The sequence below is a fragment of the Azospirillum sp. TSO5 genome (assembly GCF_003116065.1).
Lineage (GTDB): Bacteria > Pseudomonadota > Alphaproteobacteria > Azospirillales > Azospirillaceae > Azospirillum.
On the sequence record NZ_LGQY01000122.1, the window covers coordinates 1 to 41,570 of the forward strand.

Below are 41,570 nucleotides of genomic sequence, written 5' to 3' on the forward strand. Positions count from 1 at the left end.
GTCGCCTCCCCGGCATTCTTCACCCGAAGCTCAAGCGATGGGCCACTCTGCGCCCAGGAGGCGAGCGGCACGGCGATGATTGAGAGCAGCAGGGCCGCGGTGACTCTTCTCATAGACCCTCTCCGGCACGGCGCGAACTCGCCAGCCCGAGCCGGTTACGCGCAGCCGGGAGAGTTCCACAATGCCGCGTCTCTTCGCGCCCTCGAAAGGCACACAAAATCATCTTCTTTCGGCAGAGTCGCCGTGCGTCGCGTGAGCGTACGACTGCAACGGTGGGGCTCTGACAGAGCATAGCAAAAGGGCGCTTCCACACCGGAAGCGCCCTTATTGTCCGTGCAGATCTTCGTGCCAGATGTTTCAGATGGGAAGCGCCGGAATGGTCGCGACCACTTCCGGGACTTGCACTGGCAAGGTACCGGTCATGATCGAATCGATCACGGTAGGGGTGTTGTAAAGACCCATACCCGAGCCAACTCCGAGGCCCAGCGGCATCAGGCTCTGGCGAGCGACGCCGCCGACCAAGCCGACGACGACCATGGAGCCCGCGATGATGCGGCCGAGCGTTCCTTGGGTCCAGTCGGTCAGCGTCAGCCAAATGTCGTCGAACGCCGTGCCGCCGGTGCCAGCGAACACATCGCCTGCGGTAAAGGCAACGATCAGCGCGAGCGCCAGCGCGACCTGTGTGTTGGGGTGAATGCGGTGCTTCATGATCTTGCTACTTCCCTTGCTTTACGGGGATTGTGGAAACGTGCTCCGACTTGTCCGCAGCTTTTACCGGCCGGGCCGGGGCGCTATCGTTGGCCAGCGGCTTCGCCTTGGGAGCAGTCGCTTCAAGGGGCCGGAAGGCTGACGGGGAACCAGATGCCGCGTCGGGCAGACCGACCTGCCACTTGCGCGGCTCAACCTCGCTGAAGACGAGGCCCGGCATATGCAGATCACCCTTGGTGTCCTGATACGGGGCAATCCAAACACGCATGACGACAGCGGGTGTGCGGATCGGAACACGGCCATCGTCTGTGTAAGCCACGGGCGTCGCGCCGTAGCCGACGGGGGATCCGCCGAGTGCCGCGGGGTCGGACGCTGCCGCTTTACGCATGGTTTGGACCAACCCAGTCTCCGCCTCACCTTCGGTGCTGCGCTGGGCCTCCTGGCTCAGCGTCAAACCGCTCACCGCGTCGCGGGTATTTGTCAGCTCATAGACCTCGCGGGCGCTTTTGCAGGAAACCCCTTGCGGCATTCCCGAGCAGCTGTACTCGCCAGCCCCGATCCCGAGGTTGGAGCACGCGCCGAGGAGGAGCGGCGCCAGACAGGCCATGATTTTCGAGGAACTTAGGCTCATTTCTCGCAACCTTGTGTCGGGGGCAGTTTGCCGCGTTCGGATTTTTTTCGCGCCGCCGAAAGACAGCGGCTTTCAACGTCTTTCTCAAACATCAGCGTTGCCCATTACCGGCCATGGGGCCGGCACCGTTGCCCCCAAAGCCGAACATCGACCCCAGGAGCCCGGAAGTCCCTCCCCCGGCGCTGGAGCCTTGTTGCCCTTGGCCCGGCAGACGCATGTCGTGGAGCGCCTGCTCCTTCCCTTTTTTCCTGAAGGTCAAGCTGATGCCGCGAGTAGCAATGAGATCGATCTTGCGACCTGCATCCACCTCGATGATGGGAAAGATGTTGGACGCCATGTCGAGGTAGAACTGCGCGATCTTGTCGAGCGCAGACGATGCGCCGCCGAAAGCAGCAGACCGCAGCGACTGCTCACCCGCGAACACGTCGGCATACTGGGTCTTGCCCGTGTTGCTGGTAGCCAGAACTGGGACCGGCTTCACATCGAACGCTTTGCTTATCCCATCAAGAAAGCCAGCCATCAGCGCGCGGCCGATCACCTGTCCCTGCTTGCTCACCAACCGCCCTCGGATGCCCGCCTTGCCGTCTTCGCCAACTGCATAGGCCGGGAAGTTCGCTTCAAGCACCTTCCCTTGCTTGGTGACGCAGCTGATGGTTTCTCCCCGCAGGTACGCGCGCTCCGATGACAGATCGCCGAAGCCTGCAGCGAGCAGGAAGCACTCCTTCACGTCCGCCTTCCAGCGGTTCGGCAGGATAGCGTCATGCTTGATGCGCAACAGGGCGGGAAACGGCTCCTTCCGCGCACTGTTGCCCGTAGGGGCATCCATGCCGGTGATGAGGGTGCCGGAGAAAATGGAGCCAGCGGGAAGGTAATTCTGCGCGGTTTCCTCCTGCATTTCGTCCACCGGCGTCTCTGGTACCTCCTCAACCACCACACGAATGTCTGCGGCGGCCTGTGATCCGGATGCAGCGGCGTTGGCACGCTCGACCTTGCCACCGTCCGCTTGCCCCTGCCCTGAGGGCTGGCCGCTCTTTTCATACATCTCCGCTGAGCTCGGCGGCGCGGTGGGCGGGCGAATGGCGGCCGGCGTCGGCCCTGGACGCTGCGCCATTTCGGTAGGCGCACGGCCAATGGGCGAACGGCCGCCCTGTGCCGGCGGCGGGCCTTTCTCCTGATCCGCAAGCTTTTGCTGAAGGTCGCCCACACGCTTCTGCAGTTCCTGAAGCTGCATTTCCGACGCGGACCGATCCGGATCGCTGGGAGGCGCTGGCTCGCGTTGCTTGCGTTTCAGGTCCTCCTCAAGGCGCTCGATCTTCTGTTCCTTCTTTTCGAGGCTAACTTCCAAGTTCTCAATTCGCGCTGCCATGCTGTCGAGCGTCACCTGCCGCGTGTTCTTGTCGAGCAGGACATTCTCTTGGATCGCGTTCGGATCCTTGCGCGACGCGCGGACCCGATCGCCTGGCTGGAAAATTGCGACAAGCGTGATTAAGCACGCCGCGATCGCACCGACGGTCACCGCTCGGCGCAGAGTCGGGTTCGCGTTCCGCCAATGCTCATTGATATTCAATAGGCTCACCGGACCGCTCCCGCTCGTGTCAGCAGCGACGGCCGACGCGCGTCGGTCTCCGACGGGAGCGCTGGGCGGCGGATTACAAAAACCTCAGTAGACTGTCCCGCGGCGAGAACGTTGTTCGGCCAATATGCGACCGCCGCAACATTCGGTCCGGCGCACCAGGGCTCGGCCAACTCAACGGAGGCTCCTGACTGGTTGGAGACGACGCCGATGACGACCTGCAGATGTGACCCTTCCATCACCTGACCGCCACCGAATTGGAACGTGACACCGGCCGGCCCGGTGCACTCGACGGCCCTGTCGCCACGCTCCATGTCGCGCATCTGATATCCGCTGGGTACGGTACCGAGTGCAATATCGCGCATGATCGACCGGATCGTTTCGATGTACGGCTGGCTTTCTTCCCAGGTCTGCGCCTTTTTGTTGCCGGCCACGGCTGCGCCAGCTCCGCCGGCGGTAAACGAGGCATTCCAGACTCCACCGCGAGGCAACTGAAGCTGGATTTCACGCGGGGGAACGCGCCTGGGCACAAGGGCGAGCGGAATCGCTACGGACTCATCGCCCTTCGGCGTGATGAAGATCGTCGCAGGCGAGGTGGTGGACACGTAGACAACGTTTCCAGAAATCTTGAACTTGGCATCACTTGTGGTCATGACCGCCGGTTCGGCAAACGGCGTTACGATGCGGTTGGCGTGCCCCTCTGCCACCGCCAACAGTTCCGTGGTGCCAGGGCGGATGGTGATGACGGCTGGCTGGGTCATCGCAGCCAAATCCTCGGACGCTGGAGCCGGGCCTGGAGCGACGACACTGGACGGCACGGCCGGAAGCTCCACCGTGCTTTCGATTTTTGGAGCCGCCGCGGTGCCGTTCCTAACCACTGCCTGCGTCGCGGCGGGAGCGGTCGGAGTTGCGGATCGCGGCGGGGTCGTCGCGACCGGCGTTGCCGGTACAGTACCCTTGGGCGATTGAGAGGGGAGCGCTACGTTGGGCTTCCCACCCCGCGCGTCAATCTCCTCCTGGATAGCCTTTTGCAGGGTGTCCAAATCGGAGGCCGGAGCGGCGGCCTTGGAGCTGTTGTAGGCTGCCTCAATCTCGCTCAGCGGCGCCACCGGAAGCTCCGGAGTTTGCGCCTGCGCGATCTGTTGTCCGACGAGAACGGCGAAGGCGCTCACGCTGGCCAGGATGATGGGCTGGACCCGCTTCACGGCTTGTTCTCCTGGTTCTTGCGAGCCTTTAGATCTTCGATCCGCTGGGCACGCTCCTGTATTTGCTGCCGGCGCTCCCTCTCTGCGGAGGTCTGCGCGGCTCCCTCGTAGTTCGTGACCGAGGTGATCTGCGGCCGGAAGTTCCGTACGGTCCAAGTGTACTCGTAGGTCGCCTCCTCGCGCTTCTCATCGGCAGAGGGCCCCGTCACGACACGATACCCGGTGACGAAATATTTGCTCGTCTCCCGCTCATAGATGATCTTGCGGGGATCGAATCTTGCGGTGATACGGTTGTGCTTGATTTCGGCGATGGTGTTCTCGACGGACTTCATAACTCCGTGGAAGATGTCCGGGGCCAGCAGCGGCTCCAGCCCCTTGCGCACGAAGTCCGCGTTCGCTGGTGTGATGTTGCCGAGCAACATGGACGTCGACCACGACCAAGCCTCCAGATAGTCCTGATTGGCGGACGATCGCGAGACCTCGACCGCCTTGGCCAGTTCCGGCGGCGCAATCACCACTGTCTTGTCTTTGGCAATGGCGTTGATGGCCAGCAGGAGGGCGACGCCGAGAAGGCCGAGGTTGGCTGCCCTCTGGAACCTGTTCTCAGCTCTGGCCCCCTGCCAGGAAGCCAGAAAATCCTTCAAGTGCATCTGTGCGTGTCCCGGCTCAAGGCTTATAGTGATCGGCGAACGGATTGCGGATTGTCCGTGCGCTCGTGGGCATCAGCCCGATCCAATAGAGCAGGTGCTGCAAGTAACCGTCCGGATGGCCGTCCCGGAATCTTTTGTAGAGAGACGAGGCGGCAAAGCCGAGGGCGGTCATGATCAACACGTTTCCAGTGAAAATACCGATGACGTGGAGGAGCACGATGGGCGCCAGCTCATCGGTGTTCCACAGGAGAACCGTTGGTGGTTCGTCGATTTGTCTCGGAAGCTGTACCGGATCCATGTGCCAATCCCCTTGCACGTCTGGCACATTTATGCCCGTTTTCAGCCCGGCTTCGCGCCGTTGAAAGACGCTGGAAAACGTCGCTTTTCTCGGTTGCGCGGGCCAATCAGACGTGCTGCGCACGGGCGCGTTCTTACCTCGCCCATCTCCGTCGACGGCCTGCTGTAAAGGCCGAATGAAGTTTCCCCAGAAGGGTCGGTCGAAAAGTCCCCAGATGGTTTGAAGGGCTATGGATTGGCTTCGGTGTCGGTGCTCCTCGCTTTTGGTGGCCGGCCTCGGCGCCGTGGAGCCGGCGGTGGGGCAGTGATCGGCCGGCTTCGGTTGTTGTCCGGCATCAGTTCGGCATGACGGCGTAGGCGGTAGCTGGCGCCTTCGATCTGCACCACCACGGCATGGTGCAGCAGGCGGTCCAGCAGGGCGGAAGCGACGACGGTGCCGCCGAAGACATCGCCCCATTCGGAAAAGCCGCGGTTGGAGGTCAGGATCATGGCGCCGCGTTCATAGCGGGCGTTGACCAACTGGAAGAACAGGTTGCCGCCGCCGGGGATGACCGGCAGGTAGCCGATCTCGTCGACGATCAGCAGCTGTGGCCGACACAGGAAGCGCAGGCGTTCCCGCAAGGTCCCTTCACGCTCGGCCTTGGCCAGCGAGCTCACGATGTCGGCCAGGGTGGCGAAGTAGACCGAGCGGCCGGCCTTGACGGCCTCCACCCCCAGAGCAAGCGCCAGGTGCGTTTTGCCGCAGCCAGGCGAGGCAGCGACATACTGCCCGATATCAGGGCCAGGACGTAACGATCCACTACCCTTTCCATCCCCGGTGCGGCGAACGCGTCGGCGTCGTCCGGCGTCACCGCTTGCGCGGCACCGTCATGCTGGTAGTCGAACAGCCGGACGGCACGCTGACCCACGTGCCGGAATGGATGACCGCGCCGGCGGCCGCGAGCACCAGCCTTTGTGACGCCCCCCGGTTCCCTTTGGGGGTTCTCCAGGAGCTGTATTTGGCCACCGACGCTGCCTTGTCGTTGCTCCGCGAGCGAGACAACGGAGGGCGGCATGAGACACCCCAAAGCGACCGTGCAACCGGACTTGTTTGCGCCGACGCGGCCGGAGGCCGCCCTTCCGCTGGAGGTGGCGCAACGGCTCCTGCCGCTTCTGGAACAGCTCCTGCTGGAGGTGCTGGCGAGCGAAACCCTGGTGACGGAGGCGGGCGATGAGCAAGATCACCCCTGACCACCTCGCGCGTCATGCCTACGTCTACGTCCGCCAGTCCAGCCCGGACCAGCTCCTGCACAACCACGAGAGCCGGCGCCGGCAGTACGGACTGGCCGACCGCGCCCGCCAGCTCGGCTGGGCGGAGGTGGTCGTCATCGACGACGACCTCGGCCGCTCCGGCGGCGGGATCGCCCGCCCCGGGTTCGAGCGACTGCTGGGGGCGATCTGCGAAGGGCGGGTCGGCATCGTGCTGGCCATCGAGGCGTCGCGGCTCGCCCGCAACGGCCGGGACTGGCACACGCTGCTGGAATTCTGCGGCTTGGTGGGGTGCTTGCTGGCCGATGAGGACGGGGTTTACGACGCGAAACTGCCCAACGACCGGCTTCTCCTGGGCATGAAGGGCACGATGAGCGAGATGGAACTGTCCATCCTGCGTCAACGCTCCCTGGAAGCCCTGCGCCAGAAGGCGCGCCGCGGCGAACTGTTCCTCACCGTGGCGGTCGGCTACATCAAGACCCACCACGACCGCATCGCCATGGACCCGGATTTGCGGGTGCGCGAGGCGCTCGGCCTGGTGTTCCGCAAGTTCGCCGAGTTCCAGAGCATCCGCCAGGTTCACCTCTGGCTGCGTCAGGAGCGGATCCGGCTGCCGGCCGTCGAGCGGACCGCCGAGGGGCCGCGCATCGTGTGGAAGCTGCCGGTCTACAACACGCTTCACCACCTGCTGACCAACCCGATCTACGGCGGGGCCTACGCGTTCGGCCGCACCGGCAGCCGCGTGAGCGTGCAGGACGGACGCAAACGGGTGGTTCGCGGCTTCCGCCGCACGCAGGCGGAGTGGGAGGTGTTGATCCCCGACCACCACGAGGGCTACATCTCGTGGGCGGAGTTCGGGAGGAACCAGGCCCTGATCGCCGACAACGCCAACAGCAAGGGCATGATGGCCCGCGGCTCGGTGCGCCGCGGCGACGCGCTGCTGGCCGGACTGCTGCGCTGCGGACACTGCGGCCGACGGCTGCACGTTGCCTACAGCGGCACGGATGGCTACTGCGTGCGCTACGACTGCCGTGGCGCGCATCTCAATCACGGAACCGAGCGCTGCATCTCGTTCGGCGGGCTGCGGGTCGATGCCGCCGTGGCGGAGGAAGCCCTGCGGTTCCTGGCGCCGCTGGGGATCGAAGCGGCGCTACGGGCGATCGACGCGCGCGAGGCCGACGGCTCCGAGACGCGGCGGCAGGCGGAACTCGCCCTCGCCCAGGCGTGCTACGAGGCCGAGCTGGCGCGCCGCCAGTACGATGCCGTTGATCCCGATTACCGCCTCGTGGCGGCTGAACTGGAGCGTCGTTGGAATGACCGGTTGGTGGAGGTCCATCGCCTGGAGGAGCGCGTGGCGGCCTTGCGGACCGGCCAGACCGCCGCGCTCACGGCCGAGGAGCGGGCTCGCCTGATGGCGCTAGGCGCCGATGTCGCGGCGCTCTGGCATCATCCCGGCGCGACGGCGGAGACGCGCAAACGCATTCTGCGCACCGTCATCGCCGAGATCGTGGCCAAGGTCGTCGATGACACGATCGAACTGGTGATTCACTGGCAGGGCGGCGACCACACCCACTTGAGCGTGCCGAAGAACCGGAGCGGCAAACACCGCTGGCGAACTGACGCCGACACCGGCGATCTCATTCGGGCTCTGGCCCGACAACAGCCCGATCGGGGAATCGCCGCGATCCTGAACCGGGCCGGCAAGCGCACCGGCAAGGGCAACACTTGGACCGAGGCACGGGTGCGCAGCTTCCGCAACGCCCATGGCATCGCAGTGTACCGGGAGGGTGAAATGACCGAGCGGGGCGAAGTGACCTTGGAGCAGGCGGCCGACCGGCTGAAGGTCAGCACGATGACGGTGCTGCGGCTGATCGCCGGCGGGACCATCCAGGCCAGCCAAGCGTGCAAAGGGGCGCCATGGGCGATCCTCGAGGCCCAACTATCTGGGCTCGAACCGCTCCGCCCGTCGGTACGCCGTCCGGTAACAGACGATCCGGATCAGCAGACCTTTGATTTTCAATGACGTAGCGAGGTGGGCATCATGACGCGGGAACGGGCTGGCCGAGGAAATGGACCACCTCGTGCCGGTCGACGAAGTCGAGCTGCGCCAAGGTCATGATCCTGTCGCGGTCGAGCGAAGGCTGGAAGGAGAAGTCGAAGCCGGTGAGCGTCTTGATGGAGAGAAGCCGGCCCATCTTCAGGGCTGCCTTGATGCGGCGCCCCTCGCGCAACGTCAGTTCCTCGCCCAGCAGGGCGTCGATGGCCTCCAGAGCGGAGAGTTCGCCACGTTCCAGCCGGCGCAGGATGTGCTCCAGCGCTTCCAGAGCACGCGGCATCTTCAGCCCAACCAGATATTGGCGAATGCGGTCGAGGGTGGCGGGGCCGGCTTCCAACGGCGTGGTGCTCATCACGGGCTCCCCGGCTGGTTGGCCAAGTGGCGGCCGATGGTGTCGTAGATGGCCAGCGAGCGGGGCGTGACGGTGCCGCCCTGCAGCGGAGGTGCCGGGGGCGTGGCGACCTCCCTGGGCGTCTGGCTGTTGGGCGGTGGAGGCTGGGTCCGGTGTCCGGTGGCAATGCGCCGCTGGCCTCGTCCTTCCAGCGCCGGGTGGGATGCGACGGCGATGCCGTCCTCCAGGATGGTGACGGTGCCGGCGGTGACCTGCACCTCCACCGTCCGCCGGGGGGTGCAATCCGGCACGGAGTAGAGGTTGCCGCCGACCGACACCATGCCGTCTCGGGTGACACGGCGCTCCAGGGCCAGCACGCTGTTGAAGGGGCCGGCCGGCAGCGGCTTGAGGTGGGAGCGCTCCTCGGCGAAATGCTCGGCGACGATGCGCTGGGTGGTGGCGTGCCGACGGCGGTTTGCGAGCTGATCCAGCCACTGGGTGAACTGGATGTTCAGGTCCTCGAGATTGCGGAAGCTGCGGGCCAGGAAGAAGTCCTCGCGCACGTAGCGGAAGGGCCGTTCGACTTTGCCCTTGGTCTTGGCGCGGTACGGCTTGCAGGCCTTCGGCAGGAAGCCGTAGTGGCTGGCCAGGGAGAGGAGCTTGGGATTGTAGGCGATGCCTTGGGCCGGTTGATCGGGGTCCTCGATCTCGCCCAGCACGGCGGTTTTCATGCGGTCGTAGAGGATTTGTTCCGGCACACCGCCGAAGCTGTCGAAGGCGGCGATGTGGCAGCGGAGCACGGTTTGCAGGTCCTGGCGGGCGACGAAGCGGGCCCACATCATGCGGCTGTGGCCGAGCACCATGGAGAACAGCCAGACGATCCGCTCCACCTCGGGCTCGTCGGTGAAGGTCGTCTTGAAGAAGGCGAAATCGACCTGGGCCTGCTTGCCGGGCGGCGTCTCGAAACGACGCTCGAAGGACGGTGATGGGGCGGGACGAATGGCGCGAACCACGGCTTTCAGGATGGTATAGCCGCCGGTGTAACCGCGCTCCTTGAGTTCCCGCAGCAGGCGGCGGGCGCTGAGATCAGGAAAGGCCTGCAGGCGCTCCCGCAGATAGGGCTCGAAGGGTGTGAGCAGCGTCGGCCGAGCTGGCCGAGGGGTGTAGGCGGGCGCCTCCAATCCGCGGGCGATGTATTTGCGGATGGTCTTGCGATCCAGGCCGGTGCGGCGTGCGATCGCCGACACCGACAGGCCCTCGCGGGCGAGATCGAGAATCATGACGAGTTCCCCAAGTCTGACCACCTGCGCCCTCCCTCCGCCTCGGAGGGTGATCATGGGCGACGGGCGGCCGCAGGGCTCCGGGGCGTACGCCCCGGAGCCCTGCCGTTGCGTTAGCCTGGGGAATTTTCAGCCGCCCTTTCCGGGGAGTATCCAACCGGCACTGACACCTGCGGCTCCGCCAATGACAATGGGCCGGAGACAAGCTCCGGCCCAGCCACTCAACCCATCGCGCCAGCTGCGAAGCTCGGACGCGGTCAGATGCGCTTCATCGTGTGTGACGCCACCAACATCAGCAATAGACTTACAGCGATGAAGAAGAACGGCGCCAGCAGGGGCGGGATCGGCACCGGTAGGAGGAGCGCCATAGGCAAGCCGACCAGCAGCCACTTTGCCGTCGCCGCCGCATAGCCGTGCACCAGCGGCGAGGGGTAATCGAACGTGAACTGCTTGCGCCGCCAGCTCATCATGCCGTCTAGGACCGCCGGAACCAGGAACAGCGGCACCACGGGGAGCCACAGCATCACGGCCGCAAGCCGGACGAACAGCCGCTGCAGCGATCCGAACACAGCATCCAACCCGGCCTTGATCATCGGGAAGTAGAGGTTCGCCCCAAGCGCTTCCAAGCCCCGGCTCTCCACAATCTTGTCCTGCGTCGGCAGGAAGAATTCGTAGACATTTCGCTCGACCCCGGTGTCACGGAAGATAGTCGCATAGGCATCGAAGCCGCTCTTCTCGATCCACAGCGTCGCATTGAGGCCAAGTTCAGCGAGGGACCACTGCCGCTCCACACGCGTTAGCCAGTCCAGAGCGTCCCGTCCCAGCATCGGTGTCAGCACGGCGATCATCACGAACTCGCCAAGGATAAGCCAGAGCAGCCAGCGTGCCCAGGTGGTGTTCTGTGATTCAGCCGCCATGGCTGGCCTCCTTGAGGATGTCGCGGTGCGTCGCCGTCAGGGCGAAGTCGGCAACGGCCGCGGTGATCTTTGCCGCCGTTTGGGTGCGTTCGCCGGAGCGTAGGGTATAACGCGCCACGTCCCGCTGGGCTGAGCCTAGCCAGAGCAGCAATGGAGCCCCCCGACTAGGAGCCCACGTCCGGTCGCCGCTGTCCGTCACAGTGATCCCAGCGAGCACCCGCCCAACTTCTGAAAATGCGGCGTCGGTGAATGCGAGAAGGCGCAGGTCATCACGCTGAAGCATGGCCGCGTCGTAGGCATCGTAGGCCCTGTCCAGAGCACGGTGCAGCAACGGAAGCGGCGCGCCGCCCCGCTTGAGCGGGGGCGCCGTAAAGGCGTCCGTGATGTACTCGGCCATCCGCCGCTGTATCTCCGCGCTGCAAGGCCAATCCATCTCAAGCCGCCGAATGACGGCCATGATCCGCTTGCGGTCAGCGCGAAAGGTACGAAGCATCTCGCATGGATCATCGGATGACGGGCATGTCAGCCCGATCGTCATGGCGCTTTCCATGGCAATCATCGCGCCAGCTACTCCTTGAGAATCGGTAGGCGGCCCTTGAGCAGGCGCCCGCCTGAGACCTTGGCGACGAACTCCAGGTTCGGGAGCTGCCCCAGCAGAGCCGGGGTGAACAACTCCGCTTCCTCCTCCATAAGGCGTTCGCCAGCGTTGCCGCCAAACTGCATGGTTTCGTGACCGCCGGTTCCGATCGATGACCCTTGTGTGGTCATGACGTATTTCACCCGGACAGTCGGCAGACCATCGGTGATGTAGGTCTGGGTTTCGTTATCGGTGACGCGCAGGGAGATCAGGTTGTTCACGTTGCCGAGCACCTGGCGGGCCTTGGGTTCGGAGCCCAGCCGTGTCACAAAGTCAGCAAAGGTCTGCGTGGCGATGAGTAGCCGGAGCTCGGCACCGCGGCCTTTGTTCAGGATCTGGATGAGCGGGTCGTTCACCACCTCGGCCGCTTCATCGACGAAGATGTTCACCGGAGTGTTGTTGACACCGTAGTTGTAGCGGTCGCCGGCGACACTGGCGAGGTCGGCGAGCAAGATCGACCCGATTGCCGAGCCCACCATCGCATCGGTCAAGCTATCCAAGCCGATGTAGCAGACTTGTCCCAGGTTGATGACGCTCGCCATATCTACGATCGGACGCTCATCAAAATCATTGTTCCGATTTGGCGACAGCAACCCGCCCATGTGACCGGATGTGAGTTGCCCGAGCAAAGGAAGGAGAGAGGCAATCATTTTGCCGAAGTGCGTTCTATCGTGCTCAAACATGCTGAGCAGGCCTTCGAGGTCTGTATTCGGCGCACGGTGGTGGACCTTCTCGCGATAATATCTGATTAGGGCGAGGGCCTTACCGTCCTTGCCCTTCGCGTTGTTCAGGAACGGCTTTGCCTCATCCTCCCACATTTCGACCTGCTTCTCGCACCAGATCGAAACGGATCTGATGACCAGATCATCCAGACCACCTTCCAGGTGAGACCGTATATTAACAAGGTTCGGCTGGCGCCCGGTAAGCACCAGCCCCTGGACGACATTGTTCAGCGCCATTTGCGCATAGGACTTGAAGGGATCGGCCGGCCCCTCGCCGGGGAGCAGGTTGGCGATGCGGCTCGCCAGCTCGGTGGCGCGCGAGAAGTTCTTCATCGGGTCGATGCGAGCGCTTTTTTCGGGAAAGCCCGGATGGAACCAGACAAATTTCTCCGGTTTCCCCAATGCCGCGCAGGCGCGCTGCGCGTTCTCGCGCAGTTCCCGATCACCCTTGGGATCGATGATAATGACCGATTCACCGCGCAAGATTGCTTGTGTGACGAGCAAGTCGAACAGCCGGGTTTTGCCCGAGCCTGTCGTTCCAACGACCAGAAGGTGTCCCTTCGTATCGTTGATCGGAAGCTGCAGGTCTTCCTCGGACATGGAGACGCCGTGGATCCACGGCGCCCCCATCTGCTCGACCTTCGGCAAGATCTTCGATTTGTCGCGCTTGAGGATCTCGTAGCACAGCTGCGTGTGCGGCTGATCCCATTCAAAACCGTTGCCCAGCCAGATGGCTCCGGGCTTCATGCGCGCCTGCAGTTCCTTGATCGACGCGAACTTGAGACGCTTTCCAGCAAGACGGGCCTTCCTTTGGTGATGGCGCCACGCTTGGTAAGCACGGTGCACGCCCATTCCTCCACCGAGTGCTGCCATCCAGGCAAAGGGGGAGAGCGGAAGACCGGAAGCAGCCCCAATGGTCATGCATAGGGCCGCGCTTGTTCCCCACCCAGCAGCCGCAGCCAATTCGAAGTTTGGGCGCCACGGCATTTCATAGGTCTCAACCACCGTTCGGCTCCTGAGTTGTAATCATGTAGTCATTGTCGGTGCGCTGTACCCCCGCTAGGCTTTCGAAAGCGGGCCGGAAGTTGCCAATACCAACCTTCCGCTTTTTAGCAGCAGCCTCAAGCACCGGAAACGGCACTATTCGCCAATCTCCATGATCAATTATCTGATCCGGCGATGGCGTTGATCGGCACCACGAAAGGAACTCGGCGGCAATCTTTGCAATTCTGTCCTCACCCCTTGCTGATGACTTCTTATGTTCTTCGACTTTATGGGAGAGCGATGGATTGGCTTGACTACGCGCGACGACGGGTTCGCTGCTAGCTTCAATGTCTGGCGATCCGCGCGTCGTCTGCATTGGACGCAGAGCGCTCCGTTCGGGCTTATTACCGTGCAGGGATGATTGAGCCGCCGTTTGAGGCTGTTGCTTGATGACAGGACGGCGCCCATCGCCGGCGACGGCCTCCGCCAGTGCAACGGTGCCCTGCTGGATGGCCACGCCCGCGGTTCCAGCAAGTTCACGGTTTGACGACCTGCCCGTCGTCTGCGTTGGACGCGGAGTGCTCTGTTCGGGCTTGGTGCTCTGCCGTGAGGGTCCAACCTCTAGTTCAGCCTGTTGCTGAGGGTCAGGACGGCTCCCATCGCCAGCAACGGCCTCCACCAGTGCAGCAATGTCCCTCCGGATCACCACGCCTCGGATGCCGGCGATCACCCGCATCGACGTAACGGCATCCCGATGTTCTTTGACGATCCATCCCGCGTCTCTTAGCAGGGTTGCCAATTCGATAGGCTGGGCATCAGGCTCGCCATCCGTTCGTGCAAATCGTCGATAGGGGACAAACCCTTCAGGCATCTTCGCCATCAGGTGCTCATCAAGCTGCACGAGGCATTCTCCCCAGTTTGATCGGCCGCCGGCGATATCCTCGGCCATCGCGACCAGAAGTCGACCAGCTTGGCCCATGCCGAGCAGCTCGCTACGCGCAGCAGACGCCACGGCCGCGGTTTTGGCGTTCGTCGCGGGGGGCGTAGCAGGTGGAGAGGGAGGCTCGGCATCGTTCACCGCCTCCGCTGTACCGGCTCTCGGTCTAAGCGAAGCCTCTTCGTGCTCGGTCGTGTGCCAGAACCCATCGTCCTGAGGCGACCTGCGAATGCCGGGCTGGAGTGGTGCCTTGCCGGTTGTCACCTTGGGCGCACTTTTTGGGAGCACACCTCCCTCAGGCTTTTTGACCGTCACGCTAGGGACGTTAACCTTCCCGCCTTGCGCCTGCACATTGGGTTTGCTCACCGTGATGTTCGAGGCGACAGGTCCTTGGGCTGGTTGGATTACAGAGGCGGCGGGCACAGCTGCTTGGGCAGTTGATGCGGGAGGCGCGTTGTGGACGCCCCCACAGTCTGCGCAGGTCCAGGCGGTACCCACAGGAACGGGGTGAGGTTGCACAACACCACATGTGGCGCAGTGGACGCCCGATGCGGACGGAGCCTTCGGTGCTGCCGGCGAAACCTGAGCTGGAGAGCGCGGGACTGGAGCCTGCGCGGCCGTGGCAGGCATACTTGGAGGCAATCCTGCCGTCCCCGCCGGTTGGGATGGTGCTGGCGCCGGGTCAATCTGAGCGCCGACGTAAGGTGGGGGTTCGGCGAATAGGAGCGAAGGAGCTTGAAGGCGCAGCATCAGCAACCTCACCGGGCTGCCGTTGTTGGTCAGCACGTCCGGACAAACCGGCCAGTACCGGTACACCTGGTTCCCAAGCTTCTTTGACACCGCCAGATCACGCTCGATCATTACGTCGGCAAGCGTATCAGGATTTCGCGGAATTCCCTGGATACGGTCGGTTTGCAGCAGCTCGATGATGTCTTCGACCGCCTTCTTCCAGACCACGAACACGCCGTCCGTCACGCCATCGGAAACCACCCAGACCCGCGCGCCCGGTTCGTTGATCTTCCATGTGCCGTCGGCTAGAAGGCGCCGCATGGCATCGAGCACAAATTGCTCGACGGGAACACCGAACCCCGGATCGCGGATCTTCCCATGGCCGGTGGCGACGAGGTCGCGCTCGACACTGGCGGAGTCCGCCTTGGTGACAAGATCTACGAGGAGGTGCTTGAGCTTTTCCGAACCCGACAGATAGAGGTTCAGAGTCTGGTTTATGTCAGAGCCCCCTTCGTTAAGCCAGTGAACCACATGCTTGGGAATCAGACTTTGGGCGATGGAGCCCCCCAGGATGCGGTGTTCATTGCCCCGGTTGCGCTTCCAACGCAGGAAGTAGCGTTCAATGCCATGCTTATTGGCCCACTCGCTGATCGTCTCCGAGTAAGGGCTCCACATGAGCGAGCCGTCGGCATTGACCACCTCGACATCCGTGACCGGCTTGCCGACGTCGTGGAGGAGGCCGGCAAAGAAGATCGCTGCCTGCCAGCGGATTTCCACGCGCTTGCGTTCGAGGGGGGTGCCCTCCGGCATGAAAATGTGTGCGCCGCTGGAGCGGCCTGCGGAGAACGCCACCTCGAGCCCATGCCGGAACGCACCACCAGCCCCTTTGTGATGATGGTGCTCCGAGGATGGCAGAAGGTGAATATACGAGGCGAAGCGCTCAATTACCGGCAGGATTATTCGGTTGTAGTCCTCGTCCGGAAATGAAAACGTCTGCCGGATCTTGATGAGCATCTCCGGTTGCCGGCGCATGAGGCGCTCGGTGCTGTAGACGGGGAGTCCCTTCTCGTAAGGAGGATAGCGTGGCACTTCCTCGTCGACGTCGATTTCCGGCTTCGACGCGAGCGGTGCATTGGCGTAGTAGCCGGGAAAGGCCCAGCGAAGCGCTCTGTCGGAGAGGTCTGAAATCAACTTCTTCATGGGGATCTCTCTACCAAAGTCGCCCCCGGTCTCTCGCCACCGAAAGACGCCGAAAAACAGCGCCTTTCGGCAGCGCGCGCAGCTGCCGATCCCCGCTACTCTTCGGGGCGCTCCCGAGGCGATTCAATACTGAGAGGTTCCCTTGCGCCTAACCATCTACGCATCCGTCCTGCTTGCGGGGACGGTACTCGCAGGTTGTGTGGAGACAACCGTGCAAACCCCCTTGGTAACGCCCACCGCGCATCAGGTGGCCGACACCACGCCCCCACGGTATGAGGCCCGCGTTGGCTGGGTCGGAGCCCGACGGGGAGGCGCGGCCGTTCGGGGCGAGGGTTACGAACACGTCATTGCGATGGACGCGGCCTACACGGTGGCGCCACTCGGGGTCAACCTGAGCGCTGCCCCAGGCGCCGCTGGGTCCGACCTGGATGTCAACAGTGTCCTAGCTCGGCTGAACGCGGTCGATCCCGTGGCGAGTAGCGCCAAAACCACAATACAGCGCGAACCGCTGCCCGCGCCTTCGTCCAAGCCGATCAAGCTCTCAGCGGGCCGATCATCCATGGTGCCGCCTGTAAGCCGGTCGACCGACGCGCATCGCTCCGCATGGACCAAGTTCTGCGCCGGCCATCGCTTGAGCGCAGATGAGTGGACCGTGATCCACAATACGGCCGGGCCGCCGATGAACACTCTGGAAGAGAAGCGCCGCAATGGATGCGCAGCTTTGCGCAACGACTTCCTGCCGGCGGCTGAACGTTCGACGTCGACGAAGACCAACGGCTAAGCAGTCGCGCTGCCTACTGGGGAGAGCCACTGGGCGGCCTCCCCGGTGGCCGATCGAGTAAGGTGAGGTCAGTCTGCAAAACGGGGTCAGGTCAGACCCGATTGGCTTTCATAAACTCGTCCTTGATGAGCGGAACCCAGATGTGGAAGTCAACACAGTCCAGCGACACCGCCGGCATCCCCTTGCGTGGGTTCTTGTCAGCATACTTGCTTCTGGCAAGGGCAAGCCAAAGCTGGCGTTGCCTGGCAACCATCCCGCCCAGCGCGAACATGACGCGATATACCGGCTGATCCAGGTCCCGGCTGAACGCTGTTGACCAGACCGAAGCATTGCCCTCGCGGGATTCCAACACGAGATCTCCAAACAGGCTGTTCAGCCAGCGTTCGAATACTCTGGGCGGCCGCTCCGCCTTCACACGATGTCTGACGCACCAGGTGGCCCACAGGTCGATCAATTCATCAATCGGCGCTCCAGGGAACTGTTCCCGATAACGGCTCCGGACCCGAATTCCCAGCTTCGCAGCAAACGCCGACGGGGGCGGCATGCTCGTTTCGGTGGCTCCTGGCAGGTCGAACACAAGCTGGCCAGTGGGCTCCTCCAAGAGCGGGCCGGTTTCGGCTGGTGGCAACGCGGAAGCTGGTCCTTCGAATATGAAGCGGATGTGCGTGCGCTTCTTGGTCCGCTCCTGCAATACCAACTCGTAGCGGATGTTGAATGCAGCGTGTTCGTTGATTTCATCCACAGCGACCTTCAGCACCCGGCGTTCAAAGGCTGCCCATTTGTCGTAGCTCTCGGCGGCAGCGTTCAACACCTGCCTTAGATCGCTAGCAGAGACGGTCCAAGCCAGGGTCTCGCGGTCAGTGTTGGCGCACAGAAGTTGATAGAGGCGGTGGCTGTAACCCGACGTCAGTTTCGCGAGAACTTTGAGCTGAACAAGGAATCGCTCACCCTTCATCGACAGAAGCTTTTCGACCTCTGGGCTGAAGCGCCAGTAGATGACACCATGACTCTCCGGGACCTCAGAGAGTGTGATCAAGCTGATGTTTCTGTGCCGGAGGGTGTTATCTCCCGGAGCGAAATACCCGATGGTGATGACCGAACTTTGCAGGTTCTTCGCAGCGGCCAGAATTCGGCTGTTGCTCTTGTGACTTTCCCATCCCATCGCCCGCTTAACGTCGGTCGCCAGCGCCGAGTAGACGCGGGTACCAGGAGCCGCTTCTCCGGTCACGGCGTCGCTCAGCACCGTATCAGAAGCATGGGCCAGCATAGCATCGAGTAGCTTACGGTCCACCACCGACAAATCGGGGTCTAAGACCTCGATCAGCTCGCGGACCTTCAGGAAGCTGGGATCGCCGTGCATCCAGTTGGAGACAGCGAGAGGACTCCGCCTCGGGCTATTGACCGCTGGCGCCGCCTGTTGGACGCGCACTTCAGCCGAAGTCTCCTCGGCATTCGCAGCCGGCGTCACACGCTTGGTTCCCCTCTCCATAGGCCTTCATGTCTTGATTGTGCCGGTTGCACCATAGTGACGCGGCGGGGGTTATGATGGCAACGGGCTTACGGTGGCTATCAAGGCTGGGGTGACGCAGCGGGGGGCATAATGGCGGCATAGGCGTAGCCTTCATAGCCCTCGGAACGTCACCGTGACGCAGCGGAGGCTATAATGGCCGGCAGCGAGGTGTCGTCGCAGTGCATGGCTTGATGCAGCTTGCGGCTCCAATGGAGCCCTTGCGGAACGCCATCATGGCCTCCGCTGCGTCACGGTGACGCGTTAGAGGCTATCCCCGCGGACTGACCCGCGCCAATACAGCCTCAGGCACGTCATGGTGACGCAGCAGAGGCCATAATGGCCCACAACCGCGACCGACAACTCAGCGGTCGCGATCTAGAGACTATGCCCGCCACGCTGCGCGGAGACAAACGCGCCACCATAGCCTCCAGCACGTCACCGTGACGCGGCGGAGGCTATAAATGCAGACTTGAGTCGCGCCAGCATAGCCTCCGCTGCGTCACGGTGACGTGCTGGGGGCTATAATGGCATATCGCGCAACGGGGGTCCGCCATTATGGCCCCGACCACGTCACGGTGACGTGTTAGAGGCCATGATGGTTCACCGAATGATCACCGTACCCTTGGGGCTGACGCTTCCTTCAGCCTGACTCCAGCAACCTCCTCAGCGTAGGCCACATTCCGTGGGAACGTCGCTTGGCCTTCTAAAACTCAATTTGGTCGCCGAGACGATACACACGAAGCAAGCTCAGCGATACGGGGTAAAGACGCCGAAAATCGACGTCTTTCTCATGTATCGCAGTGCTTGCGAAGCGCCACTTATTGTGCCGGAGGCTGAGTTTTCCAGCTGCTGTAGCGGGTGTCCTAGCACGACTTGGGTCGGCAGACTCGGCAGGCACGTCCTGGCTACCGACTGGCCCGAAGGCGCCAATGCCCCCCAGAAGTGGCGCGGAGCCCAGGACTGGTCCGCTACGTCATCATGGCCACCAATGCGTCGTCCCCATCACGATCTGGCGCAGGGTGTCCGAAAGTGCCGCCATTATGCCCCCCGCTCCGTCACCACGTCGAAACGTAAGACAGGATCGCCCACAACGTCGCCATCATAGCCTCTTAGGCGTCACCACACTGCGGTTTGGCGCATAACGTCCAGTCTCCATTCACCATTGCCGCTGTAAAAGCCGAGCAGATGGCTCCTGCCGTGGGTGACGTCGCATGGGGCATAATGGCGAGATGACTCACTCGCACCTTAGCAGAAGCCACGAATCCGCGTGAGTCGCTGGGGGTGACACCGTGTGGAGCATACTGGTGCGGCCAAAGTCCCGCCATCACGCTCCACGCTGCGTCACCGTGACGTGCCTTGGAGCATCATGGCAAGCAACACTCAGCCGTTATGCCCCCCTCCACGTCACGGTGACGGATCGGAGGCCATAATGGCGGATTCGATCCACGTCGTTCTGTGTGAATCGTTGGACAGCCGTTTAGTCCGGAAGGAAGAAGTGACCATGAACGTCGAAATGTAATGTCGGGCTCCCGCGTGGGGCCTTTCGCATCAAACAGAATTCGAAGTTCGGCAGTGCCGTTCACCCAAGTTTAGCGACTTTGGGCACGATGGTCTATTGCCGTACTTTTATAGAATTGGAGCAACTGCATGGAACACGCTTCCAAGCAGAGGGTGGGGCTTGTGCCCGCACGTTACCTCAACCATCCCGATGTCGGAGTCCTTGAGCTTGGCGTCCTAACGGTCCTGTCCATCCATGCAGACCGCACCGGGCTGTCCTGGCCGTCGCAGACCACAATTGCGACCACGCTGAAGATCAACCGCTCGACGGCGAACAGCGTGCTGGCGAGGCTCGTCAGCTTGGGGCTGGTTGTGAAGGGCCAACATCCGAATCCGAAGATCCGGGTCTGCACCTACCAGCTCCCCGGACACGAGACGCTGTTGGACGGCTTCTTGGGCAGCCTCCACCATGCTGTCGACGAGGTGCCAACCACTGTTGCCGACGGCGACACAGAACACCCCGAACATCTCCATCAAGAATCTCTCTCTCTTGGGCGCGCGAGCGCGCTGGAGGGAGACACCGATCTTGGTGATGACGGCACAGCGAACCGGACCGTCCCAACGCCGCCAGACCCGCTAGACGACGGCTGGACCCCTTCGCATGCCGACCTGTCCTTTGCCACCACAGCTCGCCCGGATTTGAGTTCGGAAGACGTGGCGAACGTCGCCCAGAAGTTCGTCGGCCACTACCGCGGCCAGCCCCTGCCCGACCCCTCGTCCATCTTCCGCTGCTGGATCAGGAAGGAGATCAAGCGCCATGACCGTTCCGCCAATCATGCTGCCCCGGGCCCCGCATCCGTCTACGACACCGATCGGCGAGCGGCGAGGCGAGGTGGTGCCGTTCCAGCGGCTGCCGGCCAAGCCCGCTTTGACGCCTGGGCTCGAGCGGCTCTTGCGCGCCGAGCAGGTTTCCCTCACCTCAGCTGAACCGGCAAGTCCGAAGGACGGAGCACATCACCGGTTTGAGTTTCTCGGGACCACCGAGAAGGCCTGGCGAGCCAGCCCAGTCCCGGCGGCCGAGCGCACAGCCGCTGAAGAGGCAATGGCGGCGTTCGACGAATACCTGCGTCCGCAGGATTGGGAAACCAACGCCCGCGCCATGCGCGCCGTTGCCGTGCTGCTCTCCTACTATCGGCAGCCGGACCGGGCTCTGGAGATGGAGGAAGATATCGCAGGCCAGTGGGGCGAGGACATCGAGGAGTATCCCCTGTGGGCCGTCGAGGAAGCGTGCCGGATATGGCGCCGCACCCCGGATAACCGACGGGCGCCCTACCCTGGCGAGATCCGTGCGATGTGCGAGCGGCTGGTCGGCCAAGCCCGTCAGCAGCGCGACCGCTTGCGTCGCTGTCTGGAGATGCCGTCGCAGATCGCAGCTCCAAGGCGCCTGACGACCGCCGAGCGCACCGCGCTGGATGAGCGCCGACGGGCCGAGCGCGTCGCAGAGATCGCTCGGTTTGACGAGATGAAGGCCCGGCTGGTGGCCGAAGGCAAGTGGCCGGGCAGTGTCGCGACCCCGGCTTCGGCACCGGCTCCATCGTCCAACTGCGACACGGAGATAGAGGCGGGCGGTGCGCAGCCGAACACCACGGGCAGCTTCCAGCGTCTGTCCGCGGCTATATCGGCTCCGGTGTGTTCGGCCATTCCCAGCGCGGCCGAACCCGCTCCTGCAGAGACCACTCCTGACCATCCGACAACGACCAGCAACGCTGATGCGCCGGGTCCAGCAGAGCCTGATTCAATCGGTGGAGGGATTGCGGCGCATCGCACGCCGGGCAGTAGCCCTGGAGCTCGGGCTTTGCATCCGCGTGCCTTGGTGGGCGGAGCACCGACAAGTCTGGAACGGACCGCAAAAGCATCGGCACGGCCTGCCGGTAGGCAGCATAGATTTCCGGTACCTTTGCCAGGTCCTTTGCCAGGAGCCATCCCTTGGGGGCAAAAATGCCAAGGGGGGCGTTCACAAAGCTCACCAGCAGCATTTGGTTCTGAAAGCACTTCCAGCAGTTTGATGGGGAGGCAACCGCCGACAGCGATAGGGTGTGCGCGGCAGGCTCGGGCAAACGCACCCGACGGCTCAGCAACAACGTCACGAAGTCGCTGATGGAGGTCTGCCGGCCATCGCCATGGTCAACCCATGGTGCCAGGATCCCGTCACGCAGCGGAACCAGGTGGAATAGCGGCAGATCACGATTGGGCTCGTAGTCCGGCAGGCTGAAGCCGATCAACCACGCGCCGCGCACGCCGTCGGCAGCGTAGGCTGCTTGCCGGCGCTCGATCTCGTCCAAGGCACAGCGAGACATCTGGATCTCAATAGCGACGCTCCACCCTCGCACCGGATGTTGCACGAGGACATCAGCCCGCCAGCGGCCATCAGGTCCGCGTGCTTCCGTCGTCACGGTCAGGCCGAGCGCTTCGGCTGCGCGTGCGGCAAGCGTCTTCGCGACTATATGCTCAGGTGACTCTCGGTGTTCGCAGCTGGTACCGGGAGCGTGACGAAAAAACCGCCAGCCGCGCGAACTGATCACTGGCACGACAGGGGTGGAGCAGCAGCTGGCCGCTAGGCCAAGCTCCCGGTAGGTGGCTTTAAGCGCGTCCCACTCCGCGTCGGTCATGGACCAGGCAGGGAACCGAGCGCCAGCGGTGGAGAAGGCGAGGAGGGGCATAGCTGGGAGTCTATCCTGAAGCAGAGTGCTGGGCAAAGGGATCACCAACACTTCGACCGGAGACTTCAAAGCTAGGGCGCGTGCCGGTTAGTCGACTGGCCGTGATGCGGCCGCCATGCCAACTGCCCATCGAAAAGCACTACGCTGATGACCTATGCGGGCCTGATCCTCACGGCCGACGAAGAGACACGTCCGCCGGTGCATGCTCGCTTCAAATCAATCGGAGAACTGTCCGGGAATGGGCTCACCGTGTTCGTCCACCCATGGGCCGGCGTCATCCAGCCCAGCCATTATTCCCTTCGGCCCGTGGCGTAATTCATCCGCAAACATCCGGGCTTCGTCGGCGTCGGCGTCCGGACCAAGGTTGTATGCGACTAGAAACAGGCGGCCGTCGTCGTCAAGTCGCACATCAACCCAATCAGGACCGCTCTTGATCCGAACAACTGGCGCCTCGTTATGAAAGTGGGGCGGCAGAATGGGATTGGTCATGCCGAATTCCTGTCCATGTGTCAGTTCAACCAATGCGCGGCCGATATGAAAAACATAGCGTCCGTCGGCGCCGTGATCCCCGCGTCGAGTATCACCTCGCCATAGCCGCCGATTGTCGGGTCAATCGCCATCCGAGCAGCAATAGCGGCCTCGCTATAGGTCGGGAAAACAGCGCAGTTGGTTCCAGATCGGCCGCTGTAGAACATCGCGCAGGTTCCGGGATAGCCTTCGGGAACCCGTGCTACGGCGAGATCTCCGCCGAGATGATTGCTTATCGTACCGACGATGTGTGCGGGCTGAGCGCCTTCATAGTGACCTCCGAAGAGACGAGCGATCCGGGCGCACGCCACCTCCGCTCGATGGTCAATTCGCATGTGGGTCAGGGCCAAGCGCTCGCTGGCGGCGAATGGGGTGTGTCCCATTGGTCGGGTATCCCTCTCTATCGTCCACCAACGTCGAGGCCGGACGCCGGCACCATCATTCGCAGCGGACTGTTCAAGCTACCAAAAGGCGGTGGTAACGCGCGCATGTGAAAGACATCGCTTTCTATCGTTTCTCGCGCGGCTCCGGATCGGTAATGCGTAAACGCCCGGTCTTGATCATTATCGGGCGGCAAGAGTGCCTCACTTCCAATGTCTTACCAGGACGCGAAGTAAAAGTTAAAATAATTAAGGGGAGGCACGGCACGGTACATTGGCGAAGACCAAAATAGCGTAAGTTGGTCTGATTTAATTCTTGAAAATCGTACAAAGCGCACATATTGTAGGCCTATTCGGCGCCGGAAACTGCGCTAACCCGCCGACCTCCCCATCGGACGGGTCCAATTGCGAGGTGCATCATGTCAGAATACATGGCTGCTGCGATCATGATCGGTGGTCCGCTTCCCCATTTTCTTCGTGAGTCTCTGGCTCGCGTCGTGGCCGAGCAGGGCGTCGGGCTTGAGTATGGAGAGGGACCGCTTCTGCAGGAGGAAGTCCTCACCCTGATTGACGAGACGATCCGTTTGGGCGAGACGCTCCGCCTTTGTGACGATGAAGCGGCGAACGGCGAGTTCCAAACGCTGGAGGCGTTCCTGCGCTCGCACGGCGTTGCCTACAAGCGCACGTCCGATGCCAAGTATGAGGCGGATGGGCAAGCGATCCTGTTCGACGGGGCCAAGATCATCGCCCACAAGGCGACCCAGCGCGGCAAGGTGACCGCCGCCTATCGGGACATTGAGCAGGCAATTGCCGAAGGGCGCTTCGAGGCGCTGCTGGCGGAACTTCGGTTGGTCGAGGAAGGTCTGCCACCGCTCACCGATGCACCGTCGCCCGCCGCGTCCGATGTCGGCGCCCAGGCGATCTTGCTGGCTGCTTGAGCGGGAGAGAGCGATGAAGACGCTGCACGCTCATCACATGACCACGATCGGCCTTATCGCAGGTGACCCGACTTCGGAAGCCACATGTCTTGCCGTCGGCGACGTGTCGGAGGCCATGTTCAAGGAGGGAGGCCATCCCGGCAACCTCTTCGCCTATGTGCCGCTGGGCGGGGATGCCACCGTGATGAAGGCCCTCGGCCTGTCACCTAAAGCGTTGGCTGCGACGTTCGCCCAAGCACCCGCCATGCGGGACCTGCTGTTGGAAATGGAAGGCCGGATCGCTGCCTTTTCGGATCTGTGTGGTGCGGTCCAGTACACGGACACGGCGGCGGTGTGGGAGCTACTGGACGGATTTCGCGAAATGATCGGTGCCACGCTTGGCAAGCGCGGGCCGGTGGAAGACGAAGCCCGCCGGCATTGCGTGCTGAACGAGCCCAATGCTGCTGTCCAAGTACAGGCTGACCGCCTGACCGTGACCGTTAAGCGTGCCGACGATGGGGTGTCGGTCTACGTGACCGGACCCGATGGTGGCGACATCACATCCACCTGGGCGCTGTTCTCCGATGCGGCGGATGGCTTCGAGCGGGAGGCAGCATAATGGCGAGGATCATTGATCTCAGCTGCCTCATCAACGCCGCGCGTGAACGTGATCTGCCGTGCGTGGACGCCTGCGTGCGGGCCATCGGGTAACGTTTCCCGGTTGAGCAGTTGGGACGGTGAGCATGTCTTGCCGTCCCTTCCCCTCCCCTATCCCGCGCAAGAAGGACGACGCCATGCGTGGCGAGCATCACCACCCGTCGTATCGGGATCACTTTCGGGTGGCCGACAAATACATCGAGATCCAGGCCAACCACACGCGTCGGAACCGGATGCCGCGAGGGCACGAACTGACCCAACAGATCATGCGTGCGCAGGCCTTCCGCATGGTCGAAGAGGAAGATCGCTCCTGGCACATCATCTTTGGCCGCGCGTGCGTTGGCGTGATCCGCGAGAACGCAAACGGGTCCTTTTCCTGCGGGATGTTCCACGAGCCTGCACATCGGTCCCCGAAGAGCGCTCTACGCCGCTTGGCCTGCCGGGTCCTGGGTATCGATCCGAACGCGATTCATGACGACGGCGGAAAGCCCGGACGGTGACGTCTGGCGGGTCCGACGATCAGACGTAACGCGACACCCTTCCCATCACCCAACAGGGCTGCCAAGGAGCGGCCCGCAACGAGGACACTGTGAGCGCCACTCTCCCCCCGTCCCTGCCGTCGAAGTCCGACTTAGAGGCCCTCACGCCGCACCTCCGGGCCGGGCTGGTCGTGATCGGCCTGACCAGAACCTCGGTGAACGTCGAGGACTTTGGCGGCGCCGAGCCCAGCCTCCAGATCAGCATTGACGGCCACATCTACGTGCGCCCCCACCTTGGCGAGCACGATGGCGCTCCCGCCGTGCTCTGGGCCGTCGACGCCGTGCGCTACACTCCCGCCACCCGACAGGCTCCAGCGGACGCCGAAGTGGCAGTTGTCGAAGACGGACTCCGGGGCCCCTTCCCCGCGCTGCGGCGAGCTCTCCAGGTCATCACCGATGACATTCTCGAACGGGCGGCCGATACGGTGGCAATCGGCCTCGATCTCACCGCTCACCAGCGCCAGACCAAGAGCATCGGGGCGCTCGCGGCGTGAGCAGGGTGACCGTCGCCCAGATGGCCGCCCATATCGCGCATCTCTGCGAAACGCATGAGATCGTGATCGAGGGGCATTCCCGCGGCGGCCGCGCCTTCCGCAAGGAACGGCGGGTGAAGATCCGTCCGGTGAAGTCGGCGGCCACTTATGCTGTGGCGCTACACGAAGTCGGCCACATCCTCGGCCCCTGGCAGTCTCAGACCCGCTTGTGCAGCGAGGCCGGCGCGTGGATGTGGGCCAAGGAGCATGCGTTGCTGTGGACGCCTGTCATGGAGCAGAAGCTGCGAGCGTGCCTTGCCAGCTATATGCACTGGGCGACGCGCCGTTCCAATCACGTTTCCATGCCTGAGCCCGAACACCCTTTCTGGGCGCTGTTGGGCCAACCTGCACCGGAGGCATCCTCATGACCATTCCCTCCTATCGTCCGGGCGAGACAACGGCGGCCGACGCCGAGCGCCTTACCACGATCCACGACTTGGCACGCGTGCTGGGTATCGACGCGACCCAAGATGCGCTGTCGAGGTTTGTCTACGACCAGACGGCCTGCGGCGCGTGGATTGCCATGGTGCGTGCTGAGACCGCTTACCGGGTAACAGGGGTCCGGCTGGGCAGTAACGTCGAGGGGATCGATGTGGCGCCGCCTGAGCGGCTTCTCGCCTTACCTTTTACGCTGGCCGAATTCCGTGCCGCACTAACAGAGATCGAGGACGAGGTGACAGTCATCTGGCGGCGCACGCACGGCTGCTTGGAATGTGGTCCCGGCGACCCTGAAACCGGCCTTCGCTCGGTTCGTGAGGGATGCCCGGCCTGCGGCGGTCATGGGCGTGTTCTCTGATCCTGGTCGAGAGCAGTCGTCGGCTAAGACAGACCGGCACCGGGCTCAATCTTTGCCGTTGCAGGGTCACAGGCTCGCAACGCACACTCCCCAGCTCCTCCCGGGGGTTTTACCATGCACGACACGCTCCTCGCCCTTGATATTGAGACGATCCCCGACGCCGAGATCATCCCGGCGGACTGGCCGGCCGAGAAGTTTCCGCCGCATCACTGTCACCGCATTGTCGCCGTGTCGTTTGTCGAGGCGGAGATCGATCGTAGCTCCGGCGTTGAGCGTTACCTGATCCGGAGCTGCCGATCGGGCGGAGATCTCGATTATGATGAAGAGCGCATCCTTCGGGGGTTCTGGCAGCGCTTCGGCAAGGTGCGTCCGCGTGTCATCTCCTGGAACGGGCGTGGGTTTGACCTCCCAGTGCTGCGGCTCCGGGCGATGCTGTACGGCATCCAGGCAGCCGCGTGGTTCCAGTCGGGAGACAAATGGACCAACTACGGGCAGCGTTACCAGCCAGACTGGCATTGCGATCTAATGGAGCAGGTGTCCGACTACGGCGCTGGACAGCGGATCGGCCTGCAGGACATTTCGAACATGCTTGGGTTGCCTGGGAAAGCTGGGTTCGGCCATGGATCGGAAGTCGCCGACATGATGGCGCGCGGAGAGGTCGAGAAGGTGCGGGCGTACTGCGAGACGGACACGTTGAACCTCTACATCGCCTACATTCGATGGGCGCTGCTCACTGGACGAACGGACCCGGCGGGCCACAACGCGAGCATCGACAGCTTGGTGGACTGCCTTTCGCGAGAGAGAAGCACGCGGCCACACCTTGGCGAATTTCTGGACCGCTGGCAGGCCTCGAAGCGACCCTATCCGATGCATGTCCCGGTGCCACGTCAGGCCTTCGTTGACCGGCCTCACCTCGAAAGCAGCGACGTTCTCACCACCACTTCTACTGAAGTGATCTGATTAGAGCTTGCTTGTGCTATCCGAACGCGGCGCGTTCGCCATCTGCCTCATATCTCGGGAGTACGGTGAAAGTGCCGGCTTGGTCGAGCTGTGGCAGCGGTTCCCGTTACTGTCAGAACCGAAGAGGCACGGCGGGCGGTTTGCCTGAACGCGTTGAGCATACCGGTCGCCGATGCAAAGCTGGTGTCAATGTACTATTCGGACTTTGGAATAGTGCCGGCCACTGTCAGAGTTGAACAATAATCTGCCCCGTAAATTTCAATGAACGGGTGGCTAACGAGCCACGTTTTTATTGTGAGCGCGCGCTCTGTACGATATTCTTAGTGCGTTCCCCCAATGCACTGAGTCACCAATCATGGTCGAGATGATCTTAGGCTTGCCTCATCTTCGCAAAGGGCCGCTCCTTTCCCGCGCTCGTGAACTTGGCGTTCCGGTGCTTGTCAGCGCTAACGCATTTGCGGTGTACCGAAAGGACGATCTGGGCATTCCATACTTCGACGGCTTCGACGGAAGCACCTTCGCCAATGCAAGCGGGATGAACCTTCAGCTTGACAGTGGCGGTTACTCGGCCATGAAGCAATACTCGGGCTGGCCTTGGGGGCCGCAGGAGTACATCACCTTCGCCAGCTCCCTGCCGGTAGTGCGCTTCTATAGCATGGACTATTGCGTCGAGCCGGAAGTGGCCGGCTCGACTACTGAGGTTCATGACCGGATCTCCCGCACAGTGCGCCTCAACGTGCTCTGCCGAAACCTAGCCATCGAGGCGGGCTCCATCGCCCGCTTTGCTCCTGTGGTGCAGGGCTGGCACGCCGCGGACTACGGGCGCTGCATCGAGCGCATGCCGTGGCTCTCGGAGCACTCGGTCGTCGGAATCGGCTCCTTTTGCCGACGGCAGCCGCACGGCCCGAATGGCGTTCTCCAAATCCTCTCGCATCTGGATCGTTGGTTACCGGCCAACTGTCGGGTTCACCTCTTCGGATTGCACGGAGAGGCCATGGAGCTGTGCCGTGAGCACCCGAGGGTCATCTCGGTCGATAGCCAAGCTTGGGGTAAGACGGCGCGTTGGGAGGCCTTCCATCGCCGGCGTGGCACTCATGGCGGGCGCAAGACCGATAAGGCTCAGATCGCTCTTCCGTTGCCCGGCCTGGAGCCGCAAGCACCTATAGCGGATCCCGATTTCAAGAAAACGGACGCATACTGCGCCGAGGTGATGACCGGTTGGATGAACCGCCAGACCCGACGGCTGAAGAAGGGCGGGTTCGTGTTCCAGGAGGCCCTTCCACTCCTTGCTTCCGTCGCCGCGGCGCCAAAGAACGATTTCGAGGCCTGCATCGAGCGGGCGAAGGAGGAAATCCGTCAGCTCATCGAGGACGGAGAAATGGAACACGACCAGATCACCGAAAACCTGATTCTGGGGTGGGCAACCGACCTCCTGGACGATACGGACGCTGCAGACCAGGGCCTGGATGCGGCCTGCGCCCTCCCCTTGGCTGCCTGACCGTGCCCGCAAAAAAGCCGCGGCCGCACCCCCGTTCGGGCATTTCGCCGGCTGTCCAAGTCCGACGACACAGCGGAAAGGCGACGATAATCAGCGTCTCTCTAAGGCGAGAGCGTCACCCTTGCCGGTTTAATCTCCCGGCAACGGAAACGGCCCATTCAACAGGTGCACCATGATCCATGTCGAACGCCGCAGCTTCCTTCGTGGAGCCCTCGCTCTCGCCGCTACCGGCGTCGTCGTACCAGTCGCCATACAGCCGCTCGCCGCCGCCAGCGTCCCTGAGCTGCGGGTCTATCGGGACGCGTCCTGCGGATGCTGCGGCGCCTGGGTGAAGCGGATGGAGGCCGAGGGGTTCCATCCGACTGTCGTCATGGTCGACGATCTCGCGCGCAAGAAGGCTGAACTTGGCCTGCCTGACTCCCTCTGGTCGTGCCATTCCGCCACGATTGACGGTTATGTGCTTGAGGGGCACGTCCCGCCCAGTTCCGTGAAGCGCTTGCTGACCGAGCGACCCGATGCCCGAGGCATCGCGGTGCCCAACATGCCCATGGGGGCGCCGGGTATGGAAATGGGCGGGAGGAAGGAAACCTATGCGGTCGTGATCTTTGCCGATGGCGCCGATCCTGCCGTGTGGGAATGGCATTGATCCGTACGGGAGGCGCTGTTCTCATGAGGCTGATCCAGCTCGTTGCCGTTCCCTTCGCCCTCCTGGGGGTGGCGGCGTGCGCTCGGTATCCGTTGGGCATGTCGGAGTCCGAGTTCAAGGCGTTGTCGGCCGAACAGCAGCTTGAGGCGCGCAGCAAACAGGCGGAACTGGATACGGCCGAGGAGCGCCGCCGTGCAGAGGAGCTTGCCGCCCGGCGCCAGGAGCGGGCGGCTTACATGGCGCGGCTCAATGCTGGCGGAGTGTTCGCGGGGCCGATGCTGGGGCCTTGGGGTGGTGCGGTCCCCTACCCCGTTCCGGTGCCGGTTCCCAGCAACCCGATCGCAAGCGCCTACTCGCGCATCCTAATCGTGGGCGGCGTGGTGAACGTGCCGGTCGGGGACGGTCTTGTCAGGACGAGGCGCGACTGGCGACCGGCGCTCCCAGTACCCGTTGTTCTGGCCGAGGGTGAAACCGCACTCATTGAGATTGAGCGCGCCGACCGGAAACCCGGTTCGAACACGCTGCGCGTCGCACGTCTGAGCGGGACAATAGTCGTCGGATACGATCAGGAGATCTATCCTCTGGCGGGAACCTATCCGTTCGAAATCAGCGGAGTGATCCGTGGCGCGGTGATCTCAATTGCACCGGGGTGATCCCATCCAGGGGGGCGCAGTGTTGAAGTCGCAAAACGGGAAGAGGACGGCGCGGGAGGCTTCGCCGTCCTCACTCCTTTTGCGGCGCGCTTACCCGGAGCAGACGAGGGCGTTCATTGCCCATTGTTTTGGCTGTGTGCTGGCCGCCAGAAACGGTATTTAATTTCAATACCCGGCACCGCATGAGCCGACACTCACTGAATATTTTTTGGGGAACGCCATTTTCTAAAAGAGACGGTGAGGATCTCTGTCGTCTGCTTCTGACGTCGGGGCGTTGACAAATATTCGACCTAGACGATAGAAAAAAGATTTGAGTATCGCATTTTTGCGCTTGCTCTTATGCGCTCTGTACGATGTATTTGTCCCTGTGCATCGCGTTTCCCCAACGCACTACAGCAGGAACACATACCATGATAAAGTCGATTGCCCTTTCAAATCTCCGCCGGTCGGACCGTAACGTTCGGAAGACCTATCCGTTTGCTGATGTCCAGTCTATGGCGGCTGATATCAAGGCGCGGGGTTTGCTCCAGAACCTGATCGTCATTCCGACCGAGGCCGACGACGACACCTTTGAAGTCGTTGGCGGCGGGCGGCGTCTGGCCGCTCTGGAACTCCTGCGGACCAAAGGCGAGATCGACGGGACTTACGCCGTCGATTGCGCGGTTCGGGAGGCTGACGAGGCCGAAGAGGTGTCGCTTGCGGAGAATGTCCAGCGAGTGAATATGACGCCTGTGGACGAGTACCGTGCGTTTGCCGCGCTTTTGGAGCAGGGCAAGACAGCTGAGAACATTGCCATCCGCTTCGGACTCCCGGTGCGTGCGGTCCAACAGCGTCTGAAACTGGGGCGGCTTAGCCCACGTTTGCTGGACCTGTTCCGTGACGGCAAGATCGACAAGGACGTGTGCGAGGCGTTCACGTTGTCGGACGATCATGCCATCCAGGAGCGTGTTTACGACGCGCTCAAGCAGTCTCATTCGCTGCACCCGTACCATATCCGGAAAGAGTTGGCGCAAGAGCGGGTGCCGGTGACATCCAAGCTCGGGACCTTTGTTCGCGCGGACTACGTGGCGAAGGGCCTGCCCGTCACCGAGGACCTGTTCAAGGAGGATGGGACTTATCTGGACGACCGCACCGCCGCCTTGGAGATTGCCACCGAAAAACTGCGGCGGGAGTGCGACCGGCTGGTCGCCGAAGGCTGGGCATGGGCGAAGCCGATGCTGGAATACGATCATGCGGTGTTCGCGTCGATGCGGAGCACTCGACCGGACCAGGAACGTCAACTCACGGCCGATCAGGAAGACGAGCGCTTGGCTCTGGTCGTTGCGCACAACGAGATCCTCTCCCGCTATCACCCGGAACTCACGGTCGGCAGGCCCGGCGGCGCTGCATCCGTGGAGGATGATGCAGAGTTGGAGGACGACGAAGATGAGGGGGACTACGAGGACGGTTTCGATGAGGGCGACGAGGACGCTCCCGAGATTCCGCAGGAAGACCTCGACCGCATGGCCGAACTCAAGCGCCTGATTGCCAGGATCGATGCGTCGAAGGGGCGGTTCTACAGCGCCGAACTGAGAGCCAAGGCTGGGGTCTTCGTGCTGATCGGCAGCGACGGCGACTTCGATCTGCGCGAGGGCTACATCGCTCCGGACGCGGCTGGTGAAGGCGAGGCCGCGAAAGCGGCGTCCGCTGGCACGCTCATGCAGACCTGTTCCGATAGATGCGCGAGCAAGCCTGCGCGAGGGCCGTATACGGCGGCTCTGGTCACAGACCTGGAGGCTCACCGAACTCAAGCCTTCCAGCTGGCTCTTGCGCAGGAACCGCAGTACGCGAAGAGCTATCTGATCTATACGCTATGGGTGAAGCTCTCCATGCGCTGCAACATGGCGGCGGCATCGAACCTGTCGGGGCATTTTGAGCGGCTCTCGGGGAGCGTGGTGAAGATGGGCGAGACGCCCGCTGGTGCTGCCCTCGCCAAAATGCTTAACGCCTTCAAGAGCATGATCGAACCGGAGGACGGCTACAGCGGGCGTGAAGCGTTGCCGCTGTTTCAGACGATCCACAGCCTGTCCGATGCGGACAAGGATGCGGTCCTGGCCGTGCTGTTCGCGCAGACGATCAGCGTCAGCTTGTCCGAGCATGGCGGAAAGCGGGATGACGTGGTTGAGCATATCGGCACCGAGATCGGATGCGATCCGGCTCGCACATGGAGGCCAACCGCGCCGGAGTTCTGGTCGCGCGTGTCGAAGGGGTTCGTGCTGGACGAAGTGGCCGTGGTCGGCAAGGGGGTGCAGACACTCGCCCCCGCCAAGAAGGCCCAGATGGTCAGCACGCTCGACCGTTGGTTTGGATCGCCCGACGCCATCATGCTCTCGGAACTTGGTCCTGTCGCCGCCGCCGCCGATGCTCCGATCCCGCAGGATATGGTGGCTGGCATCCAGCAGTGGCTGCCGCCCGGAATGGCGTTCGCTGCCGCGGAGGAAGAAGGCAGCTTGGTGACCGGCGCGAACGAGGAAGCCGCCTGATCTGAGTGGCGCGCGTGACCACGCGTCGCGCGCCCTCCCCCGCCAGCCCGAAAGCGAGAATGCCGACATGGACACCCAGATCACGATCTCCGACAAGGAAGCGGCCAGCCTTCTGGTCCTGCTGCAATTCCTCAAGACCAGCTCGGCAGTGCCCGACGAAAGCGAGTTCGACCATCCGGAGGGCTCCCTCGACGATACCGAGATCGAACGCCTATGCCAGCGTCTGGCAGGGTACCGGCAAGCCATCGCCGCAGATGTTCAGCACGTCGGTGTTCCATTGTCCGACACCGACTCCGGCATGGAGAAGATTGAAGCAGAAGGTAATCCGGTGCCCTATATCGTCCGGGTTCGCGCCAGCATCGGCGCGGATTATTGCGTGCACGCGTGCAGTGCTGCGGAGGCCGAGCGAAAGGCTGAACGGATTGCCCGCATGGACGACTGGTCTACTCGCATCTCCGACAACGACAGCAGCATGGACAGCTTTGCCGTGATTGACAGCCAGCGGGAGGGTGAGGGCTGACTTCGCGATGTGCGCGCGAAAGGCGACGGAAACCGACGTCTTTCGAGTGGGACGGGTCGGCGGATGAATCGCTACACTTCCAGCCCGTGACTTCACACGGGAGCCGACCATGGCCGCTGGCAGCAACACAACCATCGCCAAGATAAGCGGACGAGCAAAGCCTAGCGCGATGGCTTGCCCACGCTGCGGCAGCACGCTCAACGGTGTCACCGAGACCCGCACCCAGTCCGACAACAGCATCCGCCGCAAGCGTACCTGTGCCAGTTGCCGGGGAACCTGGATGACGGCCGAACGTGCGCTGAGCCCCGGTCCGGGGGACGAGCGCACTCAGCTTGGGTTGCGGACCTTCACAGGCCATGACCCTTGCCCAGCTCCCGATCCGCATACTGGTCCTGTGGCTCCATTGGCGCTGTTTCTGCCTTGGCTGGAAGACCATGAACGCGAGCTTCTGCTTCTCTCCCGCCAGCTCCGGCCTGAGGACCGCCGCGTCCTCAGGGAGCTGACCCGTTCGCTCGGGGCCGGGACAGCTGCCGAGGCACTGCCGGATGGGGGCGGCACCCAAATCGACCAATGTGTGGAAGACGTGGGTGTGTAAGAAGTGACTGCCGCCACTTCGTGATTGTTAGAGTCGGACGCCGCAGATAATTGTCGGGGTGCGACAATAAAGAAAGATTAGTATTTTGCCCTGGTGAGTCATCATCTCTTGAATAATGCGCTCTGTACGATTAACGTGGTCGTCAAGAGACCTAAGTCGCACAGGGTGGGCCATGATCCCTATCGTCATTCAGACCGACCGCTTCCCGGTGGGGAACATCGAGGTCTATGGGCGCAAAAGCAACGCCGATCTGATCTGCACAATGGGCGGTGATGCGACCATGAACGCGATCAACTGCATCACCCAGGCCCACGCTACCGGTAAGCGTGGCCGCCACCTTGCTGCGGCCTGATCGCCGCGATGCGCGTCTGAGGCAAACATGAGCCGTCGTCAACTTCGTCCCTACCAGGTCGAGGATCGCGAGAAGATCCTGCGTGTCCTCCGGCAGCGCCGCCACCCGCTTTACGTCTTGCCGACGGGCGGTGGCAAGACCACCACATTTGTGGAGGTCGCGGAGATCGTGTCGGGGGCTGGCTGGCCGACCTTGATCCTGACCCACCGGTGGGAACTTCTGAGCCAGGCGTCTCAGACGCTGCATCGCCTGCGGCTGCCGCACGGGCTGATCTATCCCGGCCGCATGCTGGCGCAGGAGGATGTCTATGTCGCTTCCATCGACACGCTGGCGTCGCGTCTGGACAACTATGCGCCGTTCCTGACGAAGATTAGGCTCGTTATCGTCGATGAAGCGCATCACGCCGTCTGCGGAAAGTACATGCGGGTCTTCGATGCCTTGGATCGAGCCCTGCGTCTCGGTGTGACAGCGACGCCGTTTCGGGCAGACGGCACCGGGCTTGGACTCGTGTTCGATACGGCGGTCGAGGGGCCGAGCATGTCCTGGCTTACCGAGCAGGCATACCTCGTCCCTGTCGACATCTATGCCCCGCCCCTTCACCTGGATCTCCGCAGCGTCCGGATCAGCTGTGGCGACTATTCGACGTCGGAATTGGAACGCATTCTGAACAACCCGGACGTCACCGAGCCTGCTGTGCAACAGTACGCTCGCCTCGCCTCCGGTCGCCCCACGATCTTCTTCTGCGTCAGCCGCGCCCATTGCGTCCACGTTGCGGAGCAACTCACGAAGGCTGGGTACGCGGCGGCGCCGGTGGACGGAAAGATGCCGGAGGAAGTGCGCATCGCCCGGCTTAAGGGGCTTGCCGACGGAACGTTGCAGGCGCTGACCAGCTGCGAGCTCGTTTCCGAGGGCACCGATGTACCAAATGTCGAAGTTGGGGTCATGCTCCGCCCAACCAAGAGCACTGGACTCTTCCAGCAGCAGGGCGGCCGGTTCACGCGGCCATCCGTTGGAAAGGTCAGGGGCATTCTAATCGACATGGTGGGCAACACCCTGGAGCACGGCATGCTCGACGAGGAGCGGGCATGGTCTCTTGACGGCGGCCACGAGCACCGTGACGTCACACCCGTTCACCGCTGTCGCAGCTGCTTTCGGGTTACGCGTGTCGACGATCGTCGACAGCACTGTCAGGAGTGCGGGGAGGCCTTGCCAGCGCGCAAACTGGCGGCCCTCTCCGTGCCCGGTGACGGCAAGGTGAATCGGCGCAGGGTGATCGCGTCGATGTCGGACGATCAGCTCAAGACCGGCGGCTATCGCACGTTGATGCGGCTCGCCAGCTCCGTCGATGACCTCGAACGGATCGCCCGAGCCAAGAACTACCACCGCGGCTGGGTGCGCCACCAAGCGAAGGAGAAGGGGCTCGCGGCCTAGAGCCGTCGGGAAAGACGGTCAAAACCGACGTCTTTCGCCGACGCGCCGCCGGCGCCCAGTCCGTCATAATGGATGCCATGACCATGAGAAATTCGAAAGTGCCCTTCCCCAGCCTCGCCGAGATCGAACAGAATGTGATCCATTGCCCCGCCGAATGGGTTCGCGATCACACCCCGGTGACCGTCGCCACCATCGATGGTCCCGCCCATCCGCGCGTCGTGTTTGGACACGGCCCGATGGGTGTGTGCCTGCATGAGATCGCAGGTGAAACGTGGTGGCTTGTGTTCTGGCGCGACAACGGACGTCTGCTGTCCTGCTGGGAGGATATCCACCAGGCGCAGACCTTTGCCGATACGCTGATGCGGGTTCCCTACATCGACGAGATGCTGGCCGGCATCGACAGCCCGTCCGGCAATCTGCACCCCTGGCTGATCGGCCTGAAGACTGCGGTGATCCAGTTGTCGCTCAACGGCGCGGCCGCCCTCGATCCAACCACCAATCGGCCGGCGCAGCACTTCGAGAACCGTCACTGCACATAACGCCCTCTGGAGACACCTCATGCCGCCCGCCAACGACAACAAGCCGAACACCCGGACCAAGATGCTCTTCGGCGTTCTGTTCGGGTTCTGGCTGGGGGTTATCGTCTCGTACGTTCCGCGCCTCATTTGACCGACCCGATGAAGGAAGCCATCACACCATGAGCACGCTGTCCAGAGACGCCCAAGTCGTCGCTTACCGCCTATTCGGAATGGGCGCCGTGACGACCATAACCTTCGAGCCCCCGCACTTCATCAGCTCACGTGCCCTAGCGGCTTTCGATGAACTGGCCAGAGCCGGGATGATTCAGCCGTTCGACCCTAAGAAGCTCCCGGATGGCAGCAAAGGTTGGCAGGCGACGCCTCGGATCGGACGGCCGTGGAGCGAAATCCCGGAGCCTACCGAAGCCGAGCTCTTCCCAATCCTCTCCGCGTGATTACCGCCCCGCCTCTCGTCCCATCGACACGGACACGCTCGATGCCCCGCTTCGCCATCCTCATCGCCGCCGCAATGGTGGCCTCCGCCGCTGCCCAGCCGGTAGCGGCCCAGCAACTGCCGCCGGCGGCCGCCGAAATGCGCAAGGGCTATGACCGCAAGGCTTGGGGCGATTGGGAGCCTGTAGAAGGGTGCCTGACAACGCGGCACGCGGTGCTGGCTGCCACCTCGCTCGTTCAGCCGAGGCTCCGAAACTGCAAGGTCGTAGCGGGGCTCTGGCGGGATGCCTGGACCGGGGCTGAAATTACCGATCCCAAGAACACGGACATCGATCACGTCGTGCCAGTTCAGGAAGCGCACGACTCCGGAGGGTATCGGTGGGAGACCGCGGTCCGACATCGGTTCTTCAACGACATGGAGAACCTGGTTGTGACCGGTCGCGAGATAAATCAGCGAAAGGGCGCCTATGGTCCCGAGGCTTGGCTGCCTGAAGGGGAGGCCGAACGGTGCTTCTTTGTCCGGCGCTGGATCTACATCAAGCACAAGTGGCAGCTCACCGCCGATGAGCGGGAACTCCAGGCACTGCAGACAGTCCTCCATACGTGCCCGGTCGAACAGCCGGTCTCCCGAGGGGGCAGCCCAAACCCGACGGCTCCTATCACAGGATCAGAACTCTATCGCTGATCTTAGGGCATCCGGCCCGAGTGAGCGATTCAGCAGCGCGCGCCCAGACGGCCCCCGCCGGCCGCACCGCAGGATCGATGGGCGTCGCACAAGGACATCGAATGACCAGCATAATGCCGCCCGATCGCACCCGCACTGGGACTTCAGGCCCGTCCGTGGTAACGGTCGGAAACATGACCTCGACTTCGGACACGACGATGCCCAGAGCAGTTAATGCGGCGATTATGACCAGTGAAGCCTTCGTTTGGTGGCTGCACACGATGCAGTGGACCCACTCCAAGGCGGCGCAAGAACTGGGTCTCAGCATGAGCCGCATCGACGAGATGCTGCGAGGCGCAAAGCGTGGCACGAACACGCCCACGACCATCCCCGCCTACATGTCCTTGGCTTGTGCAGCGCTTGCGGAGGGACTGCCGCCGTTCGCGTGGGACGAGGAGAAAGGCGTGATGCCGCCCGAGGATTTTGAGCGGTGGCGGGCGGAAATGGGACAGGAGTTGGAATTGGGCAAGCCCGTTCCCTTCCGGCAAATCGCGGCCATGCTTGGATTGAGCAGCGTTGAAACGCCTGCGTACTGGGCGCGTGGCGTGCGCCGGGATGGGAAGCCCGCGCCAATCTATCGTGACCGTGCCCTGGCTCTTAATGCGCTCCTGCATGGCGTCATGCCATGGACCGCGGAGCGCTAAGCCTAGGAAGAGTGCCTTGATGCCGCTCGCACTTGGCCAGAGATGCTGTGCGTCGCCGACCCGCACCGGGAAGCTGCCCGTGCGCCGGTGCCGGTCGGGCGCCCTAGCAAAATCTTGAAATTCCCTTGAGCCCGGCGGTGATCGCCTGAAGGTCATCCGCGGCGGGCTCTTGGTCGTCGCTGCGTAGTTACGACATTGAGTTTAACCGGGATCGGAAGAGCTCAACCTCGTTAGGGCCTTCGCCAAGTCGATCAGGCTCCTGCGCACGGACAGGTCGCTGATGGTGTAGTAGGCACGGACCAGCTCCAGAGTTTCGCGCTTGACCATCGGATCCGGCTCGTAGGCGCTGCCGGAGTGCTCGCCGATCACTGCTGCGCCGTCTTCGTCGACCGGGGCCGCCGCAACATGAGACGGCATGTCATCGAAGAAGAAGGACAGGGGCACATCAAGCACGCGCGTTAGATAGAATAGGCGTGACGCGCTGATGCGGTTCGCCCCGCGCTCGTATTTTTGTACCTGCTGAAAGGTGAGACCAATGGCCTCCCCGAGTTTTTGCTGACTCATACCAAGAAGGGTTCGACGTAACCGGATGCGAGCCCCAACATGCGCGTCAATCGGGTTGGCTCCCTGCTTCTTGCGGCCGCGGGTCTGCTTCGGCTTGGTATTGTTGCTCATCGTAGGTGAACTCCTTATGCAGCGGCTGCAGTGGGCATTTGGAAAGGTGACACTGGGGCTGTGGTAAGGCATGCCGGATTCAGCAGAACGGCGCCGGGCGATGGACTACCTGGGATCATCGCCCACCCGGCCGGGAAGGCTACCTTCTGGCCGAAGTAATCTAGTCGGTTATGCGCCTCCAAAGCGGCCTTGAAGCCGCGCGCGGCGACACTGCCGAACTCACAGATGGGGCCGAGAGGGCTCAGCTTCACAGTGCTGTGCATACTCATTGCTTCTGACGGGGGAGGTCGCCAATGGCTTCACTCCACTGGTCGTCGAGGCCAAAATAAGAGATATCTGTTAACGGGTCAATGAGCGATATCGCTTTAGCGCGGCGATGGATAGAGCGCTTCGGAGCGGCCCAAAGCCCTTTCCAAGAAGTATGTTGAGGAAATGGGCCTCGGTTTCGCCATCGGCGCTTTGTGCCTGCATCGTCCCCAATGCTCAGCATTGAAGAGGATCGGGAAGGTGATGTCGGGCATGCGCTAGAGAAGGTGCTGGTCAGTCGCGGGGTCAAAGTCCACGAGGCTAGGAATGACGGCGAATAGCGGCTGGATGGCTCTTTGGCAGTTGATTGCCCAGGTCAGCGGAAGCGGTGGTATGCTGTCGGCACCTTCAAAACGCTCAAGCGCACCTGATCAGAAAGACGCAAACAGAATGTCAGTCTCAAAGCCCATGGGAAAGCAGTTTTCGAGGCCTGCATTCGGCAAGGCACGGTCACAGAGCAGCCTCTCTCAGGGCGGCGTGCGGCCGGCGAGCCGAGTGAATGGAACGGCACAGCAGAAACAAGCTCAATGGCTTGCCCGTGCAGCTGACGCGGAGCGTAGTGGCGATGCGGTCGAAGCAGAGTTGTGTCGGCAATACGCCGAGCATTTCTTTCGCGTGTCACGAGGACAGGAATGAGGGGCTCTGCGGAGAACGGGGGCAGCATAGCCCGGGTGTAGAGTGCAAAGCACGGCAGACGGCACTCGCCAAATGGACGACATGCTGTTCGACCGCGACGCAGTTGATTGTGCCAGGTGATCCAAGAGCATTGCGTTGCGTACTTCGAGCCGACAGGGGGGCCACCTGCTTTTGTCCGCCCTGCCCTTCAGTGCCGACAGTGTTCTCAAGGGCGTCGCCAAGCGGTGAGCCTGCGAGCGGACAGCCCTCATAGCTGAATAAGTCACGTTCGATTGCTACCGAAGCAGGATCAACGGCCTTGAAAATCGGTGCTGCCCGCCGGGAGCCATGGCCGAGCCGGCAGTACCCGCGCTCCAGGTCCTTTTGAGTGCTGAACCCGAAGCCAATGAGTTGCACCCGACAGTTCATAGGTCTTCATAGATCGTCGAAGCGGTGTTTTACCCGACGTCGGGTAAAAACCTGAGGTCTGGGAGGCGCGGTTTGCTCCCGGCACCGCCCTCTGCCTTAAGCCGCGCAGCATCGCACGCGCATAGGTGCGACCGGACAGGTTCAAAGTCGCACTGGCTCGTCGAAGCTGTGTTTTACCCGACGTCGGGTAAAAGCCGACCAGAAAGGGCGGTGCGGACGCTTGGCAGGCATGAGACATCTCGACTTTTCTCGGTTTCAAGGACGCGGCTGGATGTCGTCTGTCACTTAGCGGTTACCGCGGGCTTGCGGGTCAATCGGAACCTCGTTCGCGGTCGTACCAAGACCGGAAAGCTGCGGTGGCCTCTTCCCTTCCCTTCCCTTTCCTTCTGGCGAGGAAGAGGAGACGGCCCCAAAAACTCCCCGTGTTCCCTCGTGCCGCAATCACAAGGCCGTCGCTCAGGGAGATGGTGCCTAATTAGCAATTTTTGTCAGGTCGGATGGGGTCGGCCGCCTGGCGTATTACGCCTGCGCGCGCGGACTGGATAGCGGACAGCTTCGTCATGCAGAGCGCGCCAAAGCTCACCGCCCTGCCCCATTTCTCAGTATGCGTCACTGTTCGGTCGCGGGTGTCCTCGTTCGCCGTGGACGGTTCTGGGTCGATCATCTGCAAGAACGGCTTGGAGCCGCCCCAGACACGCCAAAGCGTGTAGCAGTGGCTGCAGTCGCGTCCGTCAGTTCCCGAACAAGTGTAGGGCCAGCCCGGATATCGGGATGTGTCTGCCATGGCTGAAGTTGAACGATAAAGTCATGCGGTCACCTGCAGCGTGGTCAATGGTACAAAACCATGGCGGCATTTTGGGGCCGCCGCAGTAACGCTCGCAGGGACTGCCGCTCTTAAACCAGCGTCATGTCCAGCCATCGGGTGCCGCTGTCACCCTTGTTCTTGATGGCTATGATGGAGCTTTTGTGCGTCTGAATGCCCTCTAAGAGTCGGACTCGGAATCGGCATGGCTGTGGCTATGTCCGGGCCACCCGTCTTGAGAGCAGTTTGACGCTGGCGATGAAG

General features: G+C 62.6%; 40 protein-coding genes and 2 pseudogenes. 24 read left to right on the forward strand and 18 right to left on the reverse strand.

Annotated features, from left to right (window positions below; all coding sequences use genetic code 11):
• Positions 1 to 357 precede the first annotated feature (357 nt).
• The 7 genes and pseudogenes from traA to istB (TSO5_RS26435) all read right to left on the reverse strand — a co-directional run.
• Positions 358 to 708 (reverse strand): TraA family conjugative transfer protein, encoded by a 351-nt coding sequence (traA, locus tag TSO5_RS26405; RefSeq protein ID WP_246458214.1) that lies wholly within the window; start codon positions 706 to 708, stop codon positions 358 to 360.
• A gap of 7 nt (positions 709 to 715) precedes the next feature.
• Positions 716 to 1,339 (reverse strand): type IV conjugative transfer system lipoprotein TraV, encoded by a 624-nt coding sequence (traV, locus tag TSO5_RS26410; RefSeq protein ID WP_109154407.1) that lies wholly within the window; start codon positions 1,337 to 1,339, stop codon positions 716 to 718.
• Between the two features lie 91 nt (positions 1,340 to 1,430).
• Positions 1,431 to 2,915 (reverse strand): TrbI/VirB10 family protein, encoded by a 1,485-nt coding sequence (locus TSO5_RS26415; RefSeq protein WP_199231027.1) that lies wholly within the window; start codon positions 2,913 to 2,915, stop codon positions 1,431 to 1,433.
• Positions 2,912 to 4,117 carry a type-F conjugative transfer system secretin TraK gene (locus TSO5_RS26420; protein WP_109154408.1) on the reverse strand — a complete coding sequence of 402 codons (1,206 nt, stop codon included), beginning with the start codon at positions 4,115 to 4,117 and terminating at the stop codon, positions 2,912 to 2,914. Before TSO5_RS26420 ends, TSO5_RS26415 begins: the two co-directional genes overlap by 4 nt.
• Positions 4,114 to 4,767, reverse strand: coding sequence for a TraE/TraK family type IV conjugative transfer system protein (locus TSO5_RS26425; RefSeq protein WP_109154409.1), 654 nt, complete (start codon positions 4,765 to 4,767; stop codon positions 4,114 to 4,116). The genes TSO5_RS26420 and TSO5_RS26425 overlap by 4 nt, the downstream gene beginning before the upstream one ends.
• 16 nt (positions 4,768 to 4,783) lie before the next feature.
• Positions 4,784 to 5,065 (reverse strand): type IV conjugative transfer system protein TraL, encoded by a 282-nt coding sequence (gene traL / locus TSO5_RS26430; protein WP_109154410.1) that lies wholly within the window; start codon positions 5,063 to 5,065, stop codon positions 4,784 to 4,786.
• A 227-nt stretch (positions 5,066 to 5,292) separates the two neighbouring features.
• Positions 5,293 to 5,814 (reverse strand): annotated as a pseudogene (gene istB / locus TSO5_RS26435) (IS21-like element ISAzs30 family helper ATPase IstB); the annotation flags it as partial.
• A gap of 303 nt (positions 5,815 to 6,117) precedes the next feature.
• Here istB (TSO5_RS26435) and TSO5_RS32810 point away from each other — a divergent pair.
• Positions 6,118 to 6,294 carry a hypothetical protein gene (locus TSO5_RS32810; RefSeq protein WP_158282483.1) on the forward strand — a complete coding sequence of 59 codons (177 nt, stop codon included), beginning with the start codon at positions 6,118 to 6,120 and terminating at the stop codon, positions 6,292 to 6,294.
• Positions 6,275 to 8,335: a recombinase family protein gene (locus tag TSO5_RS26440; protein ID WP_109154411.1), complete on the forward strand. Its 2,061-nt coding sequence runs from the start codon at positions 6,275 to 6,277 to the stop codon at positions 8,333 to 8,335. The genes TSO5_RS32810 and TSO5_RS26440 overlap by 20 nt, the downstream gene beginning before the upstream one ends.
• Before the next feature lie 31 nt (positions 8,336 to 8,366).
• Here TSO5_RS26440 and istB (TSO5_RS26445) read toward each other — a convergent pair.
• The 6 genes and pseudogenes from istB (TSO5_RS26445) to mobH all read right to left on the reverse strand — a co-directional run.
• A pseudogene (gene istB, locus TSO5_RS26445) lies at positions 8,367 to 8,720 on the reverse strand (IS21-like element ISAzs30 family helper ATPase IstB); the annotation flags it as partial.
• Positions 8,720 to 10,003, reverse strand: coding sequence for an IS21 family transposase (gene istA / locus TSO5_RS26450; protein ID WP_109154412.1), 1,284 nt, complete (start codon positions 10,001 to 10,003; stop codon positions 8,720 to 8,722). The pseudogene istB (TSO5_RS26445) and the gene istA, both read right to left, overlap by 1 nt.
• A gap of 233 nt (positions 10,004 to 10,236) precedes the next feature.
• Positions 10,237 to 10,896, reverse strand: a complete 660-nt coding sequence (locus TSO5_RS26455) for a DUF4400 domain-containing protein (RefSeq protein ID WP_109154413.1) — start codon at positions 10,894 to 10,896, stop codon at positions 10,237 to 10,239.
• Positions 10,886 to 11,455 carry a hypothetical protein gene (locus TSO5_RS26460; protein ID WP_109154414.1) on the reverse strand — a complete coding sequence of 190 codons (570 nt, stop codon included), beginning with the start codon at positions 11,453 to 11,455 and terminating at the stop codon, positions 10,886 to 10,888. The genes TSO5_RS26455 and TSO5_RS26460 overlap by 11 nt, the downstream gene beginning before the upstream one ends.
• An 8-nt stretch (positions 11,456 to 11,463) precedes the next feature.
• Entirely contained in the window at positions 11,464 to 13,242 is a 1,779-nt protein-coding gene (gene traD, locus TSO5_RS26465; RefSeq protein ID WP_109154444.1) for a conjugative transfer system coupling protein TraD, read from the reverse strand.
• Positions 13,243 to 13,252: 10 nt separating this feature from the next.
• A complete protein-coding gene (gene mobH / locus TSO5_RS26470; protein ID WP_109154415.1) occupies positions 13,253 to 16,105 on the reverse strand; it encodes a MobH family relaxase in 2,853 nt (950 codons plus the stop codon).
• A gap of 352 nt (positions 16,106 to 16,457) precedes the next feature.
• On the opposite strand from mobH, the gene TSO5_RS32395 reads away from it, so the two are divergent.
• Complete coding sequence (locus tag TSO5_RS32395; RefSeq protein ID WP_136705935.1) at positions 16,458 to 16,886, forward strand: hypothetical protein; 429 nt, start codon at positions 16,458 to 16,460, stop codon at positions 16,884 to 16,886.
• A gap of 91 nt (positions 16,887 to 16,977) precedes the next feature.
• On the opposite strand, the gene TSO5_RS26475 is transcribed toward TSO5_RS32395, so the two are convergent.
• Positions 16,978 to 18,354: a replication initiation protein gene (locus TSO5_RS26475; protein WP_158282484.1), complete on the reverse strand. Its 1,377-nt coding sequence runs from the start codon at positions 18,352 to 18,354 to the stop codon at positions 16,978 to 16,980.
• A 1,689-nt stretch (positions 18,355 to 20,043) separates the two neighbouring features.
• Between TSO5_RS26475 and TSO5_RS26480 the strand changes: the two genes are divergently transcribed.
• On the forward strand, positions 20,044 to 20,880 hold the full coding sequence (locus tag TSO5_RS26480; RefSeq protein ID WP_109154417.1) for a helix-turn-helix domain-containing protein: 837 nt from the start codon (positions 20,044 to 20,046) through the stop codon (positions 20,878 to 20,880).
• A gap of 686 nt (positions 20,881 to 21,566) precedes the next feature.
• On the opposite strand, the gene TSO5_RS26485 is transcribed toward TSO5_RS26480, so the two are convergent.
• From TSO5_RS26485 to TSO5_RS32405, 3 genes are all read right to left on the reverse strand, one after another.
• Positions 21,567 to 22,562, reverse strand: coding sequence for a competence protein CoiA family protein (locus TSO5_RS26485; RefSeq protein WP_158282485.1), 996 nt, complete (start codon positions 22,560 to 22,562; stop codon positions 21,567 to 21,569).
• 267 nt (positions 22,563 to 22,829) lie between these two features.
• Entirely contained in the window at positions 22,830 to 23,102 is a 273-nt protein-coding gene (locus TSO5_RS32400; protein ID WP_136705934.1) for a hypothetical protein, read from the reverse strand.
• 20 nt (positions 23,103 to 23,122) lie between these two features.
• Positions 23,123 to 23,524, reverse strand: coding sequence for a hypothetical protein (locus TSO5_RS32405; protein WP_136705933.1), 402 nt, complete (start codon positions 23,522 to 23,524; stop codon positions 23,123 to 23,125).
• Between the two features lie 416 nt (positions 23,525 to 23,940).
• Between TSO5_RS32405 and TSO5_RS26495 the strand changes: the two genes are divergently transcribed.
• From TSO5_RS26495 to TSO5_RS26585, 19 genes are all read left to right on the forward strand, one after another.
• Positions 23,941 to 24,459 carry a hypothetical protein gene (locus TSO5_RS26495; RefSeq protein ID WP_136705932.1) on the forward strand — a complete coding sequence of 173 codons (519 nt, stop codon included), beginning with the start codon at positions 23,941 to 23,943 and terminating at the stop codon, positions 24,457 to 24,459.
• Positions 24,460 to 24,472: 13 nt separating this feature from the next.
• Positions 24,473 to 25,057 carry a hypothetical protein gene (locus tag TSO5_RS26500; protein ID WP_109154421.1) on the forward strand — a complete coding sequence of 195 codons (585 nt, stop codon included), beginning with the start codon at positions 24,473 to 24,475 and terminating at the stop codon, positions 25,055 to 25,057.
• Positions 25,058 to 25,232: 175 nt separating this feature from the next.
• On the forward strand, positions 25,233 to 25,595 hold the full coding sequence (locus tag TSO5_RS26505) for a hypothetical protein (RefSeq protein ID WP_136705931.1): 363 nt from the start codon (positions 25,233 to 25,235) through the stop codon (positions 25,593 to 25,595).
• A gap of 89 nt (positions 25,596 to 25,684) precedes the next feature.
• Positions 25,685 to 26,128 carry a hypothetical protein gene (locus TSO5_RS26510; protein WP_109154423.1) on the forward strand — a complete coding sequence of 148 codons (444 nt, stop codon included), beginning with the start codon at positions 25,685 to 25,687 and terminating at the stop codon, positions 26,126 to 26,128.
• Between the two features lie 5 nt (positions 26,129 to 26,133).
• A complete protein-coding gene (locus tag TSO5_RS26515) occupies positions 26,134 to 26,535 on the forward strand; it encodes a hypothetical protein (protein ID WP_136705930.1) in 402 nt (133 codons plus the stop codon).
• Positions 26,532 to 26,963 carry a hypothetical protein gene (locus TSO5_RS26520; RefSeq protein ID WP_109154425.1) on the forward strand — a complete coding sequence of 144 codons (432 nt, stop codon included), beginning with the start codon at positions 26,532 to 26,534 and terminating at the stop codon, positions 26,961 to 26,963. Before TSO5_RS26515 ends, TSO5_RS26520 begins: the two co-directional genes overlap by 4 nt.
• Positions 26,964 to 27,077: 114 nt before the next feature.
• Positions 27,078 to 27,923 carry a 3'-5' exonuclease gene (locus TSO5_RS26525; protein ID WP_109154426.1) on the forward strand — a complete coding sequence of 282 codons (846 nt, stop codon included), beginning with the start codon at positions 27,078 to 27,080 and terminating at the stop codon, positions 27,921 to 27,923.
• Positions 27,924 to 28,278: 355 nt separating this feature from the next.
• Positions 28,279 to 29,421, forward strand: a complete 1,143-nt coding sequence (locus TSO5_RS26530) for a hypothetical protein (protein WP_109154427.1) — start codon at positions 28,279 to 28,281, stop codon at positions 29,419 to 29,421.
• Positions 29,422 to 29,593: 172 nt separating this feature from the next.
• Positions 29,594 to 30,067 carry a DUF411 domain-containing protein gene (locus tag TSO5_RS26535; protein WP_109154428.1) on the forward strand — a complete coding sequence of 158 codons (474 nt, stop codon included), beginning with the start codon at positions 29,594 to 29,596 and terminating at the stop codon, positions 30,065 to 30,067.
• A 23-nt stretch (positions 30,068 to 30,090) separates the two neighbouring features.
• On the forward strand, positions 30,091 to 30,720 hold the full coding sequence (locus tag TSO5_RS26540) for a hypothetical protein (protein ID WP_109154429.1): 630 nt from the start codon (positions 30,091 to 30,093) through the stop codon (positions 30,718 to 30,720).
• 410 nt (positions 30,721 to 31,130) lie between these two features.
• A complete protein-coding gene (locus TSO5_RS26545) occupies positions 31,131 to 33,242 on the forward strand; it encodes a ParB/RepB/Spo0J family partition protein (protein WP_158282486.1) in 2,112 nt (703 codons plus the stop codon).
• Between the two features lie 67 nt (positions 33,243 to 33,309).
• On the forward strand, positions 33,310 to 33,762 hold the full coding sequence (locus TSO5_RS26550) for a hypothetical protein (protein WP_109154431.1): 453 nt from the start codon (positions 33,310 to 33,312) through the stop codon (positions 33,760 to 33,762).
• 109 nt (positions 33,763 to 33,871) lie between these two features.
• Positions 33,872 to 34,357, forward strand: a complete 486-nt coding sequence (locus TSO5_RS32410) for a hypothetical protein (protein WP_136705929.1) — start codon at positions 33,872 to 33,874, stop codon at positions 34,355 to 34,357.
• Positions 34,358 to 34,529: 172 nt separating this feature from the next.
• Positions 34,530 to 34,709: a hypothetical protein gene (locus TSO5_RS26560; RefSeq protein WP_109154433.1), complete on the forward strand. Its 180-nt coding sequence runs from the start codon at positions 34,530 to 34,532 to the stop codon at positions 34,707 to 34,709.
• 27 nt (positions 34,710 to 34,736) lie between these two features.
• Complete coding sequence (locus TSO5_RS26565) at positions 34,737 to 36,140, forward strand: DEAD/DEAH box helicase family protein (RefSeq protein ID WP_109154434.1); 1,404 nt, start codon at positions 34,737 to 34,739, stop codon at positions 36,138 to 36,140.
• Positions 36,141 to 36,208: 68 nt separating this feature from the next.
• Positions 36,209 to 36,679, forward strand: a complete 471-nt coding sequence (locus tag TSO5_RS26570; protein WP_146203841.1) for a hypothetical protein — start codon at positions 36,209 to 36,211, stop codon at positions 36,677 to 36,679.
• Positions 36,680 to 36,837: 158 nt separating this feature from the next.
• Positions 36,838 to 37,113, forward strand: a complete 276-nt coding sequence (locus TSO5_RS26575; RefSeq protein ID WP_109154436.1) for a hypothetical protein — start codon at positions 36,838 to 36,840, stop codon at positions 37,111 to 37,113.
• Between the two features lie 41 nt (positions 37,114 to 37,154).
• Complete coding sequence (locus TSO5_RS26580) at positions 37,155 to 37,796, forward strand: HNH endonuclease family protein (protein WP_109154437.1); 642 nt, start codon at positions 37,155 to 37,157, stop codon at positions 37,794 to 37,796.
• A 173-nt stretch (positions 37,797 to 37,969) separates the two neighbouring features.
• Positions 37,970 to 38,479 carry a hypothetical protein gene (locus TSO5_RS26585; RefSeq protein WP_109154438.1) on the forward strand — a complete coding sequence of 170 codons (510 nt, stop codon included), beginning with the start codon at positions 37,970 to 37,972 and terminating at the stop codon, positions 38,477 to 38,479.
• Positions 38,480 to 38,680: 201 nt separating this feature from the next.
• Here TSO5_RS26585 and TSO5_RS26590 read toward each other — a convergent pair whose 3' ends face one another.
• On the reverse strand, positions 38,681 to 39,154 hold the full coding sequence (locus TSO5_RS26590; RefSeq protein ID WP_109154439.1) for a helix-turn-helix transcriptional regulator: 474 nt from the start codon (positions 39,152 to 39,154) through the stop codon (positions 38,681 to 38,683).
• Between the two features lie 573 nt (positions 39,155 to 39,727).
• Here TSO5_RS26590 and TSO5_RS26595 point away from each other — a divergent pair.
• Complete coding sequence (locus tag TSO5_RS26595; RefSeq protein WP_246458211.1) at positions 39,728 to 40,096, forward strand: DUF4167 domain-containing protein; 369 nt, start codon at positions 39,728 to 39,730, stop codon at positions 40,094 to 40,096.
• Positions 40,097 to 41,570 lie beyond the last annotated feature (1,474 nt).

Bases quoted from the DNA above. Each gene is read 5' to 3' on its own strand.
- traA (WP_246458214.1), bottom strand. From the start codon at position 708: ATGAAGCACCGCATTCACCCCAACACACAGGTCGCGCTGGCGCTCGCG.
- TSO5_RS32410 (WP_136705929.1), top strand. From the start codon at position 33,872: ATGGCCGCTGGCAGCAACACAACCATCGCCAAGATAAGCGGACGAGCA.
- TSO5_RS26560 (WP_109154433.1), top strand. From the start codon at position 34,530: ATGATCCCTATCGTCATTCAGACCGACCGCTTCCCGGTGGGGAACATC.
- TSO5_RS26485 (WP_158282485.1), bottom strand. From the start codon at position 22,562: ATGACCGACGCGGAGTGGGACGCGCTTAAAGCCACCTACCGGGAGCTT.
- TSO5_RS26545 (WP_158282486.1), top strand. From the start codon at position 31,131: ATGATAAAGTCGATTGCCCTTTCAAATCTCCGCCGGTCGGACCGTAAC.
- TSO5_RS26570 (WP_146203841.1), top strand. From the start codon at position 36,209: ATGGATGCCATGACCATGAGAAATTCGAAAGTGCCCTTCCCCAGCCTC.
- TSO5_RS26580 (WP_109154437.1), top strand. From the start codon at position 37,155: ATGCCCCGCTTCGCCATCCTCATCGCCGCCGCAATGGTGGCCTCCGCC.
- TSO5_RS26455 (WP_109154413.1), bottom strand. From the start codon at position 10,896: ATGGCGGCTGAATCACAGAACACCACCTGGGCACGCTGGCTGCTCTGG.
- TSO5_RS32400 (WP_136705934.1), bottom strand. From the start codon at position 23,102: ATGACCAATCCCATTCTGCCGCCCCACTTTCATAACGAGGCGCCAGTT.
- TSO5_RS26520 (WP_109154425.1), top strand. From the start codon at position 26,532: ATGACCATTCCCTCCTATCGTCCGGGCGAGACAACGGCGGCCGACGCC.
- TSO5_RS26530 (WP_109154427.1), top strand. From the start codon at position 28,279: ATGGTCGAGATGATCTTAGGCTTGCCTCATCTTCGCAAAGGGCCGCTC.
- TSO5_RS26425 (WP_109154409.1), bottom strand. From the start codon at position 4,767: ATGCACTTGAAGGATTTTCTGGCTTCCTGGCAGGGGGCCAGAGCTGAG.
- TSO5_RS26440 (WP_109154411.1), top strand. From the start codon at position 6,275: ATGAGCAAGATCACCCCTGACCACCTCGCGCGTCATGCCTACGTCTAC.
- TSO5_RS32810 (WP_158282483.1), top strand. From the start codon at position 6,118: ATGAGACACCCCAAAGCGACCGTGCAACCGGACTTGTTTGCGCCGACG.
- TSO5_RS26535 (WP_109154428.1), top strand. From the start codon at position 29,594: ATGATCCATGTCGAACGCCGCAGCTTCCTTCGTGGAGCCCTCGCTCTC.
- TSO5_RS26495 (WP_136705932.1), top strand. From the start codon at position 23,941: ATGTCAGAATACATGGCTGCTGCGATCATGATCGGTGGTCCGCTTCCC.
- traV (WP_109154407.1), bottom strand. From the start codon at position 1,339: ATGAGCCTAAGTTCCTCGAAAATCATGGCCTGTCTGGCGCCGCTCCTC.
- TSO5_RS32405 (WP_136705933.1), bottom strand. From the start codon at position 23,524: ATGGGACACACCCCATTCGCCGCCAGCGAGCGCTTGGCCCTGACCCAC.
- TSO5_RS26565 (WP_109154434.1), top strand. From the start codon at position 34,737: ATGAGCCGTCGTCAACTTCGTCCCTACCAGGTCGAGGATCGCGAGAAG.
- TSO5_RS26540 (WP_109154429.1), top strand. From the start codon at position 30,091: ATGAGGCTGATCCAGCTCGTTGCCGTTCCCTTCGCCCTCCTGGGGGTG.
- TSO5_RS26500 (WP_109154421.1), top strand. From the start codon at position 24,473: ATGAAGACGCTGCACGCTCATCACATGACCACGATCGGCCTTATCGCA.
- TSO5_RS26575 (WP_109154436.1), top strand. From the start codon at position 36,838: ATGAGCACGCTGTCCAGAGACGCCCAAGTCGTCGCTTACCGCCTATTC.
- TSO5_RS26550 (WP_109154431.1), top strand. From the start codon at position 33,310: ATGGACACCCAGATCACGATCTCCGACAAGGAAGCGGCCAGCCTTCTG.
- TSO5_RS26525 (WP_109154426.1), top strand. From the start codon at position 27,078: ATGCACGACACGCTCCTCGCCCTTGATATTGAGACGATCCCCGACGCC.
- TSO5_RS26505 (WP_136705931.1), top strand. From the start codon at position 25,233: ATGCGTGGCGAGCATCACCACCCGTCGTATCGGGATCACTTTCGGGTG.
- TSO5_RS26595 (WP_246458211.1), top strand. From the start codon at position 39,728: ATGACGGCGAATAGCGGCTGGATGGCTCTTTGGCAGTTGATTGCCCAG.
- TSO5_RS26585 (WP_109154438.1), top strand. From the start codon at position 37,970: ATGACCTCGACTTCGGACACGACGATGCCCAGAGCAGTTAATGCGGCG.
- traL (WP_109154410.1), bottom strand. From the start codon at position 5,065: ATGGATCCGGTACAGCTTCCGAGACAAATCGACGAACCACCAACGGTT.
- TSO5_RS26590 (WP_109154439.1), bottom strand. From the start codon at position 39,154: ATGAGCAACAATACCAAGCCGAAGCAGACCCGCGGCCGCAAGAAGCAG.
- TSO5_RS26460 (WP_109154414.1), bottom strand. From the start codon at position 11,455: ATGATTGCCATGGAAAGCGCCATGACGATCGGGCTGACATGCCCGTCA.
- TSO5_RS26480 (WP_109154417.1), top strand. From the start codon at position 20,044: ATGGAACACGCTTCCAAGCAGAGGGTGGGGCTTGTGCCCGCACGTTAC.
- TSO5_RS32395 (WP_136705935.1), top strand. From the start codon at position 16,458: ATGGACGCGGCCTACACGGTGGCGCCACTCGGGGTCAACCTGAGCGCT.
- traD (WP_109154444.1), bottom strand. From the start codon at position 13,242: ATGCCGTGGCGCCCAAACTTCGAATTGGCTGCGGCTGCTGGGTGGGGA.
- mobH (WP_109154415.1), bottom strand. From the start codon at position 16,105: ATGAAGAAGTTGATTTCAGACCTCTCCGACAGAGCGCTTCGCTGGGCC.